Annotated in this window: 46 protein-coding genes and 7 pseudogenes (2 of these 53 only partly in view); 25 read left to right on the forward strand and 28 right to left on the reverse strand. The window is 59.3% G+C overall.

The features are described from left to right. From NKH42_RS12130 to NKH42_RS12170, 9 genes and pseudogenes are all read right to left on the reverse strand, one after another. Positions 1-1,228, reverse strand: the 5' portion of a protein-coding gene (locus NKH42_RS12130) for a DNA polymerase/3'-5' exonuclease PolX (RefSeq protein ID WP_352974113.1). The gene continues 434 nt to the left of window position 1, outside the view; only the first 1,228 of its 1,662 coding nucleotides appear in the window; the start codon lies at positions 1,226-1,228; the stop codon falls past the left edge of the window. A gap of 107 nt (positions 1,229-1,335) precedes the next feature. After that, complete coding sequence (gene ligD / locus NKH42_RS12135; protein WP_352974114.1) at positions 1,336-3,231, reverse strand: DNA ligase D; 1,896 nt, start codon at positions 3,229-3,231, stop codon at positions 1,336-1,338. 6 nt (positions 3,232-3,237) lie between these two features. Further along, on the reverse strand, positions 3,238-3,507 hold the full coding sequence (locus NKH42_RS12140) for a hypothetical protein (RefSeq protein ID WP_352637616.1): 270 nt from the start codon (positions 3,505-3,507) through the stop codon (positions 3,238-3,240). Positions 3,508-3,718: 211 nt separating this feature from the next. Next, complete coding sequence (locus NKH42_RS12145; RefSeq protein ID WP_352473716.1) at positions 3,719-3,958, reverse strand: DUF982 domain-containing protein; 240 nt, start codon at positions 3,956-3,958, stop codon at positions 3,719-3,721. A gap of 8 nt (positions 3,959-3,966) precedes the next feature. Continuing rightward, positions 3,967-4,212, reverse strand: coding sequence for a DUF982 domain-containing protein (locus NKH42_RS12150; RefSeq protein ID WP_352974116.1), 246 nt, complete (start codon positions 4,210-4,212; stop codon positions 3,967-3,969). 452 nt (positions 4,213-4,664) lie between these two features. Continuing rightward, positions 4,665-4,919 (reverse strand): DUF982 domain-containing protein, encoded by a 255-nt coding sequence (locus NKH42_RS12155; protein WP_352637619.1) that lies wholly within the window; start codon positions 4,917-4,919, stop codon positions 4,665-4,667. A 546-nt stretch (positions 4,920-5,465) separates the two neighbouring features. Beyond that, positions 5,466-5,693 carry a hypothetical protein gene (locus NKH42_RS12160; RefSeq protein ID WP_352458909.1) on the reverse strand — a complete coding sequence of 76 codons (228 nt, stop codon included), beginning with the start codon at positions 5,691-5,693 and terminating at the stop codon, positions 5,466-5,468. A 658-nt stretch (positions 5,694-6,351) separates the two neighbouring features. Continuing rightward, entirely contained in the window at positions 6,352-6,549 is a 198-nt protein-coding gene (locus NKH42_RS12165) for a hypothetical protein (protein ID WP_023722969.1), read from the reverse strand. Positions 6,550-7,191: 642 nt separating this feature from the next. Beyond that, positions 7,192-7,389, reverse strand: a pseudogene (locus NKH42_RS12170) (transposase); the annotation flags it as partial. A 75-nt stretch (positions 7,390-7,464) separates the two neighbouring features. On the opposite strand from NKH42_RS12170, the gene NKH42_RS12175 reads away from it, so the two are divergent. After that, a complete protein-coding gene (locus tag NKH42_RS12175; RefSeq protein WP_352457909.1) occupies positions 7,465-7,716 on the forward strand; it encodes a DUF6074 family protein in 252 nt (83 codons plus the stop codon). On the opposite strand, the gene NKH42_RS12180 is transcribed toward NKH42_RS12175, so the two are convergent. Continuing rightward, complete coding sequence (locus NKH42_RS12180; protein ID WP_352974198.1) at positions 7,615-8,001, reverse strand: hypothetical protein; 387 nt, start codon at positions 7,999-8,001, stop codon at positions 7,615-7,617. The genes NKH42_RS12175 and NKH42_RS12180 overlap by 102 nt on opposite strands. 287 nt (positions 8,002-8,288) lie before the next feature. Between NKH42_RS12180 and NKH42_RS12185 the strand changes: the two genes are divergently transcribed. Further along, the gene (locus NKH42_RS12185) at positions 8,289-9,593 is read left to right on the forward strand and encodes a DUF2130 domain-containing protein (protein ID WP_352637620.1); all 1,305 of its coding nucleotides are present in this window, start codon (positions 8,289-8,291) and stop codon (positions 9,591-9,593) included. 407 nt (positions 9,594-10,000) lie between these two features. On the opposite strand, the gene NKH42_RS12190 is transcribed toward NKH42_RS12185, so the two are convergent. The 6 genes from NKH42_RS12190 to NKH42_RS12215 all read right to left on the reverse strand — a co-directional run bounded on the left by NKH42_RS12190 (position 10,001) and on the right by NKH42_RS12215 (position 23,154). Next, the gene (locus tag NKH42_RS12190; RefSeq protein WP_352637621.1) at positions 10,001-10,573 is read right to left on the reverse strand and encodes a hypothetical protein; all 573 of its coding nucleotides are present in this window, start codon (positions 10,571-10,573) and stop codon (positions 10,001-10,003) included. A gap of 767 nt (positions 10,574-11,340) precedes the next feature. Continuing rightward, the gene (locus tag NKH42_RS12195) at positions 11,341-14,409 is read right to left on the reverse strand and encodes an N-6 DNA methylase (RefSeq protein ID WP_352579444.1); all 3,069 of its coding nucleotides are present in this window, start codon (positions 14,407-14,409) and stop codon (positions 11,341-11,343) included. Positions 14,410-14,557: 148 nt separating this feature from the next. Then, entirely contained in the window at positions 14,558-14,785 is a 228-nt protein-coding gene (locus tag NKH42_RS12200) for a hypothetical protein (RefSeq protein ID WP_352579445.1), read from the reverse strand. Positions 14,786-15,269: 484 nt separating this feature from the next. Beyond that, positions 15,270-16,268 (reverse strand): hypothetical protein, encoded by a 999-nt coding sequence (locus tag NKH42_RS12205; protein WP_352579446.1) that lies wholly within the window; start codon positions 16,266-16,268, stop codon positions 15,270-15,272. A gap of 80 nt (positions 16,269-16,348) precedes the next feature. Continuing rightward, positions 16,349-22,138 carry an ATP-binding protein gene (locus tag NKH42_RS12210; protein ID WP_352637623.1) on the reverse strand — a complete coding sequence of 1,930 codons (5,790 nt, stop codon included), beginning with the start codon at positions 22,136-22,138 and terminating at the stop codon, positions 16,349-16,351. Positions 22,139-22,248: 110 nt separating this feature from the next. Continuing rightward, positions 22,249-23,154: a BrxR family helix-turn-helix transcriptional regulator gene (locus tag NKH42_RS12215; protein WP_352637624.1), complete on the reverse strand. Its 906-nt coding sequence runs from the start codon at positions 23,152-23,154 to the stop codon at positions 22,249-22,251. 257 nt (positions 23,155-23,411) lie between these two features. Here NKH42_RS12215 and NKH42_RS12220 point away from each other — a divergent pair, with 257 nt between their 5' ends. The 5 genes from NKH42_RS12220 to NKH42_RS12240 all read left to right on the forward strand — a co-directional run bounded on the left by NKH42_RS12220 (position 23,412) and on the right by NKH42_RS12240 (position 29,072). Beyond that, positions 23,412-24,626 (forward strand): nucleotidyltransferase domain-containing protein, encoded by a 1,215-nt coding sequence (locus NKH42_RS12220; RefSeq protein ID WP_352974118.1) that lies wholly within the window; start codon positions 23,412-23,414, stop codon positions 24,624-24,626. Further along, positions 24,623-26,332: a ThiF family adenylyltransferase gene (locus NKH42_RS12225; protein WP_352974120.1), complete on the forward strand. Its 1,710-nt coding sequence runs from the start codon at positions 24,623-24,625 to the stop codon at positions 26,330-26,332. Before NKH42_RS12220 ends, NKH42_RS12225 begins: the two co-directional genes overlap by 4 nt. Before the next feature lie 20 nt (positions 26,333-26,352). Then, positions 26,353-26,790 (forward strand): Mov34/MPN/PAD-1 family protein, encoded by a 438-nt coding sequence (locus tag NKH42_RS12230; protein WP_352579451.1) that lies wholly within the window; start codon positions 26,353-26,355, stop codon positions 26,788-26,790. Between the two features lie 12 nt (positions 26,791-26,802). Then, on the forward strand, positions 26,803-27,894 hold the full coding sequence (locus NKH42_RS12235) for an SAVED domain-containing protein (protein ID WP_352579452.1): 1,092 nt from the start codon (positions 26,803-26,805) through the stop codon (positions 27,892-27,894). A gap of 272 nt (positions 27,895-28,166) precedes the next feature. Beyond that, positions 28,167-29,072 (forward strand): hypothetical protein, encoded by a 906-nt coding sequence (locus NKH42_RS12240; RefSeq protein ID WP_352974121.1) that lies wholly within the window; start codon positions 28,167-28,169, stop codon positions 29,070-29,072. Here the strand turns inward: NKH42_RS12240 and NKH42_RS12245 are convergent. Further along, a complete protein-coding gene (locus tag NKH42_RS12245; RefSeq protein ID WP_352579454.1) occupies positions 29,032-30,024 on the reverse strand; it encodes an AlbA family DNA-binding domain-containing protein in 993 nt (330 codons plus the stop codon). The two genes, NKH42_RS12240 and NKH42_RS12245, sit on opposite strands and share 41 nt — an antisense overlap. A gap of 257 nt (positions 30,025-30,281) precedes the next feature. Here NKH42_RS12245 and NKH42_RS12250 point away from each other — a divergent pair, with 257 nt between their 5' ends. The 3 genes and pseudogenes from NKH42_RS12250 to NKH42_RS12260 all read left to right on the forward strand — a co-directional run. Further along, positions 30,282-31,295: a toll/interleukin-1 receptor domain-containing protein gene (locus NKH42_RS12250; protein ID WP_352637628.1), complete on the forward strand. Its 1,014-nt coding sequence runs from the start codon at positions 30,282-30,284 to the stop codon at positions 31,293-31,295. 254 nt (positions 31,296-31,549) lie between these two features. Then, entirely contained in the window at positions 31,550-33,079 is a 1,530-nt protein-coding gene (locus NKH42_RS12255) for a T6SS phospholipase effector Tle1-like catalytic domain-containing protein (protein ID WP_352974123.1), read from the forward strand. Between the two features lie 14 nt (positions 33,080-33,093). Continuing rightward, positions 33,094-33,421: pseudogene (locus tag NKH42_RS12260) on the forward strand (ATP-binding protein); the annotation flags it as partial. Between the two features lie 664 nt (positions 33,422-34,085). Here the strand turns inward: NKH42_RS12260 and NKH42_RS12265 are convergent. The 4 genes from NKH42_RS12265 to NKH42_RS12280 all read right to left on the reverse strand — a co-directional run bounded on the left by NKH42_RS12265 (position 34,086) and on the right by NKH42_RS12280 (position 38,062). After that, entirely contained in the window at positions 34,086-34,772 is a 687-nt protein-coding gene (locus NKH42_RS12265) for an XRE family transcriptional regulator (protein ID WP_352579457.1), read from the reverse strand. A 92-nt stretch (positions 34,773-34,864) separates the two neighbouring features. Then, positions 34,865-36,004 (reverse strand): RHE_PE00001 family protein, encoded by a 1,140-nt coding sequence (locus NKH42_RS12270; protein WP_352974125.1) that lies wholly within the window; start codon positions 36,002-36,004, stop codon positions 34,865-34,867. Positions 36,005-36,350: 346 nt separating this feature from the next. Next, on the reverse strand, positions 36,351-37,043 hold the full coding sequence (gene scpB, locus NKH42_RS12275) for an SMC-Scp complex subunit ScpB (protein WP_352579699.1): 693 nt from the start codon (positions 37,041-37,043) through the stop codon (positions 36,351-36,353). A 2-nt stretch (positions 37,044-37,045) separates the two neighbouring features. After that, on the reverse strand, positions 37,046-38,062 hold the full coding sequence (locus NKH42_RS12280) for a DUF1403 family protein (RefSeq protein WP_352974191.1): 1,017 nt from the start codon (positions 38,060-38,062) through the stop codon (positions 37,046-37,048). 168 nt (positions 38,063-38,230) lie between these two features. Here NKH42_RS12280 and NKH42_RS12285 point away from each other — a divergent pair, with 168 nt between their 5' ends. The 4 genes and pseudogenes from NKH42_RS12285 (at position 38,231) to NKH42_RS12300 (ending at position 41,528) form a co-directional block, all read left to right on the forward strand. Then, positions 38,231-38,488: a type II toxin-antitoxin system VapB family antitoxin gene (locus NKH42_RS12285; protein ID WP_352718352.1), complete on the forward strand. Its 258-nt coding sequence runs from the start codon at positions 38,231-38,233 to the stop codon at positions 38,486-38,488. After that, positions 38,488-38,874 (forward strand): type II toxin-antitoxin system VapC family toxin, encoded by a 387-nt coding sequence (locus tag NKH42_RS12290; RefSeq protein WP_352593656.1) that lies wholly within the window; start codon positions 38,488-38,490, stop codon positions 38,872-38,874. Before NKH42_RS12285 ends, NKH42_RS12290 begins: the two co-directional genes overlap by 1 nt. Further along, positions 38,871-40,004 (forward strand): site-specific integrase, encoded by a 1,134-nt coding sequence (locus tag NKH42_RS12295; protein ID WP_352974126.1) that lies wholly within the window; start codon positions 38,871-38,873, stop codon positions 40,002-40,004. Before NKH42_RS12290 ends, NKH42_RS12295 begins: the two co-directional genes overlap by 4 nt. A 584-nt stretch (positions 40,005-40,588) precedes the next feature. Further along, positions 40,589-41,528 (forward strand): annotated as a pseudogene (locus NKH42_RS12300) (IS5 family transposase). Positions 41,529-41,731: 203 nt separating this feature from the next. On the opposite strand, the gene NKH42_RS12305 reads toward NKH42_RS12300, so the two are convergent. Next, positions 41,732-42,703 (reverse strand): LysR substrate-binding domain-containing protein, encoded by a 972-nt coding sequence (locus NKH42_RS12305; RefSeq protein WP_352457357.1) that lies wholly within the window; start codon positions 42,701-42,703, stop codon positions 41,732-41,734. Positions 42,704-42,825: 122 nt separating this feature from the next. Between NKH42_RS12305 and NKH42_RS12310 the strand changes: the two genes are divergently transcribed. The 8 genes and pseudogenes from NKH42_RS12310 (at position 42,826) to NKH42_RS12345 (ending at position 47,978) form a co-directional block, all read left to right on the forward strand. Beyond that, positions 42,826-43,293 carry an ATP-binding cassette domain-containing protein gene (locus NKH42_RS12310; RefSeq protein WP_352457358.1) on the forward strand — a complete coding sequence of 156 codons (468 nt, stop codon included), beginning with the start codon at positions 42,826-42,828 and terminating at the stop codon, positions 43,291-43,293. Next, positions 43,293-44,069 (forward strand): amidohydrolase family protein, encoded by a 777-nt coding sequence (locus NKH42_RS12315; RefSeq protein WP_352974128.1) that lies wholly within the window; start codon positions 43,293-43,295, stop codon positions 44,067-44,069. Before NKH42_RS12310 ends, NKH42_RS12315 begins: the two co-directional genes overlap by 1 nt. 35 nt (positions 44,070-44,104) lie before the next feature. Further along, positions 44,105-44,857 carry an SDR family NAD(P)-dependent oxidoreductase gene (locus NKH42_RS12320; protein ID WP_352453729.1) on the forward strand — a complete coding sequence of 251 codons (753 nt, stop codon included), beginning with the start codon at positions 44,105-44,107 and terminating at the stop codon, positions 44,855-44,857. 19 nt (positions 44,858-44,876) lie between these two features. Next, positions 44,877-45,716 carry a transketolase gene (locus NKH42_RS12325; RefSeq protein ID WP_352453734.1) on the forward strand — a complete coding sequence of 280 codons (840 nt, stop codon included), beginning with the start codon at positions 44,877-44,879 and terminating at the stop codon, positions 45,714-45,716. Further along, complete coding sequence (locus NKH42_RS12330; protein ID WP_502895560.1) at positions 45,713-46,735, forward strand: transketolase family protein; 1,023 nt, start codon at positions 45,713-45,715, stop codon at positions 46,733-46,735. The genes NKH42_RS12325 and NKH42_RS12330 overlap by 4 nt, the downstream gene beginning before the upstream one ends. Positions 46,736-46,841: 106 nt before the next feature. After that, positions 46,842-47,128: pseudogene (locus NKH42_RS12335) on the forward strand (transposase); the annotation flags it as partial. 71 nt (positions 47,129-47,199) lie between these two features. Beyond that, positions 47,200-47,355 (forward strand): annotated as a pseudogene (locus NKH42_RS12340) (ATP-binding protein); the annotation flags it as partial. 266 nt (positions 47,356-47,621) lie between these two features. Then, a complete protein-coding gene (locus NKH42_RS12345) occupies positions 47,622-47,978 on the forward strand; it encodes a hypothetical protein (RefSeq protein WP_352874789.1) in 357 nt (118 codons plus the stop codon). A 137-nt stretch (positions 47,979-48,115) separates the two neighbouring features. On the opposite strand, the gene NKH42_RS12350 is transcribed toward NKH42_RS12345, so the two are convergent. After that, the gene (locus tag NKH42_RS12350) at positions 48,116-49,084 is read right to left on the reverse strand and encodes a glycosyltransferase family 10 domain-containing protein (protein WP_352493678.1); all 969 of its coding nucleotides are present in this window, start codon (positions 49,082-49,084) and stop codon (positions 48,116-48,118) included. A gap of 536 nt (positions 49,085-49,620) precedes the next feature. On the opposite strand from NKH42_RS12350, the gene NKH42_RS12355 reads away from it, so the two are divergent. Next, a complete protein-coding gene (locus NKH42_RS12355) occupies positions 49,621-50,745 on the forward strand; it encodes a site-specific integrase (RefSeq protein WP_352974130.1) in 1,125 nt (374 codons plus the stop codon). A 241-nt stretch (positions 50,746-50,986) separates the two neighbouring features. On the opposite strand, the gene NKH42_RS12360 is transcribed toward NKH42_RS12355, so the two are convergent. Further along, positions 50,987-52,648, reverse strand: coding sequence for a tannase/feruloyl esterase family alpha/beta hydrolase (locus tag NKH42_RS12360; protein WP_352711118.1), 1,662 nt, complete (start codon positions 52,646-52,648; stop codon positions 50,987-50,989). A 191-nt stretch (positions 52,649-52,839) separates the two neighbouring features. On the opposite strand from NKH42_RS12360, the pseudogene NKH42_RS12365 reads away from it, so the two are divergent. After that, positions 52,840-53,159, forward strand: a pseudogene (locus NKH42_RS12365) (integrase); the annotation flags it as partial. 2 nt (positions 53,160-53,161) lie between these two features. On the opposite strand, the gene NKH42_RS12370 reads toward NKH42_RS12365, so the two are convergent. The 4 genes and pseudogenes from NKH42_RS12370 to nadE form a co-directional block, all read right to left on the reverse strand. Then, positions 53,162-53,419 carry an aminopeptidase gene (locus NKH42_RS12370; RefSeq protein WP_352453904.1) on the reverse strand — a complete coding sequence of 86 codons (258 nt, stop codon included), beginning with the start codon at positions 53,417-53,419 and terminating at the stop codon, positions 53,162-53,164. A gap of 55 nt (positions 53,420-53,474) precedes the next feature. Then, positions 53,475-53,669, reverse strand: coding sequence for an aminopeptidase (locus NKH42_RS12375; protein WP_352823476.1), 195 nt, complete (start codon positions 53,667-53,669; stop codon positions 53,475-53,477). 410 nt (positions 53,670-54,079) lie between these two features. After that, positions 54,080-55,162, reverse strand: coding sequence for a sensor histidine kinase (locus NKH42_RS12380; RefSeq protein WP_352711124.1), 1,083 nt, complete (start codon positions 55,160-55,162; stop codon positions 54,080-54,082). A gap of 404 nt (positions 55,163-55,566) precedes the next feature. Next, a pseudogene (gene nadE / locus NKH42_RS12385) lies at positions 55,567-55,898 on the reverse strand (NAD(+) synthase); the annotation flags it as partial. Between the two features lie 1,013 nt (positions 55,899-56,911). On the opposite strand from nadE, the gene NKH42_RS12390 reads away from it, so the two are divergent. After that, positions 56,912-57,671: the start of a carbamoyltransferase family protein gene (locus NKH42_RS12390; protein WP_352493622.1), read on the forward strand. It continues 1,307 nt past the right edge of the window; only the first 760 of its 2,067 coding nucleotides appear in the window; the start codon lies at positions 56,912-56,914; the stop codon falls past the right edge of the window.

Here is a 57,671-nt window from a genome sequence, read left to right on the forward strand (position 1 = left end):
CAAAGTGCTCCAAAATATGATTCGGGTAATCGAGCGAGCCATCAGCCAGGATGTCCGCCTCGATGCCCTTCAGTATGCGAAATTTTCCATTGTATGCCTTGTTCAGCCGGTCAGCTTCGCGGTGCTGTTCAGCAATCTCCTGCAACGAAAGGCCGCCTGCGTAGTGAGCGGACTGCGAATGATCGGCGACACCATAGTATTCGAAACCGCGCCTACGCGTGGCTTCAGCCATTGCCTCAAGCGTTTCGGTGCCATCGGATGCGGTCGTGTGAGAATGCAGGATGCCATGCAGATCTTCATCCCGAATGAGGGCGGGTAGCTTCTGCTTTGCCGCTCGCTCAATCTCGTCCCTGCCTTCGCGCAATTCAGGCTCGATAAACTGCAAGTCTAGAGCTTGGTAGATTTCTTCTTCTGTCGCTGACGCGATCAGCTTTCTCCCGCGATGAAGCCCGTCGGCGTTTAGGGTGAATCCCTTGTCGGCCGCGAACGTCTTCAGTTGCTCAAGGTGGTCTGCCGAACCGGTTGCCTCGAGCAGGCTCGCGCCAAAGTGCTTCCTGTCCGTGACAACAAGCCTGAGGGCCATATCCTCGATTCCAGTCGACTTTCTGGCCTGCGCTACCAGGGCGAAGTCGGAAACGAGCTCGCAACCGCGTCGGAAGTCACCTGCAATTTCCACGCGCGAAAACTCTGGATGCTGTTGCTTTACCGATATGACCGCATGGTGGAGAAGAGCGGCGGCCTTGTGCAGGTGAAGTTGCGTTTCGCCGCTTGGCACGATGGCCAGGTTCTGCAGCAGCTTTGTCTGAAGCGCGGCGCCGAGGCCTTTGACTGGGCGGATGCGGTCTTCTCTCGCTGCGGCCTCGAGCTCCGCCAGCGAGTTCACGCCGAGCGCCTGATGAAGCTTCAGTATCTTATCGGGACGAAGCCCGGGTATGGCAAACAGCTCCATCACGCCCGCTGGAACATCCTCGCGCAGCTTCTCAAGGCTTGGGTGCGTGCCGGTTTGGTAAAGCTTGGTCACGATGTCTGCGATCGCGTCACCGATCCCCGGGATCTTGGTGAGGGCGCCGGCGGCGATGATCCGATCAAGCGGCTGCGACAGCGCCATCAGACTGTCTGCCGCGCGCAAGTATGCCTTTGTGCGATAGGGATTGTCGCCGCGCATAGACGCCCGTTGCGCGTATTCCCTTAAAAGACTGGCGACGGTCCTAGGATCGATTTTTGCCATGGCTTCAGCCAAACGAGACCGATCTCCGCAGGTTCCAATGAGGCAAGGCCGTGAGCGCCGCGTTGCCCTTTGAATCCCGGCTTTACTGCCTCTTCCCGCGTCGGACGCTACAGATTGGGCAAGGATTGGTCAGCGCGACCCCATCCAGCCAGAGTTTTGGAGACTGCGCGTTTCTTTAATTCAGGAGCATCGCCCACGTGGAAATGAGAGGGCGCGTCTATTGTCTTCATCTCCGCCCACGTGATCGGTGCCGCGACAGGAGCGCCCGGACGTGATCTCGCGCTGTAAGGCATGATCGCGGTCGCCCCGCGCTGATTGCGTAGATAGTCCACAAAGATGCGACCCTTGCGGCGCGCCTTTGACAACACGGCCGTGAAATGGGCCGGATCGCTCCGGGCGACCGCCTGCGCCAGGCGAGACGCGAAGTCCTTAACCTGTGGCCACTCGGCGCCAGGGGTGAGCGGCGCGATGACGTGCACTCCTTTGCCTCCCGTCAGCATCGGGAAAGTCGTAAGTCCCAGCGATTTAAGGATAGCGCGGAACTGAAAGGCAGCGGCGCGGACGGCCTCAAAATCGAGGCCTTCATCGGGGTCGAGGTCGAACACGAGGCGGTCGGCCTTTTCGACATCCTCGATCCGAGCCCCCCATCCGTGCAGCTCGATCGTTCCCATCTGGACGCAAGTCATCAGTCCGTCGGCATCGTCGACATAGAGATATGGTTCCTCGTGCCCGTCTTTCTCTGTGATGCCGACGTGGTGGACTTTGTCGCCAAAGCTGCCGGCGTCGTGTTTTTGGAAGAAGCACTTCTTCGCGCGGCCCTGTGGGCATCGAACCAGACTGATCGGCCGGCTGCCAACCCAAGGAAGCATGATCGCCGCGACCGCTGCGTAATGGTCGGCGAGCTGTCCCTTGGTGATGTTGGACTCCGGATAGATGACGCGGTCACGGTTACTTATCGCGATGGTGGTTGTCGCAGCGGCGAGATCGGCTGCATGACGTTCCGTCTCGAGCACGACCGCCTCCGGCTTCTTGTCTTCGCGGAGACCAAGATAGCTCGGATGTCGTAATGTCCCTTCATTTGTCATTTCGGTGAAGGCAATCTCAGCGACCAGTTTCGGACGGAGCCAGTGTGCGCCGCGCACTTCGGCGCGTGGTGCGTCGACGGTCGCGGCCTTCTGCTCGAGCGGCGCCATGATCTTCAAGAGACGAAGAAGTTCAGCGGTATCGAAGCCGGTGCCGACTTTCCCGGCGTAACGCAGCTTGCCGCCGTCATGAACGCCAAGCATCAAGGACCGAAACGCGCGGACCTTGTCGGACGGCGTCCAGCCGACAATCACAAATTCTTGCCGCCTGAGGCATTTGATCTTCAGCCAGCTTGCGCCGCGGGCCGCCACATAACTCGAATCCGCGAGCTTTGAGATGACGCCCTCAAGGCCGGCTGCGCAGAAGCGATCGAGCAGCTCTTCTCCGCGGCCGAGGATATGGTCGGAGTAACGAAGGACCGGATTTTTCGCAGGCAAGATCGCCTCCAGCTTCGCCTTGCGCTCAACAAGAGGAAGCCTTGTCAGATCTTCGCCGTCGAGCTGCAGCAGATCGAACGCATAAAAGTCGATAGTCGCCGGGGCACCCTTCAATGCATTTTGAAGCGCTTGGAAGTTAGATCTTCCTTCCGCATCGACAACCACGGCCTCGCCGTCAATCAGGGCGGAGCGCACCTTGAGGTTGCGAGCCTCGGAGAGGACCGAGGGAAAACGGCTAGACCAGTCCAGACCAGATCGTGTGTAGGCTCGCGCCTCGCCTCCGCCGACGGCAACGAGAATACGATAGCCGTCGTATTTCATTTCATGGATCCAACGATCGCCGGCAGGGACCGTGTCCACGAGCGTTGCGAGTTGGACCGGCCGGAAAGCGGGCGGCGCTAAAGTGACCTCGTCACGAGCGGGCGACTTCGCTTGACTAGCGCCCGACGCATTGATTGCCTTACGCGACGTTGGCTTGACCACTCTGACCTAAACCATACTCAGAGACGAAACAGCGTTATCCGCCGTCCAACGCGCGACTACTTCTTTAGTTTCGCTGCCGGCCGTATTGAGCTTTTCGCGATCATTGCCGACCCGCTTGGTTAGCGCCTCGGCCTGAGGCCGTGCAATAATCAAGAGCAGGAACGGGCCCTCAAATGCCGCCACAGCGTATCCGGTTTCTGCCATCGGCTTTAGAAGCCTGACATTCCGGTTCCGGTCCCCTGTGCGTACGGTTTTGATCTTCTCGTCGAACCCCATGTTTCGATTGATGATTACTCGACGTGCCCCATTGACGCCAACTACCTCGCCCAGAGCAGCTCCGATGCCAGTTTCAGAAGTGCAAAATGGCCATAAATGCGCCGACCAGAGTGAATGCTCTCGTATCCGGGTCTATTTCGAGCAGCGCGGACTTGGTCAGCATTAGACAGCCTAACGGGTCCTTCCCAACATAGCCATGGGCACCGGCCTGCTACTCACGCAGCACCCTCTCCTCCTTGGCAGCAGCCTCGAAAGCCTGACGGACCTCTTCCGGAGTCACACGGTCCTGAAGGGCGTCGGCGCACAGTTGCACAGCCTTCCTCCACTTAGGTCCCATCTTGGTCCACTTCATGAGTTCCTCGGCGGCACCCTCGACGTTGTTGCACCCGTAGGTGACCCCAGGTCGGTCGGTCTTGACGTACACCGGAGGGGAGAACCAATGGGTTGCCACGACAACTCCTACTCAGGGGAGAGATACACGTTGGCCTCCTTAGCGGCAGCCTCAAAGGCCTTTCGTATTATGTGGGGGTCAATCGAATCGCCCTCCAAGGCTGACAGGCAGAGGGTCACCGCCTTATCCCAGCGAGGCCCTCGCCGGGTCCACATCTTGAGCTGCTCAAGGGCTTCCTTCGCATTGTTGCAGCCATGCCTGACACCGGTTTCAGTCTTCACGAACACCGGAGGGACGAACCAGATGGGCGCCATGATACCTCCTACTCAGGGGAGAGATACACGTTGGCCTCCTGGGGGGAGGCGCTGCCCTGGAACGCGTCGACGCAGGATTGGACCGCCTTCGTCCACCTCGGGCCCTTTGTGTCCCATGCCAGGAGTTCCTCGGCGGCTCCCTCGACGTGGCTGACCCCATTGCGAATGCCCGGACGTTTCGTCTTCACGTAGACCGGGGGAGCGAACCAGAGGGGACCCATAAGAGGGAACTTAGAGCGGCAAGAGCCCGCCGACCAACCCCGCTTTAGCTGCAGCTAAGGGAACGATGTAGGCCCTCGCGGGTTTAGAGGCGGCAGCGGGATTACTTCGTGGATGTGCAGCCGCTGTGGGGGGGGGGGTCCGTCGCCTCTCATCTCCATGCTTGGCGGCGGGCTCCTTTCGCGAAGGCGGTGTTGGTCTGAGACACCTAGAACCTTATACCGCAATCCAATTTAGCTGGTTGTCATTGGGGGGAGTAATGTCCCCTCCTCTTTTGCAGCAGCCAGGAATGCCTTGCGGGCCTCCTCGGGTTCCATCTCGTCGAAAATCACGGCCATGCAAACGCGCACCGCGAGGTCCCACCAAGGGCCACGCTTGGTCCACTTCATCAACTCCTCGCCGGCTGCCTCGGCGTTGTTGACGTTGCGGATGATCCCGGGACGCTCGGTCTTGACGGGGATCGGAGGGTTGAACCAGTGGAGAGCCATGAATGGACCCCAGGCGGCTAGCGGGTTTCGTCTCTACTAACCGGCTCAGCGATGAGGACGATTACCGTTTGTTAGGCATGTCTGAGTCCGTGACGGGATGTTTCCAAAGGTTCATCGACGGTTATCTAAGCGGTCGGTACGAAGCCGGTATGCATCATCTTCCGGTGGGTGTCGCCCTGGTCATTTCGCTTGTTGTCGGTCTACTCGTTGCGACGATCGCGTAAAAGGACCAGTCGGAAATCTGCGGCATCCGATGGTTATTTGTCCTCGGCGAGAGCGTTAATGTGAGGACTGTCACGCCAAGGCCGGAATATTGAGAATGAATGACAGCATACGGGCGCGCGCCCATTGCGAGGTCACCGAAGTCGGCCGACAGCTACTCCCGGGCGTCGAAAGCCACGCAGAGGCATGGCAGTTGCTGCCTCGACGATCGCCTCGGTTAGTTCTTCGTCGGAGGCCACCAAGCAAGGCGCAGCCTCCCGAGCTTCGCGTAGTGCCGCTTTGATCGAGACCGTGTCGCCACGGTCCGCCCTGTTGAGGAGGCGGTTATTCGCGAAGATCGAACCCGACGAACAGGCCAAAGGCTGGGGCAACATTGACAATAAGCTCCACCAGCTCGCAGTCAGTTTCCGCCAGATGTGGCCCGTCTCGGCGCACCGCTGCAATAGTCTCTTTGACGGAGATGATTTGGCCGCGACGGGCTTGTAGGATCAGCTCGTGAACAAGGTGTTTGGCAGTCACTTTGTCGGGTCGGCAGTTCGTCCAAACATTCATACAAGGCCTCCCACCTCAGCGAGAACCCAAGGGAACATTCATGATCCTCTGTCGAGAAAAATCAAGAAGAATGTTTGATAACTTCTGAGTGGGAATCAGGGGGACAAGCCACGAAGCGAGCCTCTATACTCTTTGACCTGACGCTCAGCCAGCCGGCTGGGGACCTTCTTCCGTCGGGCCCTGTTTGGCCCGATCAATAGCCGCAAGTAATGACTGTAGGGTTGGCGGCAGTTCTGGTTCGACCTCCAGATTTAAGAACGTTTGTACGTGATGACGATAGCCTTCGGAACGGATCAGTTTCCGAAACGCTTCGGAGACAGACTGATGGTCTGCTTTGTTGCTCGTTGTCATGTTCGGGAAGTCCGTCCCAATCAGCCGCAACTCGCCCGCAACGAATGGGTTCCATCAGGAGGTCGGAATATTTGGTAGAAATTTCTGAGCGGGAGATCGGATAACTGGCTCGCGCGAAGCCCCCCCGTGCCCCTTCGTTTGCCGCAGCATTAACCTCGCTCTTTGAACTGAAATTCGTGTCTATCTAGCGTCGGCGTTGCACATCGTGAACGTTGGAATGCTTCTGTCCAATGTTTGCTCACGCTGTGATGCCAACGGGCAGGCTCTTGCGGCAGGGTGCCGCAAGGCGAATGAAACGCGGCCCAGTTCAACCCGCGCGACGTCCTTCAAAGCTGGGGGGATCGATCTTCACCAAGCGGTCTGCGGCCTCGACCGCAGTTCGTATCCTGCTGCACAGCGCGAGATTTTCCGCCAGCATTTCTTCAGTGCGTTGAAGCGCGAGCTCGGTCCGGTGGATGCGCTGCCTGGCATTGGCAACTTCCGATGTCAAAAGATCGGCCGCCATCCCGTGGCCGTGGGTCCATAGTGTCCATGGGTTTCTAATACATGGGGGGCGATATCGTTCCCTGATGTCGGGCGAAACGGCGGGCCGCAGAAAAGCGCGATGGGCCGAATGACCAATGCGCGCCGTGTCAAAACAGCGCCGGCAACAGGCGAACGGCTTCGGCCGCTCTAGATCCCACGGGCAGAGGCGATCACGGTCCAGAGGGCCATTGATCTGTTCAGGTACGACTACAACGTAAGCGAAGACACACTCAGGCGGCTGGTGATCAAGCACCGTCTTCACAACCAGACAATGCCCGGTGCTCCGTGGAGAATAAGCGCTCCCGGTTTGGCTATGGCGCTCGCCCGCGATGATGACGCGCTTGCGCGGTTGAGGCGGGACGATCGCGAGCATCCGGACGTAACCCGGTATTTCAAGCGGCTCGGCATCCCGCGACCCTGACCTGTTATCAAAAGTTATGGTCGCGGCGACTGTCTAAAATAGACATTAAGTAGATGTCGCGGCCCGACAGGGCTCCACACAAGAGCGAACCGTTGCTGCCTTGCGCATCGCCCTCTAGGCCGCCGGCGTCGAGTTCATCCCGGAGAACGGCAGCCGCGCCGGCGTGAGGCTCCGCAAACCTTAGGCCGTAGACTCGTTACTGCGCAGCCACACACCTGCTTTTCGCCATCGGACGAAGCGGTTGCAACAGGTGGTGCGCGGGCCATAGCGCTGAGGCAGGTCGCGCCATGGAGCACCGGAGCGCAGCACCCAGAAGATGCCGTTCAGCACGCGCCGATCATCAACACGTGGCACACCTCTTGGCTTGTTGGGTAGACGCTTTATTCCATTGCTGACCATTGTCCAAAAGCGCTGTTAACCAAATTTTCTCACCCGCCAATGCTTATTCGCGCGACTGAAGGGGTGAGGTGATCGATGTGTGATTCAAACATAAGCGCGTTTCCGCTGCATCGGCGGCGGAAGTTGGTCGAAGGGATCGCCCGGGTCCTGGAATCCAAGAACGGGAAGGACGCGAACGCCTTCTGGCGCAACACCGCCAAGGCAATTCTCGTTCAACTGTCCGAATCAGGAATTGCACCCGGGGTCGCCGAACAGGAAGTTGGAACGCTTCTTCATGCTGTCTTGGGCGATATCGCCACCCGCAGTGCTGCGAAACTTGCACAATAGCATCGGCTCACGATGAAGGATTGCCGCATAGAGACGCCCCGGGCTCCACAAGCGTAGCACCACTGCATCCGTCAAACGCAGGTTTTCACTGCGGATGAAAAGAGCGCGTTCGTCGAAATCATGCGCGCGAATGTGCTCTCGGGCGAGATACGGCTCCGCCTCGCCTGTCCGGCAGTCATCGACCAAATCGAGGTAGGCGATGCGGAAACCCGCATTCACGGAAGGCCGACGGACCTTTTCCACGAGCTGAACCCGCAAAACCAATGAGCCGCCGTTGAGTTCCACACTGCCAATTATGCGACTTTCGAAGCACAAACGGTGAACGGCGGTGCAGCTGTTGGCGCGGCAAATAGCTAAGCTCAACTATCCGGCTTGAGCCCAATGCCTATAGGTACAAAGTCGCTCAGGGCTGCGAGCCGGACGGCTCGGCCGGTACACTCGACATCACTGCCGGTCTGGCCACCTATGCAGGGGATAACTCCGAGGTTCCCTTTTTGTTCTTTTCGAGGCCGCTGCGTTCCTGTATACATCAGGACATTCTTTCTGCCCCTTTTCTCCCGAGGGAGTGCCCGATGACTGTCCAGCCCAGGACTCTCAATGAGCCGACAATCAGCTGTCCCAGCTGCAAGACCGACATCAAGCTCAACGAGTCGCTCGCGGCGCCGCTGATTGCGGCCACGCGCGAGGAATACGAACGGCGATTGGCGCAGAGCAACGCCGTCATGACGGCCCGGGAGGAAGAGCTTCAGCGCAAGCAGGCCGCGATCGACGCCGCCCGTGAGGACATCGACAGCCAGGTATCCGAAAAGCTCAAGCTTGAGCGTGCTGGAATAGTCGCCGAAGAGGCCCGAAAGGCAAAACTGCTGGTCTCGACAGACCTTGAGGACAAGGACAGGAAGCTTGGCGAGATGGAGGCGACGTTGAGGGCGCGGGACGAGAAGCTTGCCGCAGCGCAGTTACAACAGGCCGAGTTTATGAAGCAGCAGCGGGCGCTCGACGATGAAAAGCGGGAAATGGCGCTGACCATTGAAAAGAGAATCCAGGAGGGGCTGGACGCCGTTCGCATCAAGGCCAGGACCGAAGCCGAAGACGGCCTCAAGATGAAGGTGGCCGAGAAAGAGGAACAGATCGCCGGCATGCAGCGTCAGATCGAGGAGCTAAAGCGCCGCGCCGAGCAAGGTTCCCAGCAGCTTCAGGGCGAGGTCCTTGAGCTTGAGTTGGAGTCACTGATCGGCAGCCGCTTCCCGATGGACATCATCGAACCGGTCGCCAAAGGTGAGTTCGGTGGTGATGTGCTGCAGCGCGTGGTGGGGCCGGCCGGCCAGCCCTGCGGCGCGATTCTGTGGGAATCAAAACGCACCAGGAATTGGAGCCAGGGCTGGCTGGGCAAGCTCCGGACGGACCAGCGCGCTGCCAAGGCTGACATCGCGTTGATGATCTCCGAGGCGCTGCCTGCAGGCGTGGAAACGTTCGATTTGGTGGATGGCGTCTACATCGCCCATCCCAAATGCGCGATGCCGATAGCGATCATGCTCCGGCAGTCCCTTATCGAACTCGACAACTCCCGCCTCGCGCAGGACGGGCAGGCAACTAAGATGGAACAAGTCTACGGCTACCTGACGGGCCCCCGGTTTCGTCACAGGGTCGAGGCGATCGTTGAGAAATTCTCCGATATGCAGGACGATCTCGCGAGGGAACGCAAGGCCACGGTACGCCTATGGGCCAAGCGGGAGGCTCAGATACAGGGCGTGATCGAGTCGACCGTCGGGATGTACGGCGACCTACAGGGTATCGCGGGGAAGGTCATGCAGGAAATTGAGGGCCTCGAGGTTGTTGCTATCGATGCGGCTGCAGCGGTTGGAGCCGAAACACCATAAACGGTCCGACAAGCGACTGCCCCAAGCCGGGCGTTCCCCGTTGCGCCCGATCGCCGCCTAGATGACTGGGAAGGTGGCAAGATTTCCGGCGAATGAACGCATTTGGAGCCGACGATCTTGTATTTTCCGCGGTAGCCGAACAAAGCCAAAAGCTGTCAAGAAGCCACTGCGAGGCGTCCCATGCGTGGAATATGTCCTTGTCGTAGGTGAAGGGCGTCGGATGGGTGACCCCATTGCGAAATCGGTCAGCAATAAAATCCCGTCGTGCGCCGGTTGCCCCTTCTTCGCTTTCAGGCGCTTGCGAAGGAGGTCGGATTGATCAGCTGGATCCCCCTCGATCTTGAGCAGGCGCGCACAGGCCCTGATTTGCCCGGCTAGGCTCACACTCCCCGCGTAAATCCGAGACATCAGAAGCCGTTCCGATCGGCGTTGCGGACCTCACCGTATCCGACGCGCGTGCCTTTCACGAAACCCAGGAAGGAGCATACCCGACCGAGGAATTCATAGACCTTGTCGGCCTTCAGTGGCGTCCCATCCGATGACCGAAGCGCCGCCCGATGTGAAATGGTGCGGATGAGCGGCAGGCTGGCACCCCCGCCGCTCACCGACTGGAAGTGATTGAATGGCCGCACGGTAACTGCCAAGTTGCCGAACTCCAGCACGACCCCTACCTTTCTTCGGATGGATTGCCGGACCGCACAGAATGACGGCCTCGGCCAATCCCTTGGATTTCCCGCAAGATCCAGTGGCGAGAACCGTGACGTCGCTGAAAATTCTTCGTGCCCGACAAAATGATACTTATGGGAAACCATCAGGAACTCGGCTGTCGTAACACCTTCGAACGTGACCTTAAGATCCTGATCAATGCTGGCAATCCCCGGCCTGAGAGGCCCTGTCCATCTCAGCTGGAGGTCAAGATGCTCATCGAGCCGCAACGAGGCATCCCTGAACTCACAGGGCTTGCCGTCGAGTGGGCCCATGCGCCTTGCCCTCGTAGAAGGAGACGGCCGAGTGCTCTGCGGTCAAACTAGCCTCCCAGCTCGGTCTCCGAGGTATTAAAAGCGCCGGTCGCTCAGCTGCTGGATTGGCCCGCGTTGGGGCCCCTTAGGAGTGTCTCAACGCCACGGTCGCCGGCTATGTCGCCAGGTCGCGACGTTTTTAACGCGGTGCCCCCACAAACCGTGTCGCGATCTCGAGGCTGCCGCTCTCTCGGGTGATGCGTTCAAGGATCCGGTCAGGATAGCAGCCATGACCGAAGGCTGGAACGATTCGGCAGCGAAACAGGGCAGATACTGTGAGTAAATCGCGCTCGGAGGCGAGAATCCAGGCCCTCACGCACGTTGTTGCCGACCCCTCTCGACAACGGCGCATTCGTAAAAATCCACGTCGACATGAACCATGTGGTCACCCACGAGCCGCGATGTGATCGTGAACTATGGTTTTTCCTTTGAGCGGAAAGAATTTGTCGGGCTTCACGCGGAATCTCTTGCAATGGTGTTCGATCACCGTTTTCACCTTTTCGTAGTCGATCTCGGGGTGAGGTGATGCTCTGGCACGTTCCAGCTTTCGAGCACTGCGGCAGCCGATCCGAAGCGCTCCGTGAATTTTCGTTCCAAGAGAATCGGATTGAGTCCGTGTCCCCCGCGATTTCCTGTGTCGCGGCCGCCAGCTCGCCACCACCTTCGACTTCGCCCCGCAAATCGGCGAGAGCATCTTCCAGTGCGTTGGTCATGCGGATTGCCTTTGATTACGACAGCATCTCGAACACGATTTCGTTGATCTCGCGCCCTTCGTCGGTGGAATCCAGGAGTTCCCGAATATGCCTTCGGCTTGCGGCGAAGTGGAGATCCCGATTGATTGTGAAGCCCGTCACGATGCTTTCGGCCGCCTTACCCAATTCGGTCAGCCGCCGATGGATCGGATTTTCGACATCGAAGCGAGGAATCGGCACCTCCCACACATGCTTGGCTATGTCGCGTTCGTCCTTTCCATATGTCATGAACGGCCGCACAAGCTCGGTGGTAACGGGTGCGTTCAGCACTGCGCAAAGATAGTCGGCCTCGTTGTCGGAATGAACAGAAGCCCAATAAAGGCCGTTCCCGAAGATTGCCCGTTGGTTTGAGATTTTCGCGGCGACAACATGCATCCCTGAACGGTTGTAGACGACCCGAAGCGGAGGGGTTGGAAGCTGCTTGGAAAGCTTGGATTGGTAATCGAGCTGCTCGATCAAGGAGAGGCGTTCGCTCGAGCGGTTGCTCCGCCAGATTTCTTCTGCCCTCGACCACCATTGCTGGAGCCCCTGATGCAGGTCAATTTGGCCCCGGTCGAATGCCGCCCTCGCGCCGCAAGGAATAACCGCGAACATCGGTTCCCCAGTTCGAAACGGATATACGTTGTCGCCCGTGTAGTAGGGGCGCACGAATTCGGTTTCCACCACACCCGAAATGTCGGGCAAATCCTTCCAAGGCTTCTTCTCCTGCACGCTTCGCGACGATCTGACCGCGATCTTGCCCGCAGGAATTCCCAGCGTAGAGGCTTCCTGTCTCTCGACCATGAAAGCCATGCGGGGCAGAACGTTCGCCCCCTGAGTAAAGGCTGGAGCATAAGGCGATTTCGTCAGTTGGCCGACATGCCGCAACTTCCCGTCGGTTCTTGTGAGGCTTGCCTTTGCCTCCGGCCACGACATGTTTGCCGCCTTCAATCGCCCTGTCCAGAGTTCGGCTTCCTCGGGCATCTTGCGCCCTGACCAGGTTGCGCCCACGAGAGGATTGCTGGCGTGCTCCTCTCTGTTTCCAAAGACGACACAGGCCGCACGCGGGAAAAAATGAGGCCGAATTCGACGGAGATCCCACGAAGCGGAAAACGCGATTGCGACATCACCGGACTTGCCGCCGTAATGGCCGCTTCTGAAGCCAGCATAGTGCTCGCGGTCGATTGCCGCATTCGGCAGCACCAAGCCAAACTTGCCACCAGTCTTCAAATAGAGTTCGCAAGCCCTGACGGCGAACAAGCCCGACAAGTCCTGATGCGTCGACAGCTCGCCGCCCGCCCATAGGTCGCGGGTTTCGCTCATCACCTTGAACGTTGCCTGCATTTCGATCGTCATCTTCCGATAAGCCAGCCACGGAGGATTGCCGACAAGAACGTCCACACGATTACCCGGTCGCGACAGCCACAGCGGCCTTGCCAGATTCCTGATGTAGTAGCCCCAGATGTGGTCGCGACCTTCGTCATGCAGACGGCACATCGTCTTGAACGTGCCCTCTATGGTCGAATGGTACTTTTCTTGGATCGCAAGTCTCTGCAGGACCGCTCTCAAAGTCGGAATCGGTGTTCCGGGCTTTCGGTGGGATGCCCGGTTGGCCATCTCGTTGACCAGCTCGTCAAATCTGGCCGCATCATCCAGCAGGGCATCCGGGAATGACAGTTCGTTTCCGAACAAATCCCGCTTGTCGTCGGCCCGGATGACAAGATTGCCTGCTGCCCAAAGATCGATGTTTTGCTCCTGCCATTGTAGGCTATCGCCGAGATAAACCGGAATGCGGATCGTCTTGCGATCGGGATCGATGAGCCTTTGCCGCCCGATCGCCAATAAATATGTGACGCGGGCCAGGGTGACGGCAACGGGATGTAAATCCATTCCGATGACACTGCGCGTCACGCCGTCGAGGATTTGCCCGACACCCAAGCCCTGGCTTTCCGCGGCGGCGATGTATCGCCTGATAGCATGAAACAGGAAGGTGCCCGAACCGCAGGCAGCATCGAGAACTCGCGAACCCATCGGATCGGTGACGGTTTCCTGCACGATGACATCGGCCAGCCAGTCGGGCGTATAGTACTCCCCCAGGCGTCGGCGCGTTTCCGTGCCTATGACGCTTTCATATAGGACCTTGAGGACGTCCTGCTCGACCGAGCTCCAATCAAAACGCGCCAACCGCTTGGCAAGTGTCCTGACAAAGACTTCACCGCCCTCAATTTCCACGACCCAATCGAAGAAATCGGGTTCCACCACTCCGTGGATGCCGCTTTCGTCAAACTTCTCGCCCGTCAGCAGTGCCGCAGGGTTCAAGGACTCAATTGCAAGGCCGAGAACCGCGTGCGCGATGATTTCCGCGGTGTTTACGAGAAGTGTGTGCTCGACGAAGAGAGCGTCGGTATCCTCGAACTGAGTACCGAGTGCCGAAGTGAGGAGCCGCGACCACAATGTCCGCTTCATCTTAACGGAGGGATTTTCCCGGTTGCGTAGGTAGAGAGACGAGAGGCTTGCGCGGTCCAGGGCGTAGGAGCTACTTCCGGCACCTAGCCTTGTCTCGATGTTCAAAGCGGTTGGAGCGATATCGCTCGCCGTTGCGAGCACACCTTCAAGCCATACGATAAACCGTTCAATGTCGGCGGCGTTGGCATCGACCGTGATCGATGAAACTTCGCGCAATTTCCCGTCCACGAGATCGTAGCAAATCCACTCGGTGCCGTCGGTGAGAACGCCGACATAACGGAGGCCCGTCTGCGCCATGCGGAGCTCGACATATCCGGCAAGCTGTTCGACGGCTTCAGACTTGATCTTGCCTTTGCGGAGATCTCGCTTCACCTCGATTACGGTTGAGCCTACTTCGACGTCGATCCGGCGACGGTCGCCCAGCTGCGACTCCAACGAGACGATCGTAACGTCGGATTCCTCAAGGTCGAAGGGTGCCGACAGAATAAACTGACGCACATCCGCCTGGATTTCCGATTCCGTCCGCTTATCGTTCCGCCGCGCTATCCGCGTAAATAATTCCAGCAATACAGTATCCCCCAAATCGATCGCACCATTCACCGTTCGCGCCTCTTGTGCAACCGAAAGTCTTTTTCGTTCACTGCTGCAGTGAACTGATGCACTCGCCGTAGAAGGTTTGGGTGTCCTGACCGGGCGCGCTGACGCTTACGCTGGCAGGCAACCGCAGAGAGAACTGAGCTCCTGAGCCTTAGGCCGCTGACATCAAGCTCGATCCGACACTCATGGGAACAGGCTTCGTCTGGCCGACCTGCAGCGTGTTGTCGTCCGCTCCCATGCCGCCACGGAATATCAAGATCATCGGCGGCACCTTCTCAAAATTGCAGCTTACGATGGTCAGCTCTTTGGCGGCGATGGTGATCATCGTCGTCATCCCTATCATGATCATAGTGCTGATCGTCATCAACAGGCGCTTCATCAGTATTTGAACTCCAGCGTACTACTGGTGGCATCGGATTCCATGTCGATGCAGCCCTTCAAAATCGAGTCGGACCCGCCGCCAACTTTGCCGACTTCATGGCAGTAGTTCCGCATTCTGGGCGGGATGCCTGACCAGCAGGATTTTGAGTTGTCGTGCACTTTCTGCTCCATTTCCATGCAACCGTTGTAAATCGTGGAGGACCCGACGCAAACTTCGGCCACCCGCTGGCAATAACCGGTTTCCAAACACCCTCAGCAAATCGCACATCAGCGTCGCTCAGCTCGCTCAATCAGGATTCGTCGTGCAAAACTCGTCAAGCCAGCATTTGGAACCGACCGTCATATCCGCTCCCGAAAACTGTCCGGGAATTAGCGGAATTGCTCCAACACTGTCCCGCTTTTACTGAAATGCTGTCCGCGGCGTGCCGGAAACATGCAGGCAGACTGACTGTGGATCACGTGTGTCGTGCGCTCCGCCCCGATTAGGCTAGTCTCCCGGCAGTCGCGCGCCACTGATGTTCGGCCCTAAGGCAAGCCTCCACTTCGCTCCACTCAGCGGGGACCCCATGGGCCAAATTATTGCGCAGCCTCCGTGCGCCGTGCAGATAATCGCGTACACTAAGGGGTTGACCACCAAGTTGGCGGCAAATCGGTCCCCAATCCAGCGTCTCAACGTCCTCATAGTATGAATTCGGATCAGCTCGCAGCCGCGAACGGTAGCAGCGGATCACGTCCTGCCGTCGCTCCTCCAGCCAAGGGAAGAGTACAGCTACTTGGCCACGCCACACCCGCTTCTTCAGCAAGTGAGGCTGATTGGCCGCCAGGAATAGTGGGTGGACACAATTCTCGCCGCCCCACAAGTCGTAGCTTCCTGACGGCCAATCCGGCCTGTTGGTTTTACTCCACCTATCGAGCCGCTCGTCGGCCCACTGCTTGACATCAAGGTCGGGTCGAATGGCAGAGGCGATCCGCGCTGACTGGATGCGCTCGATGACGTCAAGATCCCAAGCGCCGACTTCGACCGCTACTGCGATGGCCAGTCGGGCGGAGAGGGTGTCGGCTTTGGAACTGCCTTGCGCAGCGAAGGTCGCTCCATCGAGAGGGCCGAGTACGCCTTGGGTGGTACGCATTTGCCAGATTGGAGCATCGCACGCAGGATCTATTCGACGAGACAGAAATAAAACCGCCGGGGATGATGCCACACGTCGACCAGCCGCAGCACGGGCAAAGCGCTGCAGGTCTGCTCGGAACGCCGAGTCCTCCTCGGCACCCCAAGCTAGTATCACCGCATAATTGATATCGAGTGCGAAACCCTCGGGGGTAGACGCATTCGCGCCAAAGCTCTCGCGCAGACGCTGGGCTAAAGTTCCACGGTCCTCGCTAACATTCAACGGGCAGACCTGATCCAGGCCTTCATCTCGGATCGCCTGTTCAATCGCGTGGGCCAGCGCTGACGGATCGAACGGCTCATGCACGGCCACGGATTGCCGGTTTCCCGCTACGCGAAGCGCTTGGATAAACCGCCGCCCGCCCGGCAACCGCCAGAATTCCGGATGGCGGTTCAAGCAGCGAGTCGTCCACTGAGAAGTCGCGCGACCAGCGGGTTAAGCTGCCAGCCGGCGAACGCGTTTATTTCGGTCGTCCGGTCCAGAATGCCAAGCCTCTCCAGCACGTCGAGCGCGCTCGCAGGTGAGCGAATATTCGCGTCTTCCATCAGCGAGACGATTGTGTCGCGGTCAGCAGCGGAGAAGCTGCCATCCGCCTGATCGAGCACGAACTGGGCGGTCGATCGCAACCGAGAATCGAGCAGACCGACTTCGGTAAGGATTGCCTCAGAATCTTCAAGGAGCACTTCCGCAGCCGTCTCAGCGTTAGCTATAAATTCCTCAGCGGTCCTGCCGGGGATCCTGGTAAGAAGCGCCGGAAAGCCACCACTTGCGGTGCGTAGCCGCTCAATCGCGCCCTGGACTGGGACGGAAGCTGGGCAGCGTATACTGAGCCACTGGCGCAGGCCGCCTTCGTGCAGAGTCGCCAAGGTTAGTACAGACGCCTCCCACAGGCGGTCCCCAAAATCCTCGCCATCGAGTTCTTGCCAGTCAACTATGCGCGGTAGCAGGATAACCCGGACACCCTGGGCGGAATTGCGTTGGGCACGACGCACTTCCTTGTGTTCGGATACTGCATCAACCGCCTCGCGGCCGAGCCACGGGCCATGCGCGATGAGCAGCCCCCGCTGGTTCTGCTTCATCCGGGCGGAAACTACAGATATCGCGCGCTCCAACTCGCGAACGCTCGACGCTGGCAGGTTAATAGTTAGCAGGCGATCGTCTGCCTTGGCGATCTCCGCCACGGCTTTCGGTAGTAGCATTAGCCCCAGCGCAGCCGAACTGAGTGCGATGGTGATCGGTGGGGCCCCAAGCGTCTCAAACAACACACTCTCTTGGCGAAAAGTGAGTGGCGAGGGGCCGCCGTCCACCAGCCGGCGGGAACTGCCCGTGTCGTGTACCACCTCGTAGGGCTGATCGGCGAGCTCCTGGACCTTGTCTCCCACCTCTTGCAGCGGCCCGAGCATCGCTGCGATCCTTGCCGAGCGAATAGCATAGCGGCCATCCGACAGCCCGACCAGGACGCCGAGCCCCTCCATTTCTTTGAGCAGTCCCTCGAATGCGCTGTTCGAGGCGTCCTCCGCGAAGCCTTGAGGCCACCAGAACATCGCGTCTGCCTGAATCTCCGCGATCGACATACCTGGTCGTACATCCTTGCGATCGGCCGACTCCTGCGTGCCGAGCAAGACGAGATAGGCGATCAACCGGTAGCGCTGGTCCAAGTTAAGTGTGTTGTCGAACTTAGTGCGAACACTGTCGCGAAAGGAATTATCGTCCAGCGCTTCATTAAGCTCGGTCTCGCCGATACGGATGGGCAGCACAGCCGGGCTTTCGATGCGTGTGGAAGCCCTGCCATTAAGCCGGTTGACAAGCACCATCCCAAAGGTCTGCATCAGCGATGGATAGTATCCGACCTCGGACAGAGCGCGGCCGATCAATGCTCGGCCCGCCTCGGCGGTATTTCCGAAGGCGTAGCCGGCGGCGGCCATCGGCTGTTCGACCATGCTGCGCGCCTCGAACAAATCCTTGCCCATTAAGGGGCCGACACGGATTGGGTTGCCGAAGTGCAGTAGGGGAGAATTGGGAGCGCGCGCGAGCCGCTGTACGTCGTGCAGGCCGGCAAACACGAACTTGCAGCGGCGATCGGTGACGCGCATAAGCTCACGTACTTCGAGCAACACGGTGAACCCATTGCGGATTTCGCTGCGCAGGAAGGCATCTGCCTCGTCGATTAGGAAGAGCAGTCGGCTCGTACTATCGCTAGCCAGCCAATTGCGAATTGCGGCCTTAATGCCCTCGGAATCTGCTCGTTGGGGTATTGAGACGCCGCGTGCCCTGGCCTCCTTGCCAATCCAGCGCCAGAAGCTTGTGGGCTGGTCGCTGCCGAATCCTTGCACCATCTGGTCGCCGTAGATCACGATCTGGTTCGCGCTGTTGTGGCGGAGCTCGATCTGCCGGAGCAGCGCAGTTTTGCCGAGCTGACGCCCGCCGTAGACTAGGCAAGAGCCATTGGGATCCCAAAGCTCCCTTAACTCGTCAGAGCGGCCGAAAAACATTTCCGGCGAGGTTTGCTGCGCAGTGTCCGAGTAGGGTTGCACCACGCCCATTGCCATGGACAGGTTGAATAGATCTGAACGTCGGCGAGTCGCCCGCGTCGCGAGGAACAGCACCAGCGCTTCGTCAATCAATGCACAGGCCGGATTCGCACCCTTGCCGCGCACTTGAACCATGAAGTTTCGCAACGCGGCGGCCGGCATCGGGCCCCGAATCACGAAAAACGTTGGCGCATTCACGCGGCTCTTCAGCTGAGCTGGTTCTACCCCTGACCCAACATTCCGACTTTCTACTAAAACGATGTCGTAGCGGCCTTGAGCGGCGCTACCGAAGGCGGGAGCGACGCACTCCTCCCGGTCGGCAAAGGTGGGGGTTTTTAGGGTATAATGGCCCGGGAACGTGGATGGCTTTACTTGGGAGACGCTGACATTGGAAGTGAGTAGAACAGAGAATAGGCGCTCGAGCTGCGGTCCGGACTCTTTTCCGTCGTTCCCGCGAAGTTCGCGCCACGCTTTGAGAAGACCTGACGCAGAATTGAGCTGTCCTTCGTCGAAGGTGCTGAAGTCTACCGACTCGATTGCCTGACGCTGGTCCACCGCGCGTTGCAAGGCGGATAAGTCGGCCACCCTGCGGTCTTGGCGATTCAGAAATTGTCGACTGAACGCCTCGAGCAGGTTGGCAGGCGGATCAGGAGGGTTAGCGCCTTTTTCGTAAGCATCGATATGCTCGGCGAGAGTCGTAAGATCCTTCAGTTCCTCCATCTTGCGTAAATCGCCCACCTCGCGGCCGTTCGCCACCAGTTGATTAAGGCGCTCGTGAAGCGGGCCAAGTAAGCTTTTGAACGCGGCGTCGAGCTTCGCATCGATGACGCGGAGCTCAGCGTTCCAGTCGGCCAGATCGGTCGGCACGTCGGTCGAACGAAGAACGGCCGCTAGTTTGTCAAGATCTGGCTCTAGGTCACGGCTGAGGATCTGGCGGTCGTCGGCTCCAAGGAGATCATTAAGACGCTTGCGTACCTTGGCCAGGTCCCTGCGGGCGGCCTCCTCCTTTCGGTCACGCTCGCCGTTGAGTTGTGCGTCAAGCGCATCACGGTCTGCGGGACGGTCCAATAATAAATGATCCCGAGCCCGTATGGCCTGCGGGAAGTGGCCGCCGGCAAGCGCTCTTTCAAATGCCTCCATGAAATTAGATGGCGCCCCCGCACTGATCTCAACTTCCGAGAAAAAGGCAGCACGTTCGGCATCGGTCCACCGATCGGCATCATTCGGATGCCACGCATGGGACAGGAGCAACAATTCGTCGTTGTAGCGCATTTCGAGCGATAAGCGCGGCGGTTCCTCGCCTTCGAAGAGTTGCAGCACTGACATGACGGCTTCGAGGGCGGCACCAGCGGCAAGCTGAAGCGCCACTCCGTTTCCGTTAGCGGCTCGAGTTAACTCGCCCGAAGTAATTCCGTCCAAATCCTTCTGGGCCTTCTGAAGGGCTGTCCGCAGCTCCTCGCGGTTCTGCAAACCGAAGCGATTCGGCTCTGGCCTCGACAGCATCTCGTTAAGGCGCTGCCAAGCCCGCAGCCGGTCCGCGATGTCCTCGATCCAATCGCGCAGGGTTGCCCTTGGACCAGCGGTTAGCGGCTGCGCCTTCCGGCCCTTCATTGCCTCCCGATCGGAGTCCGCGATCAGCTTGTCAATATCCGAAAGTTCCTCGCCGAGTGCCGCGGCAACGCGACCGGCGGCATTGGGGGAGCCTTTGATGACGGCGCTGAGCGCATCATGCACAGTGCCGACACGCAACAACGACGTCCAGATGACGGTCGCCCGGTGGAACTTAATCGTCTTCCTACGCGCATCGTCGAAGAATCGATCAAGTTCCTGCCTCAGCGATTCGAGCTCGCGTTTAGTCGCCAGGCGATCACGAAGCTCCGAAAGCTCACTCGGCACTATCTCGCCGGTCCTCACAGTTTCATTCGCGAAACGTACTAGCTCGAACAACCCTTCGCCTAATGTCGGCAAAGATGGCGTTTGCTTCAACACCGCTTCGGCGCCGGCCTCGATCGCGAACAGTGCTGGGCGAAGCGCTGCCGCGAATGCTATCAACTGTACGTGCCGGTCGGCTCCTTCGGTCAGTTCCCGGACGACAGTGTCGCGCTGCCGACCAAAACTCTCAATCGCGCGCTCCGACCGGGGCGTGCCGATTGCTAACCCGCAAACCAACGCATCCAGAAGTGAGGCAGAGAATCCGAAGGGGAACGCAATTCCTCCCGCCTGCGCCACCTTGGCGGAATGTAACGCTAGGCCAAAACGCTTGGTCGATAGGCTCGTTGCAACTGCACGGAGAGCACCTGCCGCCAGTTCGGCCTTCTGCTCAGCCCCCCACTCCCCACCCGGCGCGAGTAACTCATCCTCGCTTAATCGCTCGCCGTTGGGGACAGTCGGGACGAGTTCATGTTCGGGCTTCGCTTGGAAGTCAGGGGCCGCAGGCTCCTCCGCTATAAAGGAGTCCTCTGCGCTATCGATGGCGGTCGTTATCTCGACACCCATAACGTCCTGCTCGACGAGATTCAAAGTGTCGTTGTTCGCGACGATAAGCTCAACAGAGTCGATTTCCTGCTTAGCAACTACCGCATCTTGTTCACTGTCATGCTCTTGCTCACCCTTTGAAAAAGGTGGAGGCGCAGCGATGAATGCCGTCTCTGGAAGGAGACCGATCATGTCCGTTAGTGCAACGACTTCCGATTGGAGGTCTCGCAAAGCTTGCAGAAGCCCAGAATGAGCTTTCCCGGCGCTTTCGTAGTCAGCCGTTTCCCGCAGTGCTTCGTGAGCGGTGCTCCAAGCTTTGGCAGCCTGACCATAGGCGCGCGCAGCCGCCAATACGCTTTCAGCAGCGGCCTGACCACCTATACCTAAGGACGGCATATGAGCCACCGCTGTATCCAATGCGGTAGTGGCATCGGCATCAAGACGACTGTTGCCGGAGCGTTGCGTCTTCAACGTCTCCAATTCGTTGAGCAGCTGCGCGGTCAACGCCGAGGCCCTTTCCTGCTCTTTCGCGGCGATCAGTTCAAGGTCCTGGGCCGCCTTTCGAAGGAGAGACGGCAGGTTTTCATCATAGGGAATTGCGGTAGTGAGGGCCGTTTCCAAAGATTGCAGCGTGTTTTGCCACTCATCACCGACCACACTCAAAGGTGTGGTCGGTGACGACTCAACAGGTCCCTTGGGTGTGAGGAGATCGCGCAAGTTTTGATGGGTTTCAACTAGCGGGCGCACAAACTGTCCGGCACCGGCACCGAGTTTCTGCTGGCTGTACCACAACAGCCAATCGGCTTCCCTAGAATATCCGGCATCTGCCAGTATCGCGGGCCATTGCTCCTCAGGAGCGATCGCATCTGCTTGGCAGCGCCGAATTGCGACATTAGCGAGCCTGAAAATCGCCTCCTCAACGCCACGGATGCCAGCCCTCGAGCAGATATCCTCCGCGACGACGAGGCCGTCCGGCATCGCTAACAACAGGGTCAGCGATTCGAACGCTCGCTCCTTGGGAAAATTGTTCTGCCAGCCGCTTGCTTGAGTCGAAGCGGCGATTTCCGTAAACTTTCGCTGGTGTCCCGGCACCCAACCCAGAAGAGATTTGATGTTTTCCGGTTCAAGCAGAGCCCGTGGTTTCACCACGAGCATTGATTCGGACAGTTCGGACACCACGCAATCCCCCACACTGATAGCACCATGGCAGGCGTTTCAGCGAGAACGCAATAGCATTGATCGGGACTTCTCTCGTATCAGGGGATAGTGAGCCGGACACGCCAAGCCTATGCCTGCTCTGCCACGCTCGCATCGGCAGACTCGGCACGTTTCAGCGCGGCTCGCACGGCCTCTTTGTTCAGCAAAACTATGTGCTGCGCCCGCGCAGGTTCCTTCTCGGCATCCCCGAGCAATCCGAGCCTCTTAAGGACATAGAACAGCATCGAACAGCGAACCGACAGCACAGCTTTATTATCCGTCATGCCGTAATCCTTTGCCACGACCTTCTTCTGATTTTCGGCGAGCGCCGGATGCGGTGTAATTTCGACCCGGATACGCTCGTGCCATCCCAGATCATTCTCTCCACCCGCGCCGCTCGGGCCGGGGGAACGTGCTTCGAGAATGCGCGGCAGTATGAAGTCTTTGTACTTGGCGTCGAGGTGGCAGTAAGCCCGCGCGTGCCAGCGAAATCCGTCATAGCCGAAAGCATGGGGCGACATGCGCCGCCACATGGGGTCAGGACGAATGCTGTTCATGGACTGGTACAGGACTTCCACGGATTTCTGCTCGCGCATTGCATCGAGGACTGCCCGCAACACGGCCGTATCGACATCACGGTGCGGGGTCAGAGCGATGTCGGATTCGGGATGATACCGAAGCCAGGATTCGGCTGCCTTTGATAGTCCTTCCGCAAGGGAGCGCAGGCGAGACAGGTACGCTTCGGGGCCAGGGGTCAAGAATCTCGGGTCGAAATTTCGGGCGGGGATATAGCGCTTGGCGCTCTTGTCGTACTCCACATTTCCTGGTGCTCGCTCCTGATACAGCGTCAGGTCTTTCGATGCCTGCGGCACCGAAACGCCGAACATGTTAATGATATCTGCGCGGTTCACCCCGCCTTCCCAGAACAGCCGGAACTCTATGAATTCCAGCCTTTGTTCGACGCCCCAACGCACCCCGGGTCGTTCGTTCTCCATCATTACCTCACAATGCGCGTATAGAAACTATATTGAAATTGAAAGACGATGTGTATACTTCATATTCTCATCAGCGCTGATGGTCAAATTGAAAAGCGGGCTGGAGCCATGCATGGGGCTCCCCCACATGCTCCCAAGCCTTGATCGCCGATACGTGTAAAAAGGCTATGGACATATTTACACGATCCGTATACTTGTTATTCCCACGGCCGACCGGGCGAAGCTAAAACGCTGTCGGGCAATAGAGGAGTTCGGAAATGGCAGGCACAGACGATCAGGTTGAGAAATTCCTTCAGGCACTCGTGGAGGAGCTCGCCATTCCAGTATCCCGGTATGAACAGGCCGAGACGAGCTACACGTCCCTGGGCGATTGGTTTCACCGGCCCGAGAGCACGGTGCGGAATTTCGATCCGGCGGTTTATGTACAAGGATCGTTTCGTCTTGGAACGGCGATCCGACCGGTCAACGACGCCGAGGAGTACGATGTCGACTCTGTCTGTGAGCTGAAGCAGATCACCAAGAACGATCTCACGCAGTTCGATCTGAAGCAGCTCCTGGGCCATGAAATTAAGGCCTACCACGACGCCAAAGGGATGACGAAGCCTGTGAGTGAAGGCCGGCGTTGCTGGATCCTCTCCTATGCAGATGGCGCCCAATTCCACATGGACATCGTTCCCTCGTTGCCGAATGGCTCAGAACAGCGGCTTCTTCTGGAACGCGCGCAATTCGATGCGCGGTGGGCGGATACTGCGATCGCCATCACGGATCGCGATGTCTCGACCTACCGGGTGCGGACGGCCGACTGGCCGCGCTCCAATCCAAAGGGGTATGGGGAATGGATTAGGTCACGAATGGGTTCGGTCCTCGCCCGGCGCAAACAGATCCTCGTGGAGTCGTTGAGGAGGCAGGGCGTTACGGCTAGCGTCGAGAAACTGCCGGACTATCGCGTGCGGACGCCCTTGCAGGCCGCGGTGATGCTCTTGAAGAGGCACCGCGACAACATGTTTGCCGGCGAACCCGATCTGAAGCCCATCTCCGTCATCATCACCACGCTGGCAGGCCACGCATACGGGGAACAGGACACGATCGCCGGCGCCCTCTTTTCGATCCTGGAGGGCATGGACCGGTACATCCGTCGCGATGGCACCAAGTATGTCATTCCGAACCCCACCGACGCGTTCGAGAACTTCGCTGACAAATGGGAGAAGGACCCGCGCAAGGCGCAGGCGTTCTTCCGTTGGCTCGAACAGGCTCGGCAGGATTTTGGACGCGCCGCCCGCGCTACGATGTTGCAGGGCATGAACGAAGCGGTCTCTGCCCGGATGGGCACGGCGTTAACCGATCGGGCAGTGGCAAGGATCCGCGGAAATGGTGGAGGGCTCCTGCGTAGGGCGTCCGTTGCCCCTGCGGCGGCTATCCCGACCTTCGGAAACGCGCCTCGGGTGCCAACGACGCCGAAGGGATTTGCATGAGTTGGTGGCTGACGAACGCTTCCCGTGCGAGGGCCGAGCAGGTCGCGCTTGCACAGTTGCTGGAGCGCGCCGGATGGTTGTCGGGTGTCGGCTGGAGGGTCGGCGACGATCTTCAGCTGATCGTGGATTTCGACATCCAGCACAATGGTGAGACGTTCAGCCTCTTCATGGCGTATCCGTCGACCTTCCCGGATACGCCGCCGATGGTGCTGTCACGGGACGGCAAGCGGCTTTCGTGGCACCAGTACGGGGCTGGTGGAGAGCTCTGCCTCGAATTCCGGCCGGACAATTGGGATCCGGCGATCACCGGCGCGATGATGGCCGAGAGCGCATATCGTCTCCTGTCGGGCGAGAGCCCGGAGGGAGACGAAGATGGCGTTGTGCGGTCGGCTCATCAGGCCTCGCTTGGTCGCGACGCCCGCAGCGAGCAGATGAGGTTCGTGCTTGACCGAGACGCTATCGAAGTTCTCGTAGGACTTCCAGTCGATGCCCCTGTACCCATCACCGCCTGGGACCGGCTCGAAAAACCGACGTGGGTTGCGTCTCTCGTCAGTGTAGGAGACGGAGGCTCGATATGGTCGCACAGCGGTCCAGAGCCTTCGCGCTCCACAATCGCAAAGGGGTTCGCCTTTCGAACAACGCGGGAGATCGACAGCTTCCGGGCAAATCCGGGACGTTTCGCCGAGCTGCTGCCTGCCGAGTTTCCCGAACTTGCCGAGCAGCTTCCGGGCAATCCCTTTGACGGTTTCGTGCTGCTCGGGGACGCAGACCGGTGGATCGCGCTGAACCTCTATCCGCACGAGGGCAAGCAGACTGTTTTCGGCTACAAGATGATCATTGCACCCGACGCATCTGGCCGTCTGCCGGCGGGCCACGCCGGTCTTGTTCAGAAGCGGGTCGCGATTGTCGGGTGCGGTTCCGTCGGATCGAAGATCGCCACCACACTTGCCAGATCCGGCGTCCGTAAATTCACGCTCGTCGATGACGATATCTTCTTCTCGGCAAATCTCGTCAGGAATGACCTCGACGCACGGGCGATTGGCCAACATAAGGTTGACTCCTTGACGGCTCGCCTCAAGGACATTGTCGCCAATGCCGAGATTTCGATGCGCCGCGTGGCGCTCGGTCAGCAGGAGAGTGCCGGAACTACCGAGTCTGTCATGGAGGACCTGGTGCAGGCCGACCTTCTGATCGATGCGACCGCCGATCCGCGCGCGTTCAATCTAGTGGCGGCGGTCGCGCGCCGGCACCGCAAACCGATGATTTGGTGCGAGGTCTTTGCCGGTGGGATCGGAGGTATCGTCGCGAGGGTGAGGCCAAAGCTCGACCCGATCCCGACAATCGCCCGGGACCAGATCCGCGCCTGGTGTGATGACCATGGCGTGCCATGGGCGGCCGCGGCTCAAGCGGATTATGGAGCGCAGCGGGAGCATGGCTCCTTGCTCATAGCAGATGACGCCGATATCAGTGTCATCGCCGGCCATGCGTCCAGATTGGCGTTGGATATCCTGACGCGAGAGCAAAGCATCTTTCCGTCATCAGCCTATGCGATCGGACTGGCGGCGGAATGGATCTTCCGGGCACCCTTCGATACCTGGCCGATCGATCTTCGGCTGGAAGGAGAGTGGGGCGAAGCCCAAGAAGCGGCATCCAAGGAGGACCTGAAGGACCTACTCGCCTCTCTCTTCCCGGAAGTCGCAGCGTGATCCGGGTGGGAGTCCCCCGTGTGGTGCGCGATCGTGTGAGGCAGGCTCTTCGACGAGCCGGATCGCGCGAGATCGGCGGCATCCTCATGGGGCAGGAAATCGCGCGCGGCCATTTTGCGGTCGTTGACTTTTCTCTGGACGAGATTTCGGGAGAACGGGCTCACTTCGTTCGCGACGCCGACCATCACCGGCAGGCGTTGGAGAAGTTCTTCGATCGGACAGGTCACAACTATCAGACGTTCAATTATCTCGGCGAATGGCACTCACATCCGAGTTTTTCGACGCATCCGAGCGTCACCGATCTTCATTCGATGCAGGATTTGGTCGACGCAGAAAGGGATATCGAGTTCGCCGTGCTCCTGATCGTGAAAATTGGATTTTTCCGTCGCTTCGTTTCCTCCGCAAGCCTTCATCGGCGCGGTCAGGTGCCGGAGCCTGTCGAACTGACGACCAACTGAAGGGAGCCGCTCATGCGCTGGGATACAGTCGACTTTGTGATCCGATCTGCAGCAGGTTGGTTCTTTCGGGCTCGTAACGCGGAGAGTTGGATTTTCCGCGGCGCCGTCGCCGTGCTGATTGCGATTCATGGCGCAAATTGGGCCTTTAGTTATTCCGGCCCTATCTGGGGCACACCTGGCACCGTGGAGATTGGTACCGCCGGGACTATCCCGGATGGCATCCTCTGGGGCGTCACGATGGTTTGCGCTCTGCTGATGATCGGTTCGGCCGTCTGGGCGTGGAGGCGGTACTCGGACGAGCAAGAGCGCCTCTCGCGAAAGAAGGTCTTTGTTATCGAGGGCCGAGGATTGCGGGATGACGACGGTTCGCCATTGAAGGCGGCCGTTCCTGACAGCATCGTTGGCACTCGGATGGACTACCTTTTGGACGTGCGGCAACGGAAGGACGGACTCATTGTTGAGCCCGAGGACCTTCTCCAGCCAGTCGGCACGATGAAGACGTGGCTCCACCAGGCTCAGAAGGGAAATGATAGAAGCGATTTGACGACCGTCTATGGCGGACTGACTGCCGTGCCGCTCACCTTTTTGACTGGAGTGCTCCTGGATGACGAGGGCGATGTCGTAGTCATGGACTGGGATCGGACCGCGAGTCAGTGGCGCTTGCTCGATGGGTCGGACGATGGCTTGCGCTTCCAAATCACAGGGATCGAGGAAGCCGGAAGCGCCCGCGAGGTGGTGCTCGCCATCTCGGCTTCATACACGGTGAAGTCGGAGGATTTGGCTACCACATTCACGCACCCTGTAGTCCGCATGACGCTGCGGGATTCGCAGTCGTCGCACTGGTCTCAAGCTAGGCAATTGGCGCTTGCTGATCAGTTTCTCGGCATTTTGAAGCAGCTCGACGCGATGGGAGTCGATCGGATCCATCTCGTCCTCGCCGCCCAAAACAGTGTCGTGTTCAATCTCGCGCGGCGTTACGACAAAAGAAACCTGCCAAAACTCATCGTCTATCAGTACGAACGCGCGCAGGAACCACGATATCCGTGGGGAATTGAGATGCCGGTGGCCGGAGCACCCGCCGCCCGCGTCGTGCATCTAGCTTGAACTGGGACGCAATGTCACACGGGTTGACCAGCATGAAAGTCCGGCGGAGCTCATGGCCCGCGAGATGCAGAGCGCGTTACGGTGGTGCCAGCAGTGGAGGACTTGGACGAGCGCTCTCGGCTTGGGTTTGCCCCGGAATTTGAAGCGACACGAGATCGAGATGGTGATTCAACGAGTCATTGCCGTCAGCATTCAGCGCGTACTAAGAGTCAGACGATCCCCCCGTGGCGACTGAGTATTCCTTCTGACCTGAACTCTCTACCGGAGTAAGCATGTCGGACCAAGCTACTGACGGACCTGGCGAGCGACCGCATGTGCGAATTGATTTTGCTCGCTTGCGTCGACCTGCCGACCTAGGGGTTCGGAGAGCTTCGGTCTTTCTGGCGTTAGGCTCCAATGCCGCAAATCATATTCCTTCTTTGCCCCACCAGCTCGATGACCGCATGAGCTATCATTTTGTTCCCAGTGAAATTTCCGACGAGACGCGAAGGCAATTCAACGAGAGCTTCGAAGCTTGGATCATCGGCAACGCACTTCGCGATCTGGTAGATGCGTTCGCCATCTTTCTGAAGCACTGCTTTCCGATCCAGCACATGATGGCGACGCACAGCTACATTCCAACGGATTTGCGCGCGCTCGCCGCCGAAGTTGAGATGCTTAGCATCAGTGCTCAATACAGCCGTTTGCGGGAGCTTATCGGTCTCGATCAGCGGTATTGGGAGATGTTTGAGAGCTTTCGAAAAGCTCGCAATTGCCTTTCCCACCGAATGGGCCTCGTCTCACGGAAGGATGTAAACCCCGAAAACAATCGACTTCTGATCCGTTGGTCTTTTTTGGGCGTCTTCATGAGGCACCCCGATGGCACGGAACAACCGATAGATCACGAGGCCATTGAAGCCGGACGCGTTGCTACCGGCCCCGAGGCCGCGATGATCGTCATGCGTCTGACATGGAAGGAAAGAAGCTTTGCGGTCGGAACTAATATTCGCCTGACCCGTCATGAATTATCGGAAATCTGCTTTGCCGTTCACATGGCCACAGACCATGTCATTGCAAAGCTCAATGAGTTTTCGATTGCTCAGGGAATTGAAGCAGAACATCCGGTGGCTGATCCCGGAACGTTTCAGGGTGTGTCGATCACAATGAGAAGTAGTGCGGAGCCTTTTTGCACGCCATAAGTGCCATCTCCTGCGCAGGCATGAGTTGCCCCAAACCCAAAGGTGAAATCTCACCGGCAGAAAATTCCGTCGCCAACTGAAACTGAAACATAGTGCCTTTGAATCTTTCTTCGATGGCCTCAGTGATGTTGGAAATAGGTCCGCCCACCGGGAAAAACACCGGGAACCCTAGCGGTCGTGTCTGCCTCAAACCCCGCCCCGGCAAGATTGGTTGCCTGAGTTCGATACCACCTGAAGAATACGGAATCTGGAACTCGTGTTCATACTCGAACATGAGACGATGGCGGTCGAAGAAGCCATCGGTGGGGTGCTCCACGTTTCGCAACGAGATCGCCCATTCATGAGCTGCTATTCTCCCCACGTTCCTCACAACGAACGTCAAATTCACAATGAAGTAAATCCCGCCATTGAGCTCCTGCGCGGTATGGGTTTGGATGCCATGCATTCCCAACGTCAAAACCGGATGTGTCAGCCTTTGCCGCAGCAGATCCAGATAGAAGTGCTTGGCGGGGACCGACCGGCCACCTTGGCGATGATAGTACAGTTGGTCGCACGCGCTTTGATGCGGCGCAGCGGCGCTATCGCCAACGTCGATTACAATGATCTCTCTGCCGATTGGGATTTGCGACTGTTCACTACGAAGGACTGTGTGGACCCTGAAATCAGCCAAGGGGTAATCTAACAGGTGCGGAACCTTCTGCTCCAACCAGTCCCGAATTGTTGCCCTACCTTTCATCCCTGGAATGCCGTCGATGGTGCCGTCGTCCTTCACGCCGAGCACAAGGGATCCGCCTCCCGAGTTAGCGAACGCTGACAGCGCCTTGGCTATGGTCGTCAGCACCTTGTCTTCCACTTCATCAAACAGACGCCCGCCCTTGCGGTCAAAATCGTCTGACTCTTCTGGTGGCAAATCCAGAATGTCCTGTTCGGACCAACTCTCGCGTTTAACCAAAACATCATCCCTATCCTGACGCCTTAGGACGATCTCATCGACTCGCCTTAGCTGTCGAGCATGCCTCCGGGGAGGTCTTTGATTGAAAAATAACAGACCCACGTTCGGTCCAACTCGACGCTTCAATGCCCTTCCACAGCGCTACCACGCGATAATATATGAGATGATGAGCTTTGCGTAGGCTGTGTGAAAAGACTTTCACCAATATCGGATGACGTATTTTTGTGCGAAGGTGTCGAAGTTTAGGATCCATTCCGATGACACACTCGTTTATTTCTTACGTTCGCAATGATGAAGCGCTTGTCAACTACATTGCTAACATTCTCGAAAAGAACGCGGTGCCCTATTGGCGCGATAAGAATGACATTGCCCCCGGCTCTCGCTGGAAGGACTCCATTCGTCGTGCAATTGAGGGCGGCAGCTATTACGTCGCGATGTTCAGCAAAAATTGGCAGAACCGCGAAGTCACGTATGCAAATGAAGAGCTCGTCTTGGCAATCGACCAATTGCGATTGCGGCCCGCAAACAGAACCTGGTTCATCCCGGTCAAACTGGACGACTGCGAAATTCCGGATCGCAGCATCGGAGCTGGTGAGACACTTAGAGACCTGCAAATCATCGACTTCGCAAAAGACGGATGGAAGATAGGTCTCGGGAAATTCCTTCGCGCGCTTGGAGTAGCCAACCCTCTGCTGGAAATGGGGGAGCCCCTCGGCAACGGACTCCCGTCTAATGCCAAGCTCGGCTTCGGGCGCATTATTGTTGAAAGCACGGTGCCGCCGGCACCGATGATGGTTGGCTTGATGTTGAGCGTGACGGGTGGCTGGATCGCCCGAACCAAAGAAAATCACATGCTCGCATACATAAAGACCCAGGCCCCGAACGCGCATTTGCAGCAGTCGAATGAGAAGTTCGGGCTTGATACCTTTTTTGCGATCTCAAATGATGGGTTCGTCTCTAACGATCCTGGCAGTCCCAATACGTTCGGCTTCATGACCGAACATAAGTACCCTGCAAATAGCGCTTTTTGGGATATGGCGACGGGCAAGGAGGTCGCAATCCCATTTGCGATTACGACGCATCTGGAGTTCAACGCCTTCGGTATTTTGAACAAAACTGCTTTCGAAGGAACGTTCGAATCGAGCACAACGGTGAGCACGCCGTTCGCCCCGATTCAGATGACCATGGCGGGGAAGTTCGATATTTCGGTGGAGCCGATCTACGATCCTGATCCCACTATCGGTGTGTTTCGAGCGCCTTCCACGAGTTGATTCTCCTCTTCACTTGCAGGCAGGCAAATATTTCTGCTTCGCGTGGTTCTTCACGGCGAACGGCTGGCCAAGGCAGAAGATGCTCTCCGGTCAGTAAATTGAGGGGCGAGATCGCTTTTAGATCATTGACCTGACCTAGTGGCGGTGTTGTCAGCGGGCGATGCGCAGGCTTTCGGAAGCCTCGTATGGATGGTTGGCTATCCGAGTCTACACCTGCGGGTAGATACGTTCTCTTCTGGAAGGTATTTTTTGAGATGAGCAAGAACATTGTGGTGTTCTCCGACGGGACCGGCCAAGACGGCGGAGTCCGCGCGGAGCAGCGAATGAGCAATGTTTACAAGCTTTATCGGGCATCTCGTGTCGGTCCGGAAAGCCCCGTCAACTCAGCAGCCCAGGTTTCATTCTACGATCCAGGACTGGGCACGGAAACCACCGCGACCGGCATGACCGACATCGTTCGGCGGGTCCAAAAGCTGCTGGCGTCCGTTTCAGGCACCGGCATCACCACCAACATTGCCGATTGCTATGAGTTCATCATCAATCACTATCAAGCGGGAGATCGCATCTTCCTGTTTGGGTTCAGCAGAGGCGCCTACACCGTCAGAGCGGTTGCGAACCTTCTTATGCTTTGCGGCGTACCCAGCCGCGTGGGAGATGCCCCTTTGCCGCGGTTCAGAAAGGCGACGCGTGATATCGCAGAGGAAGCCGTGCGCACCGTGCTTGAGCATGGCGCTGGACATCTTCGGAAAGACTTTGAGGATGAACGGCTCGAACTCGCGCGCCGATTTCGTGAGAACTATGGCTCGCATCACGAGACCGGAGAAGTAAACCGCTCAAATACTGCGCCTCATTTCATCGGCGTGTTCGACACCGTGGCGGCATTGGGCGCAAAGGGATTGCGGCGCTCCATAATCCAGATCGGGCTATATGCCGGTGTGTTCGGTCTCGGTGCGGTGGCGGCGTTCGTGCCTGCATTGATCGTTGCGGCAATCGCCAGCTTCTGGGTTTCGTTCTGGGGAACCTTCGGGTCGATTGTAGTCGCCGGGGCGGCTCTAGGCATGGCAGTGCTCCATCAAAGGCAGCGCGGGTCCGTGCGCAAAACCATCCGGGACTTCCCCAACCCGGGTGACGTTCACAGCCATATCGCCGAGTGGAAGGGGGACAACTTCGACCGCCTTCTCAGCCGGTTCGTCAACTTCGCGCGATCGGCAAATGCCATTGACGAAACGCGCGAGGATTTCGCGAGAGTCGGCTGGGGACCGACCGTAGCTGCGCCCACTACGATTGATGGTCATGAGGTCCTGAAACAGTTGTGGTTTGCCGGGAATCACTCGGACATTGGCGGAAGCTATCCCGAGGCTGAATCGCGTTTGTCCGACATAGCGCTGCTTTGGATGATCGAAGAAGCGACCGCCATCCCGGATGGACTTGTTGTCGGCCCCGTCGTGGTCAAAGGCGAGAGATTCGAACGATCTATGGAAACCGGTGCGGCGCTGCACCTCTTTCCTTCCGCCGACGGTCTCCAGCATTGTGAGGTGGCGGGTATGCAAGATATGATTGCGAGCCGGACCCCTACCTGGCTGTCATTGTTGAGCGCCAAACTGGGCTACAAGGTCAAACTCCGGGACATCAATCCGGAAGCTGTAGTCCATCCTACTGTCGACGCCCGCTTTGAGTTCGCCGACGTCCCGCAGTGCGCCGGGTTCGGACCTTACCGACCTCAGGCTCTACGCAACCACAAGAAGTTTGCCCATTTTTACCTCGAAGAAGCCACGCCTATCTAACATCGGCAATTTCCGTCGATCTCGTCAACCGGCTCGAGACCGAGCACCGAGGCGGCAAGCAGGGCCGTATCGCCGATTACCTCACCCAGCTCGACTTCGTCGTGCTCGATGAACTCGGCTATCTTCCGTTCGCGCAAGCCGGCGGGCAATTGCTCTTCGACCTGATCAGCAGGCTTCTATGAACGGACCTCGATCATCGCCACCACCATTCTGGCCTTCGGAGAATGGCCCGCCGCCTTCGGCGACGCCAAGATGACCACGGCATCGCTCGACCGGCTCACCCACCACTGCGAGATCATCGACACCGGAAACGAATCCTGGCGCTGCAAGAACCGCGCCTGATCACCCCACCAAGCTAATTCGCGCTCGCCGGGCTGCGCAACCCCGACCAACTCCGCCCGGCAAACTCTGACCGCAGCGCATTACAAGGGGTCCCTTTTGCGCGGCGATCCATTGCCGATGCCGCTGCTACGGCATTTTGGTGCGGGATCTCGGAGAGGTGGCTCATCGATCCGTACCTGATGAGGTCTCTCTCTATGAGATCGAGCTAGTTCAGGATCTGGGCAAGGAACAGTTTGCTTCAGTGACCACCGGCGTGCCAGGTTCTGGCGCTTGCCCGAACGACATCGGTCGGCACGCCCATCCGAACGGCATTATCGCCTCTGAGGTCGACCAGGCGTAGGTCTGTCGTGGTCGCGATCTCCGCATAGCGCCGTCGGGTCAGCTGCACCTCCTCTATTGGAAGATCGTCAAGAATTCCTTCGCGGCGGTCGCGGAGCACGGTCTCTAGGAAGCACACCTTCAGGGAGTCACCGAGGTAAAGAGGCCAAACCGGCTGGCGTCAAGACGGCGTCGAGGATCGCTGAACCGGCTCGGCGACTTCCCGTACCCCAATGGATCAGGATAGGTTGCTCCAGTGGATCCGACCGAACGTCCGACCCCGCGGTATGGTCTCGATTTCGAGCTTTGCGCGCGCGAAATCGGGTGGAGGTGGAACGCCGGGCATTCAGTCGAAATCACCCCTGGCCATGCCTTCCGCCGCGGCCAAAACCGAGGCGTCATCGCCTTGCTGAAGGGCTCGAAGGCCCGTCCGCCCATCAAGGACGCCATGGCGCGACACCAAAAACCGATAGACGGCCCAGGCACTGTTGCCCAACATGGCATGCAGCGCCGGCAATGCGCCGAAGGGACGACCGTCCTTGTCGAGTTGCCAGACAGGAAAGCGGAAACCGCGTTTGGCGCCATCGATCCCGAGCACCTGTCCGCTTTGCCGCCTGGCGTTGACCGTCACGCGCGACGTGCCGAGCAGCTTGGCAAAGGCATCCGCGCTCAGCATGTCCTCGCCGGCGACAATTTCGGCGACACGCTTGCGGCCACGCGCGCGCGCTCCGGCAAGAGCCGCCTCGAGATCCGCATCGGGCATGCCCGTGTCCTCGACGGGAAAGCTATCGCCTGAAGCGATCGGTTGCTCTTCGACCGGCGTGATCGTCTGCGCATCAGCCGCCGGATCGACCTCTACCCGGAACGATACGCGGTGGCCGATCTTGCGGCTGCGTGCGATCGCTTCCTGATAGCGTTCGAGCAATACCTTCTTGAAGTCTGCCTGTGCCGGCAGCTTTGTGGTGAAGCTCAGGGCCGCGACTCCCGCAGGGGACGCGGCGCCGCTATGATTACTGGGTTTTGGAGCGGCCATGATGACAACCTCTTGCTGTCACCAATATGGTTCCAGAGCGCAAGTTCGTCAAGTTCGATAATTTGGTAAAGTTAGTAGCGAATGGCTGGGGACTAAACAATTCCCCAGGCGCGAAACCTCCCCCTGCCCGTCATCTCGCGCAGACCAAGCTCGCCGACCAGGTTGAGCGCTCCCTGTTTTGTCACCTTTAGCCTGTCCTGGATCATGCCAGCCGAGACGAGTGGCCGCGACAGCACCAGCTCGACCAGATCGCCCAATTTCGAGCTCGAGCGCCGTTGTTTGAGCCGCCGCTCCATCTGGCTTTTCGCCAGCACGAGACGGTCATGCTCCTTCAGGCCAGCCACTGCTGCATCGTGAATGGCATCGAGAGAGGCCAACAGCCGATCGCTGCGATTGCGCGCCCGCCGCCGCTCGCGCGGAATGTTTTTGGCGCCGAGATGCAGGCTGGCGAGATGGTGGGCGGCAAGACCCTCCTGCCGCAACAGCGCGGCAACCAGCAGCGACCCGAGCCAGGCGCCATGCTGCAGCACCTCGATGTCCTGCCAGCGTCGAGAAGCAACGCCGCGCGCAGGATCCGGCAGATCGCGCGTCCTGGCGACAACGTCCTGCCATTCGGCGGGGCGTTCTTCTTCATTCCAGTCGAGATCGTAGATCAGGTCGTTTTGCGGCTCCGGCCGGTCACGTCGTGACGTTTCCTCCTTTCGATCAGGCCAATCTGCGCCGCTGAGGAGCCTTGATGAGCGTGCCAGGACGGCATCGATCTCGGCAAATTCTTCGGCCAGCAGGTCGGCCTCAGCGTCATCCCGACCATCGGCTTCAACGGGGTCGGCGCCTTCCCCGTCCCGGCTTTTTTGGCCCGCCGCCGCCGACATGGCGCCGCCGCGGCCGGCCAGCGCCAAAAAACCATCGCGGCTGAGCGCCCAGTCCGGCTTCTGCGAAAAAATCCGACGGCGGGTTCGCAGCACCGCATGCGCCCGGGTGAGCTCGTGGGTCGGTGTCCGAATGTCCATGTGGGCGTCGTGCAGGACAAGGTCCTCGGGGTGGACGAGCTCGCCCTCGAGCCAAAGTGCTGCGGCCGCGTCGGCAAAATGTTGGCGCTCGACAAAGCCGTCGCGGACGGGAGAGCGGGCCAAGCGCTCGTCGAGCCTCGCCAAAGCCGCGGTCGCGCGGGAAAACGGCCCTATCAGGGTGTTCAGGGACAAATCGCTGATGTCGTAAGCCATTGTTTCCATGATGCCTGATTCGTATTGGTCAAGCTATCTCGATGTTAGGTTTACTTGCAGGCGATTTTCTTCAGGAGCAAAATAACTATCGATAATGGCCTCTTATCGATACTGTCATTATTTAAAATATTGGAAGTTGATTACATTCTTATTATTAATCGAGATATAAGACCAGTTTAGAGGCGGCTCGCCTCTCAGAGGCGACGTTTCCAGCGGCGACCGCAGATCGAGATATTGGCGGGTTGATGCCGGGGCTTTGTCCGAAATCTGTGGTCCGATTTCGGACGAAGTGACGGTCAAGATGTCCGAAATATGGTACGAATTTCGGACAAGCTTCACACACAAAGCGCCGCGGCTATTCGTCGAGTTCGACTCCGACGGGCTCTGGGCCGACGGCAAAGCCAGGGATGATGTCCCCCGCCAGCAGCTTTTCCTTCGACAGCAGTCCGGCGTCCTCAAGCGCCTCGAAATCCGGCAGGTCGCGCAGCGTGTCGAGACCGAACTCCAGCAGGAATTCTTTGGTCGTGACGTAGGTGTAGGGCGCGCCGGGCGTCGGGCTGCGCGGACCGGAAGCGATCAGGCCGGCACCGCGCAGATGACCAATAAAATCGCGACTGATCTCCTTGCCGAAGAAGGAAGATAGCTCGGCGCGGGTGATCGGCTGGAACAGCGCCACACACATCAGCACCAGCACTTCAGATTGTGTCAGATCCACGGCTCGCTCGTTTTCGCCGACCGCGGCACGGATGGCATCGGCATAGGCCGGCCGCGTCAGATGCTTCCAGCCGCCGGCGACGGCGACCAGGTCGTAGGGCCGGCCGCCCAGTTCCTCGCGAATGTCGTCGATCAAAAGATCGATGCTGCAGCTCTTGCCGACGATCCGTGCCAGCGTCTCGCGGCCAACCGGCTCGCTCGCTGCAAAAATGGTTGCCTCGACACGGTGCATCCATTCGCGCCAGCGCGCCTCCGGCGGCAGATGGTCGAGTTCGCGGTCGAACAGACCATCCTCGCCCGTCCGCCCTCGCCGTCTGCGCGTCGTCTCGACCATCGTTACAGCCCGTAGATGCGGAAGGTCGGGCGTCCGGACAGTTCGCGCACGGCGCCGAGTTCGACCAGACGATCGAACAGGCGGTGAAGCCCACGGTCGCTCATGCCTGCGATGTTTGCCGAAGCAACGATCGCATCGTCGGACAGCAGTTTTTCGACGACAATGTCCGCCGCCTTGGCCCTGAGTTTTGGCGCATCGGCAAGCAGCCGGTCCGCGCGTCGCCCGAGTTCGGCGTGAAGATCAATTGCGCGCAACGCAGCGCGTGCCTGCGCGGCAAGCAGACCTTTCGCATGCTCAGGGTCTGTCTCAATGCTTGTCGCCACCGAGCCGGCTGCCGATCGACGCGGGCGGGCGCTTGTGCCCAAGGCCGCATCGGCGCCCAGCAGCGGCACCGCATGCGCCCAACCCAGCCGTTGCGCCAGCAGGGCGTCGGCGAGCCAGACGCCAAGGGCGCGCGCAAAGCCGTGGCGTTCGGCGATCGCGATGGCGCCGGTCGTCATTCCCACCGTCCCGTCCCTGGCGGCGAGTTGCCGAAGATCGTCCGTCAGATCGCGGACCGCCTCGTCGTCGCGGGCATAGCCGAACTCTGCCAGCACCGCGACAAGGCTTTTCTCCCCCAGCAGCTCCTCTGCGGGCCGGGCGGCCACCCGGCGCCAGGCGAGGAGCAAAAGACCGGCGGGCCCGACATTGTCGCCGGGTCGTGTGAGCAGCACGGCATCGCGCAATGCCGCTTCATCCTCAACGCGGCCGGCCTGCTTCGCCGTTACCGCGGCAGCCGTTAGCGCCAGGCGCTGCCGCCAGGCACCGGCCCACCGCCCTTGGCGGCGAACCACCGCGTCAAGCGCGCCGATGGCAGCGCCCGCTGTGAGCGCGACGTCCTCAACATCTTTGCTCGCAAGGCTTTGTGCATCCAGGATGGCCCGGCGCAGCCAAGTCGGCACTGTTGCCAGCGGCGCGATCGAAGGGGCACCGGCAAGCGTGCCATGGTGGCGCGGAGAGGGTTTGGGACGCAGAATCATCGAAAGCACGATGAATCATGGCGGCGCTTTTGGCAATCAAAATAGGCAGAAAGCGCTGCGCCTGTCTTGCTATGACAACGAACGATAATGTTGCCTTATCATTCATTGTTTACGAGGCTGGGGGACCATGGTAGAATACGCCTGAAAGGTAGACTTTTGGAGTCTTTCGTGTCCCTGAATATCAAAAATCCGGCCACCGTGGCTCTCGCCGATGAACTCGCGCGCCGCCAGGGTATCAGCAAGACGGCAGCCATTCACCAGGCCCTGAGCGAGCGGCTGCATCGCTTGGGCTTTGGAGAGACCGCTCAGGAGCGTCTGCTGGCAGAATTGCGCGCCATCCGAGAAAGAGTGGCACGATTGCCTGAACTGGACAATCGCAGCGACGAGGAGATCATCGGGTACGACGAGCATGGAATCCCGAACTGATGGTGATCGATACCTCAGCCGTTGTAGCGATCCTTCGGAGCGAGCCTGAGGCAGCAAGGCTGGAACGAGCGCTGGTCTTGGACCCAATCCGTCTGGTCCCGGCAACCTGCGTGCTCGAGGCACGCATGGTGCTGGTCAGCAGGCGCGGCGAACACGCATTGGCCGAGATCGATCTTTGGCTGCGCAAAATCGAGGCCGACATCATTCCTGTCGACTCCGAATTGGTTGACCTAGCGACCCAGGGTTGGCTGACCTACGGCAAGGGCCACCACCCGGCGGCGCTGAATTTTGCCGATTGCCTCTCCTATGCTTTGGCAAAGCGTGCGGACGAACCGCTGCTTTTCGTCGGCAACGACTTCTCTCAAACGGATATCGAAGCGGCATGAGCATGACTGACGACGCTCCAAGATCATCGGCTGCTTCCGGCGATGACGACATGCCCGACATCATCGACGTCGTCATGCAGATGGACGATGCCGACCTAGCCTCGTCCCCTCCCCTTCCAGCCATCGCCAATCCCAGCCTGCCTGCGCATCTTGAGGCGCTCGCCGGCCGCGCGCGCGATTATATCGAGGCGGCGAGTTCGGCCAACACGCGCCGCGCCTACGCAGCCGACTGGAAGCATTTTTCGAGCTGGTGCCGGCGCCAAGGCATCGAGATGTTCCCGCCCGATCCTGAGGTCGTCGGGCTCTATATCGCCGCCTGCGCGTCAGGTACGGCCACTGGCGACAAAAAGCCCAACACCGTTTCAACCATCGAGCGCCGGCTTTCGTCGCTCTCCTGGAATTTTGCCCAGCGCGGCCAGCCGCTGGACCGCAAGGACCGGCATATCGCCACGGTGATGGCTGGCGTTCGCAACACCCACGCCTCCCCTCCCCGGCAGAAGGAAGCGATCCTGCCCGAGGATCTGATCGCCATGCTCGAGACCCTCGACCGCGGCACGCTGCGTGGTCTGCGCGACCGCGCCATGCTGCTTCTGGGTTTTGCCGGTGGGCTGCGGCGCTCGGAAATCGTCGGGCTCGACATTGGTCGCGACCAGACCGAGGATTCTTCTGGCTGGATTGAGTTTTTTCCTGACAAGGGCGTGCTGGTGACCCTGCGCGGCAAAACCGGTTGGCGCGAGGTCGAGGTCGGCCGCGGCTCCTCCGACGTCACCTGCCCGGTGGTCGCGCTGCAAACCTGGCTGAAGCTGGCGCGGATCGGCCATGGCCCTTTGTTCCGAAGGGTAATAGGGCAAGGCAAAAGAGTCGGCGCCGATCGGCTTAACGACCAGGAAGTTGCGCGGCTGGTCAAGCGCACGGCGCTCGCAGCCGGCGTGCGTGGCGATCTGTCGGAGGGCGAACGCGGTCAAAAGTTTGCTGGCCATTCGCTGCGCGCCGGCCTCGCCTCGTCGGCCGAGGTCGACGAGCGCTATGTGCAAAAGCAGCTCGGTCACGCCTCGGCCGAGATGACGCGAAAGTATCAGCGCCGGCGCGATCGTTTCCGCGTCAATCTCACCAAGGCGTCCGGGCTCTGAAAAGCCCCCCTCCCTGCCCCGTTTTGTCCGCTGGGATGAGGCGGTCAGATCTCAGGCGATAACAATACCTCATCGAGCACAGCGAGCGCTGTATCCACACTATCGGCGGCCGACGCTTCGTAGTCAGGCATGATCATCAACTGCGTTATGGCACGGCCCACAAGAGGGCATCGCGATAAAAGTACGCCAAACAACGCTAAGGGAGAACAAACGGTGATCTGATTTCGTTCGACGCTCGTTTTCGAGAGCCGTTCTGGGTCGTTCGCAATCAACTGTGTAGGCCAGCGGAGCGAGCAAGGAGCGCCAGATCCGGACAGGGCTGAGTGGGGTGTTTTTCCGGAAGGTGGGGCCATGCCCTAAGGGACACGAGATGTAGTGGACTCGTCGATCCGCGCGGTTTCGATTCGCGCACCCCGGGCACAACGCTGGGATAAGTCCCATCAGATGCTCTCCGGTGGCCGTCATCTGTTTAGCTGACATTGGGCCGAGGGCTTCCAGCACGAGCCACATGGCGGGGGTATCGGCCGTGACCATGGTGCGCCGCCCCTGTCGTCAATGCCAGCCGCCGTCACCGAGTCGCGAAGATGAAATTCAAGGTGACAAACTGGCCGGAATACGAGGCGGGCCTTCGGCGGCGCGGCAGTCTGACGCTGTGGTTGACAGAAGAAGCCTTGGCCAGGTGGCATGCGCCGCGAAGAACGACCCGCGGCGGCCAGCCCCGCTATTCCGATCTCGCCATCGAGGCGGTCTTGACACTGGGATGCGTCTTCGGGCTTCGTCTGCGCCAGAGCGAGGGATTGGCGACCTCGCTGCTCGATCTGATGGGGCTTGATCTACCGGTTCCCGATCACACGACGCTAAGCCGCCGGGCGCAGATATGGGAACCATCGGCCAAGCGGCAGCGGCATCCCGAGGACGGTCCGCTGCATGTGCTGATCGATAGCACCGGATTTGAAAGTCTACGGCGCCGGCCAATGGCTGGAAGACAAGCACGGTGCCAGATCACGCCGGACCTGGCGCAAGCTGCATTTGGTTCTCAATGCCGACAGCGGCGAGATCATCGCCCATTGTCTGACCGACCAGGACGGCGACGATCCCTCGCAGGTGAAGCCGCTGCTCGACCGGATCGATGCAGAGATCGACCAATTCACGGCCGACGGAGCATATGATGGCGGTCCCACCTACTGCGCGGTGCTGCAACACAGCGTCACCGCAAGGATAGTCATCCCGCCACGTTCAACGGCCGTGGAGAGTGATGACACCGGACCACCCGGTCAAAGGGACGGTCACATCACGGCGATCGCCAATGATGGAAGGCTGAATTGGCAGGCGTCCACCGGCTATGGCAAGCGCGCCCTGATCGAGACCGCCGTCGGGCGCTACAAGGGGCTGATCGGACGTCGCCTGCGAGCCCGCTCCTTTTCGGCTCAGCAGACCGAGGTCGCCATCGGCTGCGCCGTTCTCAACCGCATGACGGCGTGCGCACGCCCGGAGTCCGTTCGCAGCCCGGCAAGGCCGACATAGCAGGCGGCATCAAAGAGCTGATTGTGCCTAATGCCACATTTGTGCACCAACGCCTTGTGGCGCGGGCAGCCGCAGGCACAGGCTACGCGGAAAATGAAAAGCGGGGCCAACCCATTCGCTTGCACACAGCCTGCGTTTTGCCAGCTCCTCAACCGCAACGTGCTGTCAATCTTCGTCTTGCCATGTCTTGAACGCCGAACTGTTCACGCCATTGGCGCCGCTTTGTCATCCCGTGCCCCGAAATGAGGCCGTCGTTCGAACGATATGCGCAGTTGCTTATCCGCCAGAAACCGGCGAGCCAGATCGGTGTCGCGCTTACCCACGCGTGACACCCAGTCCGAAAACAGGCGAACCGCGCGCCGGTTCATATGCCGCGAAGGACAGACCAGCCAGTATCCCGGAAACTCGATGACCTCGAACTCTATCGAGACCGGAACCAGAGAACCCGACACCAGGTCCTCGAATGCGATGGATGTGCTTTCCAGGACCACACCTGCACCGTCCTTCGCCAGTTGAACCGACATTGACGAACGGTCGAAACGATAGGGATACGTCATGCGGGCGCCCTGGATACCGTTGCACGGCAGCCAATAATCCCACCGGAAATAGGCCTTCACACTGTCGATCAACCGCGCATGGCGAAGCTGCTCGCGCGGATCCGGTGAGATCGCGCGCAGTTCGGCAAGATAGGAAGGCGAGCACATCGGCAGGATCAGATCGTTGACGACGCAATCCGAATAAAGGCCGGCCCAGCCGCCGTCGCCATAACGAAGATCGAGATCGATGACCTCCGTTTCGAAATCCGAGAAATTGGGCGTGGCGTCGACGCGCAAATTCCAGCTCGGATAGCCCTTGCTGAACTCGGCCAACCGCGGCGCCAGCCATTTCTCGCCGAAGGAAGGACTGACGCGCAGGCTAAGCTGGAAGCTTTCGCGCTGCCGCACAATGGCATTACGCACCTCGCGTATGGATTCGAAAGCCTGGGTCGTGGTCTGGAAGAGCCGCTCACCGTCGATCGTGAGCGAGAGATGGCGCTTTTCGCGCTGAAAAAGCCGCACCCCGAGTTGGTGTTCGAGCAGCCGCAGCTGCTGGCTAACCGCCGAAGGTGTCACCTGCAATTCCTGAGCGGCCTTTGCCACGCCGCCGAGCCGCGCGACTGCCTCGAAATGCGTCATCGAATTGAACTTGATGTCTGACCTCGTCCTCGTCAGTTAAGCTCAGCTACACAGAATGTTAAGAAACGAAAATTGAGCCGAATGTCAATCGGTCGCACAGTGGTCCCGGAAGGAGATACAGGATGGAGCCGAGTTCAACCCAAAGCTTGGGTAGCGCCGGCAACGTGCCGGGAGTTGGACAGGTATTGACCAGGAAGCCCCTGATCGAAGCTGCCAATATCGAGAAGAGTTATGACGCAACCCGTGTCCTGCGGGGTGTGAGTTTTCAGGTCCGGGCCGACGAAATCCACGCGCTCCTGGGCGGCAACGGCGCCGGCAAAAGCACTCTCATCCGCATCGTCACAGGGCTGACCTCACGCGAAGCCGGCGAGATTGGCTTCGCCTCGTCGAAGGCCGACCACAACAGCCCGATCATCGCGGTGGTGCATCAGGAGCTGGCGCTGTTGCCCGAGCTGTCCGGTCGCGGAAAACATCGGCATTGTGCATGCGAGGTCGGGCTGGTGGCAGATCAGCCGTCGCCGCACGCGCGAAACTGCGCTCGGAGCGCTCCAGCTGATCGACCCAGCGATCGGCGAAGCGATCATCGATAATGCCGGCACGCAAATTGTCCCTCCACGAAGGCCAGATCGTCCAGATCGCTCGTGCCCTTTCCACCGGAGCCGAAGTGCTGCTTCTCGATCCCGGCGATCCGGTTGGGGAAACGCGCTGGCTGCAGGAGATCGCCAACAAGCGAGGCTTTCCGCATGGCATCGTCGGCTATGCCGACCTGTCCCAACCCGACGTCGGCGACCTCCTCGACCGCCACATGGAATATCCGAACTTCCGCGGCATGCGGCAGCCGATGAATTATCATCCCGACCCCGCCAAGACCTATCTGGCGCGGCCGGAGGTCAGTCGTACGCCCGAATGGCGGCGCGGCTTCCGGGAGCTGGCGAAGCGCGGGCTGAGCTTCGACCCGCAGCTCTACTATCCGCAGATGAGCGAGTTCCTCGAACTGGCGCGCGACTTTCCCGACGTGCAGATCATTCTCAATCACACCGGCATGCAGGTCGAGGGCGCCGAGCATTTTGGCGCCTGGAAAAAAGGCATGCACCAGTTAGCGCAAGCGCCGAACGTCGCCTGGATCTCGGGCCTCGGCATGGGCGACTGGACTTGGACCACGTTCTCGATCCGTCCTTATGTCGAGGAGGCGATCGCAGCCTTCGGCGTCGGCCGCTCGATGTTCGCGACGAACTTCCCCGTCGACAAGCTGTTCTCGAGCTTCGACGCCATTTTGAACGCCTTCAAGGAAATTACGATCGCCCACCCGCACGAGGAGCGGCTCGCGCTGTTCCATGACAACGCCGCCCGGTTCTACCGACTTTAGATCACCGGCAAACAGAAATAGCAGGAGAGTTCGACTTGTTGCTGAAGGGCAAGGCCGTGGTGATTTCGGGGGCCGCGGGCCCCCGGGGAATTGGCCGCTCCACGGCAGCGCTGATGGTACAGCACGGGGCTCGCGTTGCAATACTCGACCTCGATGACGGGCAAGCGCGTGACGCCGCTGCGTCGCTTGGACCCGACCATATCGGCCTTGCGTGCAACGTCGCGGACCTCGACGCCTGCAAGAGGGCGGCGGCGCAAGTGACAGAAACCTTGGGCAGGATCGATGTGCTCTGCAACAATGCGGGCGTCACGCAGCCGGTCAAGACGCTGGAGATCAGCGCGGCTGACTGGGACCGCATCCTCGATGTCAACCTACGCGGCGTGCTCCATCTCAGCCAGGCATTCATCCCGAACATGCGCGAAAATGGCGGCGGCTCGATCATCTGCATGTCGTCAGTTTCGGCCCAGCGCGGCGGCGGCATCTTCGGTGGCCCGCACTATTCGGCTGCCAAGGCGGGTGTTCTGGGGCTTGCCAAGGCCATGGCGCGCGAATTCGGTCCCGAAGGCATCCGCGTCAACTGCATCACACCGGGCCTGATCCAGACCGACATCACCGGCGGCAAACTGACCAACGCCATGCGCGCCGACATCATCAAGGGAATCCCGCTCAGCCGGCTGGGCGAGGCGCGCGACGTAGCCGGCGCCTATCTCTTCCTGGCTTCCGATCTGGCCAGCTACATCACCGGCGCCGTGATCGATGTCAACGGTGGGATGCTAATCCATGGCTGAGTGGACAACGGAGCTTGAGATGCCTCGCGCTGGCAGCAATGTCAGCCTGGCCGAACGAGCCTATCGTATCCGCCGACACGCCGTGCGGATGGGTCAAGTCCAGGGCCAAGGTTATGTCGGACAGGCGCTGGGTGTCGCCGACGTGCTTGCCGTCGCCTATTTCCATGCGCTTCGTTACCGGCCGGAGGACACGTTGTGGGAGGGACGCGACCGCTTCCTGCTGTCGATCGGACACTATGCGATCGCGCTCTACGCGGCTCTGATCGAAGCGGGCGTGCTGCCGGAGGAAGAGCTCGAAACCTATGGCAGCGATGAAAGCCGTATGCCGATGTCCGGCATGGCGCCATACACGCCCGGCATGGAGATCACCGGCGGCTCGCTCGGTCACGGCCTTGGCATTGCCGTTGGCATGTGCATGGGGCTGACGCGCAAGCGAAGCGACAGTTTCGTCTACAATCTTTTGTCCGACGGCGAGCTCGGTGAGGGCTCGACCTGGGAAGCCGCGATGTCGGCCGCCCACCACAAGCTCGACAATCTCATTGCCATTGTCGACTTCAACAATCAGCAGGCCGATGGTCCGTCGACGGCCATGCTCTCCTCCGAACCGGTGACCGACAAGTTCGAGGCGTTCGGCTGGCATGCGCAGCGCGTCGACGGCAACGACATCGAGGCGGTCCGCAAGGCCTTCGACATGGCGCGCGGCCTGAAGGAACCTCGTCCGCGTGTGATCGTTTGCGATACGCGCATGGCCAAGGGTGTGCCATTCCTGGAAACCCGCGACATCACGCATTTCATCCGCGTCGAACCGCACGAATGGACGTTAGCGCTCGAAGCTTTGGAAAAGGGACGTCCGCGTTGAGGTTGTCAAAGTTCGCGCCGCGCCACGCCGCCAATGCCGGTGAGCGCAAGACCACATCGGCGATGATCGCGTCGATCGCGCCCGATGGCGTACCGACACGCAATGCGCCGTTCGGGCACACACTGGCCAGACTGGCGCACCAGCGGCCCGGGATAGTTGGCCTGACGGCGGACCTCGCGAAATACACCGATCTCCATGTCTTCGCACAGGAGCATCCGGACCGCTTCTATCAGATGGGCATGGCGGAGCAGGTGCTGATGAGCGCCGCCGCCGGCTTGGCGCGGGAGGGTTTTACGCCCTTCGCCACCACCTACGCCGTCTTCGCATCGCGACGTGCCTACGATTTCATCTGCATGGCGATCGCCGAGGAGAAACTCAATGTGAAGATCGTCTGCGCCTTACCGGGGCTGACGACCGGCTACGGCCCCAGCCACCAGGCGACGGAGGACATCGCGATCTTCCGCGGGATGCCGAACCTGACGATCATCGACCCTTGCGACGCGCTCGACATCGAACAGGCCACGGAGGCGATCGCGGACTACAACGGGCCGGTCTACATGCGGCTTTCGCGCGGTAAGGTTCCTGTCGTGCTCGACGAAGACGACTATACATTTGAAATCGGCAAGGCGCGAATGCTGCGCGAGGGCGCGGACGTATTGTTCATTTCCAGCGGCCTGATGACCATGCGCGCGCTGGAGGCCGCGAAGGCGCTTGAAGCCGACAGGATCGGCTGCGCCGTTCTGCACGTTCCGACGATCAAACCTCTGGATACGGAGGCGATACTCGCTGCCGCGCGCCGTTCGGGACGGCTGGTGGTGGCGGCGGAGAACCACACCATCATTGGTGGCCTTGGCGAAGGCGTTGCCGCGCTGCTGATGCGCGAGAGAGTGACCCCAGTCTTTCGCCAGATCGCCCTGCCCGACGAGTTCCTCGACGCTGGCGCGCTGCCGACGCTTCACGATCGCTACGGGATCTCAACTTCCGAGCTCGTGCGCCGCGTCCGCATTTGGAGCGAATGAGAAGTAAGAGCTCTCCCCACACAACAGTTGAGTCATCGACCTTGACCTTGCCCCTCTTATCTAATCCGGTTTGAAGTTCGTTCTGGCCCATCGAGAGGACCAGGACATGAAACGTAGCCGCTTCTCTGAAGAGCAGATCATCGGAATTTTGAAGGAACACGAGGCCGGGGTATCGGTTGCCGATCTGTGCCGCAAGCACGGGGTCAGCGACGCCTCGATCTACAATTGGAAGGCCCGCTTCGGCGGGATGGATATCTCCGAGGCTCGGCGACTGAAGGCGCTGGAGGACGAGAACACGCGCCTGAAGCGGCTTCTGGCCGACGCCATGCTCGACAATGCCGCGTTGAAGGATCTTGTGGGAAAGAAATGGTGACGCCCGCGGCCAAGCGGAAACCTTTCCAGCGACCAGATCGATCAACTTCAACGCCGACTGCAACGGACCAGGCGATCAAGGAAAGGTGCATCATGAAGCATTCGCGGAGCCGACAATAGCCGACGCCATTCTCGACCGGATCATCCACAACGCCCATCGCATCACCCTCGAAGGCGACAGCATGAGAAAGCAAAAAACACCGCCGCCCTTGACCGGCGCCGAAAACGGCGAAATCAATCGCAAATGACTTCAACCAGGCAACCGAGCGCCGACTCCATCCTGCTGTCCGCGAATTAGTGAAACTGCTGTCCGCGATTTAGCGGAACGACTGTCCCGTTTTTGCGAAATACGCACGTCCGACGCAGCTTGCGTTGACAGAGGCGGTTTTACGCGCAGTTGCAATAGCACTTCCGCCGGCCTATTTTTGTGGAGTTCAATTGTGCTTCGGCCAAGGGCGCTTTGGGCGCCGGACCGGCCCCGTGTAAACCTCATTAAAGAGAGACGAACCCTGCCATGGAAGAATTCTTATCGCGCATCGCCACTGGTGCCGGCATCGGCCCGGCTCTCGCAGAGAAGGCCGTTGGGTTAATGCTGGGTTTCCTGCAACGCCACGCGGCCGACGGTCCCGTTGCGCGCATGATCGCGGCCATTCCCGGAGCTTCGGAATTAGTGGCGAAGTATAATGGCAACGACCCAGAGGGCGGAGGCGGCCTCATGGGGCTCGGCCAGCAATTGATGAGTGAGGGTCTCAGCATTCTAAAGATCGCCGCCATCGCCAACGAGACGATCGCCTTCGCCAAGGAACATGCCGGCGACGAACTCGTGGACGAGGTCCTCAATTCCGTTCCTGGCCTTCCCCAGTTCGTCTGATCAGCGGCAGCCGGGGCGCATGACCTCGTGCGCCCGTGCCCGCCCGTCTGCGCAGGTAGGCATTCTCCGCCGAGCGCTCCGTACCGATCTCGCCAGACCACCAACCGCCGGGCACGCGAAGCGAGCGTTGGAGTACTTCATTCGTCTCTCCCAAAATCGACCGCAGGCGAACCGATGTGTATAACTTCCGGCGGTAAGGGTTTATCGTGAACGCTTTCGATGAAGCCCGCGAGATAAGCAAACGTATTGTATTTCTCAAGAACCAACCGCTTCGCCTCTTGTATTGCGCCGCGACGCTCCTTCCAGAGGTCCGAGTCGATGATTTCTTGAATTTTTTGGATTACGTTCTTGTCCTCTGGGTCAATCAGAACCATTGAGTCGGAAGGGAAGAACCTCGTGATTGCCGGGCTGCCGTAATAGATCGGCATTGTTTCAGCAACGAAGCAGTCCATAAGCTTCTCTGTAAAATAGTAATCAGCACGAGTATTCTCGAAAGCTATACTGTAACGGTACGGTGCGAGTGCGTCCCATTTATCTCCAATCAGCCGAAAACCTCGGCCGAACAGGTCAAAATCGAGCTCCTCTCTCAGCCGTTCCAGAAACGCCAGCCGATATCGATGCCCTTTAAGCAGGGCGATGTTACTGGTAATCCATGAGAGCCGAAGCGGCTTGTCCACGACTTCGCTGACCAGAAGTTGGTCATATGTCTTTGTTACAGACCAAGACCGAGTGATAGGTGGAGACAAAACGAATCGGCGCTCTGCATTCTGCCGAGCAGCCAGCTCTGCGTCAGACGTCAGGACGATGGTATTTTTCCCCTGCCCTTCATGAAATGCGCGATGAGCTTTCGTCGGCGGTTCGCCGATTGCAAAAATTGTCCTGTTTGGACTCGCCTCGATATCAACAGGGAGCCCAAAAATAGAAGCAGAGTTAAAGACAATATGCCAATCGGGCGCGAAGGATGTCCTGCGTACAAAAGCGACATTGTTCCAGATTCCACTGCCCTTTGGAGTGAGATGGTGGATTGCATCATCCAAAACGCCCCAAGAATCCAGACATGTAGCAACAATGGGCGCCGGACGTTCCGTCAACAATTTGGTCGACAAAGCAGTTCCACCCCATTCACTTCCGTTGGACCGGGAGCAACTCGTGCATCGGGCGCAAGACCTCTCTGCGCCTGAAATAGCTCGCGATCCTGATCGGTATCAAACACACGATTCTGTGCGACTTCGCGATTCTGTGCGACTTCGCGCCATTCGACAACTCATCTCTAAGACCGCGGGAATCCCTTCACTCGTGAAGGTACTCAATCGCCATTTCGGATTGCGGTAAGACTGGGCAGCATAAACCTTCCGGGACCCGCTGTCGAGGCAATTGTCGCTTTGCACCTAACCAGGTTCTTCCTCACTTTGTGTGGTGATCAGGCCGGTTGAGTGGCAGCATGCGTGCCCTCTAAAATATGGAAGTTGACTACATTCTTATTATTAATCGGGATATACGACCAGTTTAGAGGCGGCTCGCCTCTCACAGGCGACGTTTGCAGCGGCGACGGCAGATCGAGATATTGGCGGGTTGATGCTGGGGCTTTGTCCGAAATCTGTGGTCCGATTTCGGACGAAGTGACGGTCAAGATGTCCGAAATATGCTACGAATTTCGGACAAGCTTCACACACAAAGCGCCGCGGCTTTGCCCGACATCATCGATATCGTCATGCAGATGGGCGATGCCGACCTAGCCTCGTCCCCTCCCCTTCCAGCCATTGCCAATTCCAGCCTGCCTGCGCAGCTTGAGGCGCTCGCCGGCCGCGCGCGCGATTATATCGAGGCGGCGAGTTCGGCCAACACGCGCCGCGCCTACGCAGCCGACTGGAAGCATTTTTCGAGCTGGTGCCGGCGCCAAGGCATCGAGATGTTCCCGCCCGATCCTGAGGTCGTCGGGCTCTATATCGCCGCCTGCGCGTCAGGTACGGCCACTGGCGACAAAAAGCCTAACACCGTTTCAACCATCGAGCGCCGGCTTTCGTCGCTCTCCTGGAATTTTGCCCAGCGCGGCCAGCCGCTGGACCGCAAGGACCGGCATATCGCCACGGTGATGGCTGGCGTTCGCAACACCCACGCCTCCCCTCCCCGGCAGAAGGAAGCGATCCTGCCCGAGGATCTGATCGCCATGCTCGAGACCCTCGACCGCGGCACGCTGCGTGGTCTGCGCGACCGCGCCATGCTGCTTTTGGGTTTCGCCGGCGGCCTTCGCCGATCCGAAATCGTCGGCCTCGACGTCGGCAGGGATCAGACCGAGGACGGGCGCGGCTGGGTCGAGATTTTTGCCGATAAGGGTCTGCTTGTCACATTGCGCGGCAAAACCGGCTGGCGCGAGGTCGAAATCGGCCGCGGCTCCTCCGACGCCACCTGCCCTGTGGTCGCTCTGCAGACCTGGCTAAGACTGGCGCGCATTGCGCACGGACCGCTGTTTCGGCGCGTTGCTGGTCAAGGCAGAGCCGTCGGCGCCGATCGGCTTAACGACCAGGAAGTTGCGCGGCTGGTCAAGCGCACGGCGCTCGCAGCCGGCGTGCGTGGCGATCTGTCGGAGGGCGAACGCGGTCAAAAGTTTGCTGGCCATTCGCTGCGCGCCGGCCTCGCCTCGTCGGCCGAGGTCGACGAGCGCTATGTGCAAAAGCAGCTCGGTCACGCCTCGGCCGAGATGACGCGAAAGTATCAGCGCCGGCGCGATCGTTTCCGCGTCAATCTCACCAAGGCGTCCGGGCTCTGATGCCCCCGTTTTGTCCGCTGGGATGAGGCGGTCAGGTCTCAGGCGATAACAATTACCTCATCGAGCACAGCGAGCGCTTGTCCAGACTATCGGCGGCCGACGCTTCGTAGTCAGGCATGATCATCAACTGCGTTATGGCACGGCCCACAAATTCCGGGTTTAGCTTTTCCAACCGATCCTTGGTCCGGGAGACCTGTTCCGGGAATGCGCGCAGATTGAAGCGAACAAATGACGAGGTCTCTTATCCCCGACACGAATAGCTCGCGATCTCATCGGGATTTCCCTTACCGCCATAGGCAGCTTGAGTGGGATAAGCGCAGATCGGCTGGTGCTTGCCGGGGAATGCCTTGCTGCCAGCCGCGAGAGAATCCGGAGCCTTGTCTTGGTTTATCCAGCCCTCGATGGCGGCCAAAGGATCAAAGTCGTCGAAGGCTTGGCCATCGCCGCAGTGGGTCATCCCCGGGATTATGAACATGCGCACGAAACGGCGAGCCGCTTCCAAATCGCCGCCGCTTGTGACCTCGACGACTTGCTTGTACCAGCGCACCAGATCGTTGGCTGAGAAGACCGGATCGGAAAGTCCCTGAAACAAGAGCAGCTTTCCACCGTGGGCAGCGAAGCTGGCGAGATACGTGCCGGTCGCATCATTGAGCTTGGCCGTATCCGCAACGCGTGCCGGATCCTTGTCGAAGTCGAACTTCAGGGGGTCAAAATTCGGCGCCGGGGGCGTCATGAAGTAGTATTGAAGCGAGCGGGCTCCCAGAACGATGTTATTTGCATCCGACTGGGAAGTGGGGGAATTGCCCAGCTTCCACATTCTCCAGTCCGCGCCCGCAACGCCCGTATCATATGGCCAATCGCTGTAAAGCTTTTCGCCATCGGAGCTTTCCGGACCCGCGAACGCGCGGCTCATGGCCTGCACTTGACCAGCCGTGAGGCAGCTGTCCGTCTTATCGCCTTGGCAGGACAGGACCTTTGGGTCGAACCGGCACTGCTGCCAGGCGTTGATGACGCCATCCTCAATGCCATCGCGGGCATCACAGGCAGCGAGAACCGCCTTGGCGACGATGTTCAGATCCTGCTGGGAGAAGGCGCGGGATAGAATGGGATGGCCGGCCTCATCCTTGGGAGCGATGCTCATGTACTGGCGAGTATCCCAGGCTTCGGCAATGTTGGCGGCACTGAGACGAAAACCCGGGCTACCTGCAACAATGCCGTCGAACTCGAGCGGATATCGCTGAGCCGCTATCAACGCCTCACGACCGCCATTCGAGCATCCCATGAACACCGACTTTTTCGGAGCCGCCCCATAGAACTTGGCAATCACCTGCTTCGAGACCGAAGTGACTTTGCCAATGGAGGCGTACGCAAAATCAATGCGTGCGGCTTGATCGACCCCGAAAGCCGGATCGGGGCTTGGGTGCCCGCCATCCATGCTTACAACAGCGTAGCCGCGCAAGAGCCCGGGAGCCGCGGTCGAGTTCCGGCAAGGAATGGTCCCGACGGCCGGCGCCAGGAAGCCATCAACTGCGCCGCCGCCCTGGAAAAGGAACATGTCGTTCCAGGTCGTCGGAAGACGCACCTCAAACCGGGTGCCATATGATTGACCATCGACCCCCTGGCGTTTCCCGATAACACCTCGGACAAGGCAGTGCCCGCCCACTTTTACCGCCTGAGGCGAGGCGCCGGTGAATGCAGTGAAGGGATCTGCGGGGATCTCCTGCGGCTTTTGAAGGCTAGCCTCGGTAAAGATCACGCTTGGAATTTTGAGCTTGGCGATGGACCGGCACGCCTGATCCGACGCGTTTGCCGCCAGTGCAGGCGCACATACACATATGATCGCCAACATCAGTGCCAGCGTGCACCCGCGGTCCCGCAGCTTGAGCCCGTTAGCCAAGAACATACCCATCCTCCCTGGATGCGCCCGATAGCCCGAAAGCTGATCGCATTGGTAGCTAGTTGTGAGCTTTCAGTAGGTTGTCCATCCGGTCCGAACCGGGAAAGCTGAGATTGTCGAAGCTTCAGTGACTCCAGGGGGACCGGATGAACATCCATAAGAATACCGGTCTGACGCCGCTCGGTCGAGAGCGGATTTTTTGCGCCTGGGCGCGCCGGCAGCACCTCGAGGTGTTGCCGCCTGATCCGCAGACCGTCGGCCTCTACATCACGGCCTGTGCATCCAGAAAGGTTACAGGAGACAAGAAACCAAACTCTGTGGCGACGATCGAGCGCCGTCTCTCCTCCGTGGCGTGGAATTATACGCAGCGTGGCGAGCCGCTCGATCGAAAGGACCGCCATATATCGCCACCGTGCCCGCCGGCATCCGTAACAGCCACGCAAAACCGTCTGTGCAGAATGAGGCCATACTTCCCGAAGACCTGATCGCCATGCTGGAGACGGTGCTCCGCAAGACCCATCAGGTCGCCCCAGGCCAGAGCAACCGGCTCGTCCCCGGGGAGGACGAAACGGTCGACCACTCCGCTTGTTCGACTTGTGTTCGGGCGACTATCCCCGCTTCTATGCATCGCGCTTCGGCGCGGCGAGCTTTGTCCAACGCGCCAAGCCTTTGAACCGAATCGCTGTAGACGGAAGTCGCGGCGAGCTTCGCGTTGTTGATCGGAGCATCGAACCAGGCGTCGTATCCGCGGTATCCACCCCATCGTCTGTCGCGCAATCTGTTGGTAGCGCGTCCTCAGCCGTTCGATCGCGGCCGTCTTTGCCGCAAACTATTATATGGCGGCCGCCGATGCCATTCGGGCGCGCAATATCTCAGGGGTTGAAGGATCGTCGATCAGTTTTCCGATGTCTTGGCGGGCCGCGATGATCTGCACATGACCCTGCAAAGATTGCGCGTAGTAGGAATACTGGTGCAACTGGTCACCCCAGGCGTCAGGATAATCGTAGAACCAATCGAACGAATGCACGCATCGCGGTTTGCCTACAGCACTGCTCTCCTGTCCCGATAGCGCAAATTCGCGGTTACCTCCGGCCACGAACAGTCGGACCAATTTTATTTGTAGGTTAGACCTTCGTCCTCGGCAAGATTGGCCAAGCGATGACTCGCTGCTGAATTGCCGGCCCGCGCGTGATGAGCGCGAAGGCGTCAGGTGCCCCCGCCGTCAAGACTCAAGCCGCAACGCAATCAGGCGGGAGTGGCTTCCGCTAGGTGGGGATGGACTGGCCGCCGAAGTCAGAAGCAGCAAGCCTGGAGCATAATGGAAGACCTCGACCATGTGAAGCAGGCCGTGAAGGGCGACCTAGCCTATTTGCAGCCACCTGCTCAAAGCCGCGACATGAAGCCAGCCGCCAGCCTGCTATGTTCGACAGCAACCGTTCAGCTTGCTGCCGCCGACCGCTTGAAAACGATGGTCACCTTCGTCCCTTTGTTGGCGCTGGACTCGACGGCGAGCTGCGCCTTGGCGTTCTCGGTCAGCGAGCGCGCGATCAGCGCTCCGAGCTTGCCTGGCTTGGGCCACGTCTCGCCTTCCGGCAGGCCGACTCCGTCGTCCGCCACTATAACCCGGCAGCCGTCGCCATTGACGATGCTGTGCAGCGTTATCGTGCCGCCATCGCGTCCTTTGAACGCATGCTTCAGTGAATTGGTCAGCAGTTCGTTCACGACCAGTCCCGCCGGCATGGCGACGTTTATTGACACGGGATATGTATCCACCTTCATATCCAGGCGGATCCCCTCGACTGCATGCGAGCTCATCACCGCGGACGCGATCTGGCTGAGATAGACGCCAAGATCGACCTCCTCCTTCGGCTCGTCGGCCGTTAGCGTCTGGTAGAGGATCGCCAGAGCGTCGACGCGACCGGCGAGCCGCTCAAACCGTCTCCGGTCGGCCTCGGTCGCGTTGCGGCTTTCCAGCCGGATCAGCGCGGTGATCATCTGCAGGTTGTTCTTCACCCGGTGCTGCAGTTCGCGCAGCAGCGTGTCTTTCTCGCTGACACGCTCCTCCACCGAGCGCTCATCTCCCGCCTCGCCATGGGCGGATACGTCGACCAGGGCCACCAGTCGGAAGCACACCTTGCCGTTGTCGTCTTCGATCACGTTGGAATAAACGTCGACGATCGCCGGCTTGTCCTCGTTGCGCTCCAGCCTGAAAGTGCCGACCAAATCGGTTCCCTCGACCACCGCCTCGGCTAGCGGCCTGTCCTTTTGCTGATGGAGGCCCGTCCCTAAAAGGGCCGCCCAGTTTTCTTGGGTGAGCCTGGCGGCCATCAGGCCTGAGAGTTTCTCGAATTCCGGATTGGCGTAAACCACGCGCTCCTCAGCGGCAAGGTCCGAAACGGCTATCGCGATCGGCACCTGGTCAAGGAATTTCTTGAACTGTTCGCTTTCCAGTGCGGTTGCAAGGTCAGGTGTATCAAGCAACTGCTCGACCGCCTCGGCCTTCTCTGAATCCGGTGTCATTTGCGCGCCTGTTCCGTGCGGAGAATATCAACAATGCGGCGAGCCCGCCATCGCCAAAACTGGAGCTGCATCTCACGTTTCGCATCACGCATCTGACAACCAGCTCTGCATCGCGTAACGGCCGCACGTCTAGCATTGCGACCGGCCGAAGGAGAGCGGCAAGGATCGGCTACAATCCGGGTGCCTGGAATGTCGAAGCGACCGGTCAAGTGGGTACGCTGCGGAAGATCGATAGAGCAGGCATTCAGGGAGAATGAGTTCGCGTGCCGGCCTCGGCGATACGTGCCGACACTGTCAACCTCATGACCGCATGCGGGCTGAAAGAGCAGCGCTTCGCTCCAGCGGTAATTCAGGCCGCTAGCTGCCTAACTGCGGCAAGCCCATCGATCGTGTATGTTGAGACGCTATTGCCGATGCCTAAATATCGAACCCGTCATGGCAATCGTTGTGACGGGAAGCGCTCGCTTATGGGCTGTGCTGGAATGCGCATGAAGTATACGCCTGTGCGCCGCTTCGTTGATCTCTTGGCCTTCGAGGAAGTCGTCAATCTCATCGTATGTGAGACCGGGACGAGGTTCTCCAGGTCGGCGGTCGGGATCTTTTCAACAAGATCAGACGGAGCGCCCAGATACACTGCCAAGGCGCGAACTCTGCGCTTGTTCAGCCCGGAAAGAGGAAGAATGTCTGCGGCACCATCGCCGAACTTGGTGAAGAAGCCCATCAAGGCCTCGGCTGCTTCGAAGCGACTTCTGAAAAAGAAGTGTGGGTTTGCTCTCATACCCTTTGCTGAAAAATGTTGTCATAGAGCGCATGGAATGCCACGCGCTTCGAATCGGAGTAGCCATCCGGGAAGCCTGAAGCCCCTTTGAAGCGCATGTCCGGCAGCTATTCATAGTGTGGATGACTTTGATCGAAACAAACGATTTCATAACTCTTCGGAAATCTTGCATGGACAAAAGCACGTCCGCACCGATCACCCATCCAAAGGAGAAAATCTTCCATGCGCCCTGACGTGCAGTGGAGGTCGTGCCGAGAAGTGAGTTGCAACTGGCCGATCATGTCGGCGGTTCGACGCTAGTCGTCCCCAATGTTCCTGAGCTGCGAAGTCTTGCAGGCGAGCCAGCTGCCCAGCGCGATTCTGCTTGTGGCGGGCTTTTTGCCGCAGGCAGTCCGCTCGTTTGGGCAGCGGATTGGAGACCCGGCCGGCAGCGCTACCATACAACATCAGCGCACTTTACATCTACGCGGTATTGCCGGGCTTCCAGTCGGTGCCATGTTTGGCCGACGAATGACGCGATGCGGCCTCCTGCACAAGCGAAGGCGTTATCGGATGTGCGACCGGGAAGCAGGCGGACAGTGCAGCACATGTCACTCGCCTGTGCGACGGTCTTTCGGGGAATGAAATCGGGCCAGTTCACGGCGCGGCATTATTCGTCAACAGCCGCCCCTTCGCAAGGATATAGGCAGCCCGCGTCACAAGTTCGTGCTGCAGATGAAAACGGCATCGCCGGCATGCAAGTCAGCAGCCGCTCAAGATTCGATGATCCAGCCAAGCTCTCGGCGTCATGGAACGGCAGGCGCCACGATCGAAGCATCTCATGTTGATTCAGGCGGACCCTTATGAGGCGTTCTTTGATGCCGGTGATGCCTGACAGGCGGTTGCAGCTGCAAGCGACAACGCGGCCTATTTAGTTGGAAACGGTCTGAGGCAGGCCAATTTGGCTTGCCCATCACTATGTGGAGAAAGAAATGCTGTGTCTAGGAATTAGCGGCGGACTTGACCAAGTCCATGAAAACCGATTCGAGCTTCGGAACGCCTTTATGCACGATGGCGCCGCGGTGCTCGTCCGAGACGGACGGGTGATAGCAGCCGTCGAAGAGGAACGCCTCAATCGGATGAAACACTCCAACAAGCTCCCAATTCGTTCGATTCAATACTGTCTGTCAGCGGCGGGGGTTCAGCTCAACGACATTGATCGTGTCGCGCTCTACGCCAGCGAGCCCTATGCCAACGCCATGCTTGAAGGTATGTCCGCATCCCACCCGGACATTCTCTCCATTCCGTTGGATGCTAAAACGTTGGTGCAGGATCTGTTAACGCGTGAGTTCGGCACTAAGTTGGACAGTTCGCGTATTTCATTCGTAAGTCATCATCAGGCGCACGCCGTGAGCGCCTTTGCAATGTCGGGCTTCGAACAAAGTCTCATTCTAGCGATTGATGGCTCTGGTGATTTCCTATCGGGCCTCTTGGCGGTAGGGTCTGGCACAGAAATTACGCAACTCGAGGCTTTCCCCGAGAACAATTCTCTTGGGCTGTTTTATCTCGAGACGATCCGCTATCTCGGCTACGGCTTGTTCGACGAGTATAAGGTAATGGGACTCGCGCCCTACGGCGACCCCGCTCCCTATCGCGAGCTCTTCGAGCAGTTCTACGAGCTCTCCGCCAACGGCGGTGGCTACCGTGTTCACCTCGACCGCATCGGTCCGGCGTTGCTCCGCAATATCGAGG

The sequence above is a fragment of the Mesorhizobium sp. M1142 genome (genome assembly GCF_040318565.1).
Classification (GTDB): domain Bacteria; phylum Pseudomonadota; class Alphaproteobacteria; order Rhizobiales; family Rhizobiaceae; genus Mesorhizobium.

What these genes read in the sequence shown, in the direction of transcription:
- NKH42_RS12140 (WP_352637616.1), bottom strand. Translation starts at nt 3,507, where the DNA reads ATGGGGTTCGACGAGAAGATCAAAACCGTACGCACAGGGGACCGGAAC.
- NKH42_RS12150 (WP_352974116.1), bottom strand. Translation starts at nt 4,212, where the DNA reads ATGGCGCCCATCTGGTTCGTCCCTCCGGTGTTCGTGAAGACTGAAACC.
- NKH42_RS12155 (WP_352637619.1), bottom strand. Translation starts at nt 4,919, where the DNA reads ATGGCTCTCCACTGGTTCAACCCTCCGATCCCCGTCAAGACCGAGCGT.
- NKH42_RS12160 (WP_352458909.1), bottom strand. Translation starts at nt 5,693, where the DNA reads ATGAATGTTTGGACGAACTGCCGACCCGACAAAGTGACTGCCAAACAC.
- NKH42_RS12165 (WP_023722969.1), bottom strand. Translation starts at nt 6,549, where the DNA reads ATGGCGGCCGATCTTTTGACATCGGAAGTTGCCAATGCCAGGCAGCGC.
- NKH42_RS12175 (WP_352457909.1), top strand. Translation starts at nt 7,465, where the DNA reads ATGTGTGATTCAAACATAAGCGCGTTTCCGCTGCATCGGCGGCGGAAG.
- NKH42_RS12185 (WP_352637620.1), top strand. Translation starts at nt 8,289, where the DNA reads ATGACTGTCCAGCCCAGGACTCTCAATGAGCCGACAATCAGCTGTCCC.
- NKH42_RS12190 (WP_352637621.1), bottom strand. Translation starts at nt 10,573, where the DNA reads ATGGGCCCACTCGACGGCAAGCCCTGTGAGTTCAGGGATGCCTCGTTG.
- NKH42_RS12200 (WP_352579445.1), bottom strand. Translation starts at nt 14,785, where the DNA reads ATGAAGCGCCTGTTGATGACGATCAGCACTATGATCATGATAGGGATG.
- NKH42_RS12215 (WP_352637624.1), bottom strand. Translation starts at nt 23,154, where the DNA reads ATGGAGAACGAACGACCCGGGGTGCGTTGGGGCGTCGAACAAAGGCTG.
- NKH42_RS12220 (WP_352974118.1), top strand. Translation starts at nt 23,412, where the DNA reads ATGGCAGGCACAGACGATCAGGTTGAGAAATTCCTTCAGGCACTCGTG.
- NKH42_RS12225 (WP_352974120.1), top strand. Translation starts at nt 24,623, where the DNA reads ATGAGTTGGTGGCTGACGAACGCTTCCCGTGCGAGGGCCGAGCAGGTC.
- NKH42_RS12235 (WP_352579452.1), top strand. Translation starts at nt 26,803, where the DNA reads ATGCGCTGGGATACAGTCGACTTTGTGATCCGATCTGCAGCAGGTTGG.
- NKH42_RS12240 (WP_352974121.1), top strand. Translation starts at nt 28,167, where the DNA reads ATGTCGGACCAAGCTACTGACGGACCTGGCGAGCGACCGCATGTGCGA.
- NKH42_RS12250 (WP_352637628.1), top strand. Translation starts at nt 30,282, where the DNA reads ATGACACACTCGTTTATTTCTTACGTTCGCAATGATGAAGCGCTTGTC.
- NKH42_RS12255 (WP_352974123.1), top strand. Translation starts at nt 31,550, where the DNA reads ATGAGCAAGAACATTGTGGTGTTCTCCGACGGGACCGGCCAAGACGGC.
- NKH42_RS12265 (WP_352579457.1), bottom strand. Translation starts at nt 34,772, where the DNA reads ATGGCCGCTCCAAAACCCAGTAATCATAGCGGCGCCGCGTCCCCTGCG.
- NKH42_RS12270 (WP_352974125.1), bottom strand. Translation starts at nt 36,004, where the DNA reads ATGGAAACAATGGCTTACGACATCAGCGATTTGTCCCTGAACACCCTG.
- scpB (WP_352579699.1), bottom strand. Translation starts at nt 37,043, where the DNA reads ATGGTCGAGACGACGCGCAGACGGCGAGGGCGGACGGGCGAGGATGGT.
- NKH42_RS12280 (WP_352974191.1), bottom strand. Translation starts at nt 38,062, where the DNA reads ATGATTCTGCGTCCCAAACCCTCTCCGCGCCACCATGGCACGCTTGCC.
- NKH42_RS12290 (WP_352593656.1), top strand. Translation starts at nt 38,488, where the DNA reads ATGGTGATCGATACCTCAGCCGTTGTAGCGATCCTTCGGAGCGAGCCT.
- NKH42_RS12295 (WP_352974126.1), top strand. Translation starts at nt 38,871, where the DNA reads ATGAGCATGACTGACGACGCTCCAAGATCATCGGCTGCTTCCGGCGAT.
- NKH42_RS12305 (WP_352457357.1), bottom strand. Translation starts at nt 42,703, where the DNA reads ATGACGCATTTCGAGGCAGTCGCGCGGCTCGGCGGCGTGGCAAAGGCC.
- NKH42_RS12310 (WP_352457358.1), top strand. Translation starts at nt 42,826, where the DNA reads ATGGAGCCGAGTTCAACCCAAAGCTTGGGTAGCGCCGGCAACGTGCCG.
- NKH42_RS12315 (WP_352974128.1), top strand. Translation starts at nt 43,293, where the DNA reads ATGCCGGCACGCAAATTGTCCCTCCACGAAGGCCAGATCGTCCAGATC.
- NKH42_RS12325 (WP_352453734.1), top strand. Translation starts at nt 44,877, where the DNA reads ATGCCTCGCGCTGGCAGCAATGTCAGCCTGGCCGAACGAGCCTATCGT.
- NKH42_RS12345 (WP_352874789.1), top strand. Translation starts at nt 47,622, where the DNA reads ATGGAAGAATTCTTATCGCGCATCGCCACTGGTGCCGGCATCGGCCCG.
- NKH42_RS12355 (WP_352974130.1), top strand. Translation starts at nt 49,621, where the DNA reads ATGCTACGAATTTCGGACAAGCTTCACACACAAAGCGCCGCGGCTTTG.
- NKH42_RS12360 (WP_352711118.1), bottom strand. Translation starts at nt 52,648, where the DNA reads ATGTTCTTGGCTAACGGGCTCAAGCTGCGGGACCGCGGGTGCACGCTG.
- NKH42_RS12380 (WP_352711124.1), bottom strand. Translation starts at nt 55,162, where the DNA reads ATGACACCGGATTCAGAGAAGGCCGAGGCGGTCGAGCAGTTGCTTGAT.